This window comes from Curtobacterium sp. LFS084, assembly GCF_047977705.1.
Taxonomy (GTDB): Bacteria; Actinomycetota; Actinomycetes; order Actinomycetales; family Microbacteriaceae; genus Curtobacterium.
Genome location: NZ_JBFPFM010000023.1, coordinates 1 through 50,903, shown reverse-complemented (window position 1 = coordinate 50,903; position 50,903 = coordinate 1). Strand labels below are relative to the sequence as shown.

Below are 50,903 nucleotides of genomic sequence, written 5' to 3'. Positions count from 1 at the left end.
GAACCAGCTCGTACCGCTGGTTCGACGTCGGAAACCTGGTTCGACGTGGGGCCGCGGCCCCGGCCTACGACACCAGGGGGCGGACGTCGGCGGCGAGGGCGTCGACGAGCGCCTGCGCCTCGGCGGGGGTCGCGGCGACGGTGTCGATGTAGACCTTCACCTTCGGCTCGGTGCCGCTCGGGCGGACGATCACCCGAGCGTCGCCCGAGAGGTCGTAGCGCAGGATGTCCGACGGCGGGAAGCCCTCGACACCGTCGGCGTAGTCGGTCACCGCGAGTACGGAGAGCCCACCGAGCGTCGTCGGCGGCGTCGACCGCAGCGACGCCATGACCTGCCCGATGCGGGCGAGGTCGTCCACCCGGGTCGCCACCTGCCCGGACGCGAACGCCCCGAACTCGGCGGCGAAGGCGTCGAGCTGCCCGGCGATCGACGAACCCGAGGCGGCGAGCTCCGACGCGAGCGACAGCAGCGACAGCGCCGCCGAGATGCCGTCCTTGTCGCGGACCAAGTCGGGGTCGACGAGGTAGCCGAGCGCCTCCTCGTAGCCGAACAGCAGCCCCGGCACACGCGAGACCCACTTGAAGCCGGTGAGGGTGTCGCGGTACTCCAGCCCGTGCCGCGCGGCGACCCGGGCGAGCGCCGGCGACGACACGATCGACGCCGCGAGCGTCCCGCCCACCCCGGCAGCGGACGCCTGGGCCGCAGCACGCCACCCGAGCAGCCACCCGACCTCGTTGCCGGAGAGTCGACGGAAGGACCCGCTGCCGTCCGGGATCGCGAGCGCCAGACGATCGGCGTCCGGGTCGTTCGCGATGACGAGGTCGGCCCCGACGGCGACGCCGCGCGCGATCGACAGGTCCATCGCCCCCGGCTCCTCGGGGTTCGGGAACGACACCGTCGGGAACGCCCCGTCCGGCTCGATCTGCTCGGGCACGGTCACCGGCTCGGCGAACCCGGCCGCCTCGAACACCGCGCGGGCGGTCTCCCACCCGACACCGTGCATGGCCGTGTAGACGACCTTCGGCTGCGCGTCCGGTGCGAGCCCGGGCACAGCCACCGTCGCGGCGGTCGCGGACACGTAGGCGTCGAGCAGCTCGGACGTGGCGACGGTGTAGTCGGTGGCGCGGTGCAGGTCGGCGATCGAGCCTGCGGCGACGGCGTCGATCGCGGCCGCGATGTCGGCGTCGACCGGCGGCACGATCTGCGACCCCTCGTCGTCCTCGCCGAGGTAGACCTTGTACCCGTTGTCCCGCGGCGGGTTGTGGCTCGCCGTCACCATCACCCCGGCACCGACGTCGAGGTGCCGCACGGCGAACGCCAGCACGGGCGTGGGGAGCGCCGACGGCAGCAGGGTGACCTCGAGTCCGAGGCCGCGCATGACCTCGGCCGAGTCGCGCGCGAAGACGTCCGAGTTCACCCGACCGTCGTAGCCGATGACCACGCTCTGCCGCCGGCCGGTGTCGATGAGGAACCGGGCGAGTCCGGCCGCGGCCTGCGTGACGACCACCCGGTTCATCCGGAGCGGTCCGTACCCGAGCTCGGCGCGGAGGCCGGCGGTGCCGAACGCCAGGCGCCCGGCGAACCGCGCGGCGAGGTCCTGCACGGCGGGACCGTCGCCGGTCGCCGCCCGGTCGATCGCCGCATCGAGCGAGGAACGGGTCACCGGGTCCGGGTCCTGCGCGAGCCAGTCCCGTGCGGCAGCGACGACCCCGTCGACGTCGAGCTTCACCGGTCGTCCCCGAGCGCCGTCACGACCCGGGCGAGCAGGTCGGCGATCACCGGCTCGGCTTCGCGGCCGGCCTCGAGCACCTCGGCGTGCGACAGCGGCGTCTTCTGGATGCCGGCGGCCAGGTTCGTGATGAGCGAGAAGCCGAGGACCTCCATGCCGGCCTGCCGCGCGGCGATGGCCTCGAGCGCGGTGGACATGCCGACGATGTGCCCGCCGATGATCTTCGCCATCTGGACCTCGGCGGGGGTCTCGTAGTGCGGACCGCGGAACTGCGTGTAGACGCCCTCGTCCAGCGAGGGGTCCACGCCGCGGGCGACCGCTCGGAGCCGCGACGAGTACAGGTCGGTGAGGTCGACGAACGTGGCGCCCTCGAGCGGGCTGTCGGCGGTGAGGTTGATGTGGTCGCTGATGAGGACCGGGGTACCGGGCGTCCAGTGCTCCTTGATGCCACCGGCACCGTTCGTGAGGACCATGATCGACGCCCCGGTCGCCGCAGCGGTCCGGACGCTGTGCACGACGCGACGCACCCCGTGCCCTTCGTAGTAGTGCGTGCGCGCACCGATCACGAGTGCGTGGCGACCGTCGGCCATCCGAATCGACCGGACCGTGCCGGAGTGTCCGGGCACGGCGGAGGCGCTGAAGCCGGGGACCTCGGACGCCGGGATCTCGGACACCGTCTCGCCGATGAGGTCTGCGGCCTTGCCCCAGCCGGAGCCGAGGGTCAGGGCGATGTCGTGGCGGTCGATGCCGGACTTCGAGGCGATGACCTCGGCGGCGTCACGCGCGACCTCGAACGGGTCTGCGGCGGGGTCGTTCAGCGGGTTCTCCGTGCTCATGCCCCAACTCTAGAGGGCACCGAACCCGCTGAGCGGCCGTGGAACGGCGTCAGTGTTCGCCGAGCGCCCGGTCCACCGCGGCCGTGATCTCGGCCTGGTCGAAGTGGTTCCGGATCACGATGACCTCGGCGTAGGTGGACCCGATCGCCTCGACGAACTCCTCGCTCGTGAGGATCACGTTCGCATCGTCGGACACCCGTTGCACGGACGCCACGTCGGCCGCCACCACCGAAGCCGTCAGCCCGAGGGTCACGAGTGCCTTCTCGGCGTTCACCTTGAGGATCGCGCTGGCCCCGATGCCCGCGCCGCAGATGGTCACGATCTTCACGCGGACACCCCCATGATCGCGCGGACCTCGTCCGCCGTGGTCGCCGCGGCGATCCGACCGGTCACCGAGGCGTCGTTGAACAGGTTCGCGATCTCGCCGATCGACTCGAGGTGCGTGCCGACACCGGCGACCGCGAGCCCGAGCACGACCCGGACGGGGTCGTTGTGCGGGTGCCCGAACGTCACCGGTTCGGCGAGCGTCACCACGGACAGCCCGTCCCGGAGCACCGCGGGGCCCGGCCGGGCGTGCGCGAACGCGAGCCCCGGCGAGATGACGATGTACGGCCCGTGCTCCTCGACGAGCGCGATCATCGCGTCGGTGTAGGGCTCGGTCGCCGCTCCGGACGACACGAGGGCACCACCGGCCGCCCGGAGCGCGTCACGCCACGAGGACGCGGTCGCCCCGAGCACGACGGCGGAGTCCGGCAGCGGCGGCAGTGGCATGCGTCAGGCCTCCTGGTGGCCGGCCGTGATGGTGGCGATGATGTCCTCGCGGTCCTCGAGCGGCAGGAACGAGCCGAGCGCCGCGTTGATCTGGAACGCCGCGAGGTCGTCGAGGTCGTAGCCGAACGTGCCGGCGAGCAGCGCGAGCTCCTTCGACAGCGTCGTGTCGCTCATCAGGCGGTTGTCGGTGTTCACGGTCACCCGGAAGCCGAGCTGGTAGAGCACGTCGAACGGGTGGTCGGCGAGGTCGTCGCCCCACGCCGCGATCGCGCCGGTCTGCAGGTTCGACGACGGCGAGACCTCGAGCGGGATCTCGCGGTCGCGCACCCACGAGGCGACCTCGCCGAGGGAGGCGAGCGTCGAGCCGTCACCGGCGTCGGACAGGGTGACGTCCTCGAAGATGCGGACGCCGTGCCCGAGGCGCAGCGCACGGCCGTCGACGAGCGCGGACCGGATCGAGGCGAGCCCGTCGGCCTCGCCCGCGTGCACGGTGACGGGGAACAGCTCGGACGCCAGGTGGTCGAAGGCGGCGCGGTGGTTCGAGGCGGGGAACCCGGCCTCGGCCCCGGCGATGTCGAAGCCGACGACCCCGTGGTCGCGGTGCCGGACGGCGAGCTCGGCGATCTCGAGCGATCGGTCGGCGTGCCGCATCGCGGTGACGAGCTGCCCGACGCGGATGCGACCACCGGCGGCGTCGACGGCTTCCTCGATGCCGCCCTGCACGGCCTCGACCGTCTCGTCGAGCGTCAGACCGCCGCGCAGGTGCTGCTCGGGTGCCCAGCGGACCTCGCCGTAGACCACGCCGTCGGCGACGAGGTCCTCGACGAACTCCTTCGCGATGCGGTGCAGCTGGGGCGCCGTCTGCATCACCGAGGTGGTGACGTCGAAGGTCTTGAGGTACTCGACGAGCGACCCCGAGTTCGACTGGTCGGCGAACCACGCTCCGAGCGCCACGGCGTCGGTGGTCGGCAGCGCCACGCCGGCCTCGGCAGCCAGCTCGACGATCGTCGCCGGACGCAGGCCACCGTCGAGGTGGTCGTGCAGCGAGACCTTGGGCAGGTCGTTGATGACCGCTCCGGCGTCGGGCAGGCGGTAGGTGGTGGCGTCGGAGCTCATGCACTCAGGCTATCGGTGGTCACCGACCGAGCGCAGGCACCTGTGCACAACAGACGCTGGGACCCACTGGAGGCTCTCCACAGCCGGGCAGGCGGCCGCGGCCCGGCCGGTGGCCGGTCCCACCCCCCGGGTTCAGCCCGTGATGCGCTCACGCACGATCGGTCCCCGCGCGGGCGCCTCGGTGCCGATCGACCACGCACCCTCGAGCGACTCGAGCGCCCGCGGGATCCGCGACGCGTCGTCGGTGTGGAGCGTCCAGAGCGGCTGCCCCGCGGTGACGGTGTCACCGGGCTTGACGTGCAGCTCGATGCCCGCCCCGGCCTGCACCGGGTCCTGCGCGCGGGCACGACCGGCACCCAGGCGCCAGGCCGAGACGCCGAACGGCAGGGCGTCCTGCTGCGCGAGCACGCCCGACGACGGCGCGGTGACGACGTGCTGCTCGCGGGCGATCGGCAACGCGGCTGCGGGGTCCCCGCCCTGCGCCTGGATCATCCGGCGCCAGGTGTCCATCGCGCGGCCGTCGGCCAGCGCGGCGGCGGGGTCGGCGTCCGGCAGTCCGGCCAGCGCGAGCATCTCCGACGCGAGTGCGACGGTCAGCTCCACGACGTCGGCCGGCCCACCGCCCTGGAGCACCTCGACCGACTCGCGCACCTCGAGCGCGTTGCCGATCGTCAGCCCGAGCGGGATCCCCATGTCGGTGAGCAGCGCCGAGGTCTTCACCCCGGCGTCGTTGCCCAGGTCGACCATCGTCTGCGCGAGCTCCCGCGACGCCTCGTACGTCGGCATGAACGCGCCGGACCCGAACTTCACGTCGAGCACGAGCGCACCGGTGCCCTCGGCGATCTTCTTCGACATGATGCTCGAGGCGATGAGCGGGATGCACTCGACGGTCCCGGTGATGTCCCGGAGCGCGTAGAGCTTCTTGTCGGCGGGGGCCAGGCCGGAGCCGGCGGCGCAGATCACCGCGCCGACGTCGGACAGGATCTCCATCATCCGGTCGTTCGACAGCGCCGCCTGCCAGCCCGGGATCGACTCGAGCTTGTCGAGCGTGCCTCCGGTGTGGCCGAGCCCTCGGCCGGACAGCTGCGGCACCGCGACGCCGAACGACGCCACCAGGGGCGCCAGCGGCAGCGTGATCTTGTCGCCGACCCCGCCCGTTGAGTGCTTGTCGACCGTCGTCTTGCCGAGCGACGAGAACGACATCCGCTCCCCCGACGCGATCATCGCGAGCGTCAGGTCCTTGACCTCGCGTCGCTCCATGCCGTTCAGGAAGATCGCCATCGCCATCGCGGCCATCTGCGGGTCCTCGACGTAGCCGCGGGTGTAGGCGTCGACGAGCCAGTCCACCTCGGCGGTGCTGAGGGCGCCGCCGGAGCGCTTGGTGCGGATGAGGTCGACGGTGTCGAAGGGCTCGACGGCCATGGGATCAGTGCTCCTGCTGGTAGGTGACGAGGGTCCGCGGCCCGAAGGCGTCCGGCAGGACCTCGTCGATGGTGCGGATGCCGGAGACAGTCTCGAGGAGCATGCCCTCGGCCGAGTGTTCGAACAGCAGCTGGCGGCACCGGCCGCACGGCATCAGGGTCGCCCCGTCGCCGTCGACGCACGTGAACGCCACGAGCTTGCCGCCGCCCGTCATGTGCAGCTGCGAGACGAGCGAGCACTCCGCGCAGAGCGTCACCCCGTAGCTCGCGTTCTCGACGTTGCACCCGGAGACGATCCGGCCGTCATCGGTGAGCGCCGCGGCGCCCACCGGGAACGACGAGTACGGCGCGTAGGCGTGCCCCATCGCGGCCGTCGCGGCGGTCCGCAGGGCGGTCCAGTCCACGTCGGACGGGAGGCGCGGGTCGGCCCCCGCCGCGTCGGCGGCGGTCCGGCCGCCGCGCCCGTCCAGGGCCGTGGCCGGATCCGCCCAGCCCGTCTGGTCGGTGGACGCGACGTGGTCGTCGCCCGCAGCGTGCGTGTCGGTCATGTGCCGTGCCTCCTGGCCGTCAGCTCTTGATGTACGGCTTGCCGGCCGCGGCGGGACCGCGCGACTGCCCGACCAGGCCCGCCACCGCGAAGATCGTCACCACGTACGGGAGCATGAGCAGGAACTCGCTCGGGACGGGCGAGTTGATCGCACCGAGCGTGTTCTGCAGGTTCGACGCGAAGCCGAACAGGAGCGCCGCGAGGGTGGCCTTGATCGGGTCCCAACGACCGAAGATGACCGCCGCGAGCGCGATGTAGCCCGCGCCGGCGGTCATGTCCTTGGTGAACGGACCGACCGCGTCGAGCGTGAAGTACGCACCGCCGAGGCCCGCGATCGCGCCGGCGAGGGAGACGTTCCAGAACCGCGTGCCGGTGACGTTGATGCCGACCGTGTCGGCGGCCTGCGGGTGCTCGCCCACGGCACGGAGGCGCAGGCCCCACCGGGTCTTGAAGAGCCCGAAGGTGACCACCGCGACCGCGACGTACGCCAGGTAGACCGTGACGCGCTGCTCGAAGAACACCGGACCGATCACCGGGATCTGGTGCAGGACCGGGATCGGGACGATCGGGAACCGGACGCCCACGTTCAGCGTCGTCTCGTTCGGCGAGAGCACCTGCGAGTAGAGGAACCCCGTCAGCCCGGAGATGAAGGCGTTGATGACGACACCGACGATCACCTGGTCGACGAGGTACTTGATGCTGAACGCCGCGAGGATGAACGACACGAGCGTGCCCGCGACGAGCGCCGCGACCAGGCCGACCCACGGCGAGCCCGTGATGGACGCGACCATCGCGGAGCTGAAGGCACCGGCGAGGAACTGGCCCTCGATCGCGATGTTCACGACACCGACGCGCTCCGAGATGACGCCGCCGAGGGCGCCGAACACGAGCGGGACGCTGAGGCTCAGCGCGCCGAGCAGCAGACCGGGGATCGGCAGGGACTTGCCCGCCGCGGCCCAGGTCAGGAACCCGATCACGAACACGACGGCGAACACCGCGGTGACCCACATCGGCACGCGGCGGAGCGCACGGGTCTCGACGAGCGCGTACACGGTGAGCACGGCGAGCAGCACGACCACGACGATCCCGGTCGCGACGGCCGGCAGCGGCACGTCGGGCAGGGCGAAGAAGTCGCCGCTGTTGGCGAGGCGGAACGTGGTCGTCCCGGTGCGGGGCAGCAGCGCGAAGAGGACGAGGGCGATCAGCGTGAAGACGCCGTACCCGATGGCCAGCTTCCAGCTGCGGGTCGTCTCGACCGGACGGCCGGCGAGCGGGGACGCGCTGGGCGCGGTGGGGCTGAGGGTGCTCACGCGGCGACCGCCTTCTTGCTGTTCTTCGTGGAGACGCGGCGACGGGCGCCCGGCTGCGGGATCCGGAAGATCGCGCGGACGAGCGGCGGGGCCGCGATGAAGAGGACGATGAGGGCCTGGATGACGCCCACGATGTCGATCGGGATGCCGTTCGCGGCCTGCATGGCGTAGCCGCCGTTCTTCAGCACGCCGAACAGGATCGCCGCCCAGAACACGCCCCACGGCTTCGACCGGCCGAGCAGTGCCACGGTGATGGCGTCGAAACCGATGCCGGCGTCGATGCCGGAGGTGAAGCCCGTCGTGACCGCGCCCTGCACCTGGTACGCGCCGGCGATGCCGACGAGGGCACCGGAGATGACGAGGACCCAGATGGTCAGGGACGGCACGCTCATGCCGGCCACACGCGCGGCGCGCGGGTTCTCACCGATGGTGCGGAACCGGAAGCCGAGCGAGGACTTGTTGACGAGCCACCACACGACGACGACCGCGATGATCGCCACCACGAAGCCGAGGTCCACGCCGTACCGCGGTCCGAACAGCGGCGGCAGCACCGCGCTGTCCTTCGTCGCGGGCGAGATCGGGTTCGGGCTGCCCGGCGCCTGCAGGAGGCCCGGCGTGCGGAGCATGTAGCTCACGAGGTAGAGCGCGACGTAGTTGAGCATGATCGTCAGGACGACCTCGTTCGCGCCCGTCCGCGCCTTGAGCACGCCCACGATGCCGGCCCACACCGCACCGCCGACGATGCCGGCGACGATCGTGAGCGGGATGTGGATCGCGGCGGGGCCGTCGTACGAGAAGCCGACCCAGCCGGCCGCCGCGGCGCCCATCAGGATCTGTCCCTGGCCGCCGATGTTGAACAGGCCCGCGCGGAACGAGAGCGCGATGCCGAGACCGGCCGCGATGAGCGGGACGGCGTAGTCGACCGAGCGGGTGATCGGGACGATGGCCTGCTGGAAGGTCGACGCACCGAAGTTGACGACGGAGCCCTCGAACAGCGAGGCGTACGCGCCGCCGACCGCGGTGCCGATCGCCCGGAAGGTGTCCGCCGGTCGGGCGAAGAAGTACCCGGCCGCCGCGCGGACGTTCTCGTCGGTGATGGCGATGAGGATGCCGCACGCGACGAGGGCGAGCACCACGGCGAGGACCGTCACGAGGGCGGACCCGTTCACGATGCCCTGGAGCGCCGCCTGCCAGCGGTCGCCGCCCTGGCGACGCTCGGTGTCGTCGGCGGAGTCGGTCATGAGGTGCGGGGTGGCCTCGACGTCCTGCAGGCGGTCGTCGGTCAACGGTGCGTCCGGCTGCGTGTCGGCCGTCGGCTGGGCATCCGGCTGGGCATCCGGCTGCGTGTCGTCTGGCGTGTTGCTCACGCTGCCAGCTCCGTTCCGGTCGTGTGGGTGCTGTGGAGTTCTGCGGCCATCATGCGACCTGCGCCGTTCCTTCTGGGAGTTCGCCGGCCATCATCAGGCCGAGGACGTCCCGCGGGGTGTCCGCGGGGACGATGCCGACGATCGCGCCGCGGTACATCACGGCGATCCGGTCGGCGAGTGCCACGACCTCGTCGAGCTCCGTGGAGACGACGATGACCGGGACTCCGGTGTCGCGGGTGGCGACGATGCGCTTGTGCACGAACTCGATCGACCCGACGTCGATGCCGCGCGTCGGCTGCGCCGCCACGAACAGCCGCAGCTCGCGGCTCAGCTCGCGGGCGAGGACGATCTTCTGCTGGTTGCCGCCGGACAGCCGGCCGGCGGCGGTCGCGCGGCTCGGGGTGCGGATGTCGAACTCGGCGATCTTCTCGTCGGCGAACGCGTCGCGCTCCGCCGACCGGATCGTGCCGGCGCGGACGAACTCGGCGTGATCGGCACGGTCGAGCATGAGGTTCTCGGCGATGGTGAACTCGCCGACGAGCCCGTCCTCCTTGCGGTCCTCCGGAACGAAGCCGACGCCCGCGTCGAGGATCTGCTTGACGGTGCGGCCGGTGAGCTCGCGGCCGTCGAGCGTGACGTGCCCGGCGTGCACCGGCTCGAGGCCGAGGATCGCCTCGGTCAGCTCGGTCTGCCCGTTGCCCTGGACCCCGGCGATGGCGAGGACCTCGCCGCGCCGGACCGTGAACGAGACGTCGTCGACCAGCACGATGCCGGACGGGTCGGTGACGGTCAGCCCGTCGACGACGAGGGCGTCCTCGCCCTCGGTGGCCGGCGCCTTGTCCACGACGAGGGAGACGGCGCGGCCGACCATGAGCGCCGCGAGCTCGTTGTTCGTCGCGGTGGGCGACGCCTCGCCGACGACCTTGCCGAGACGGATCACGGTGATGCGGTCGGCGACCTCGCGGACCTCGCGGAGCTTGTGGGTGATGAAGACGATGGCGGTGCCGGCGGCGCGGAGCTGCCGCATGATGCCCATCAGCTCGTCGGTCTCCTGCGGGGTGAGGACGGCCGTCGGCTCGTCGAACACCAGGACCTTCGCGTCGCGGGACAGCGCCTTGATGATCTCGACGCGCTGCTGCACGCCGACGGGCAGGTCCTCGACCTTGGCGTCCGGGTCGACGTCGAACCCGAACCGCTCCGAGATCTCGCGGACGCGCTTGCGGGCGCCGGCGAGGTCGAGCCGTCCGCCGAACGCGGTCTGCTCCTGGCCGAGGATGACGTTCTCCGCCACGGTGAAGACGGGGACGAGCATGAAGTGCTGGTGCACCATGCCGATGCCGGAACGCATGGCGTCACCCGGGCCGTCGAAGTCCTGGACGACGTCGTCCAGCAGGATCTCACCCTCGTCCGCCTGGTACAGGCCGTACAGGACGTTCATCAGGGTCGACTTGCCGGCGCCGTTCTCCCCGAGGAGACAGTGGACCTCACCCGGCTCGACGGTGAGCGAGATGTGGTCGTTGGCGACGAGGGGGCCGAACCGCTTCGTGATGCCGCGGAGTTCGAGCTTCATGTTCTCAGAGTCTGTTTCTGTGATCGGCGCACGGAAACGCGGGCGAGGGAGGGTCCCCCGCCCGCGTCCACCGGACTACTTGACGGTCGCCTTGGTCTCGACCTTGATCGACCCGTCGATGATGCCCGACTTGATGGTGTCGAGCTCCTTCTCGAGGCCGCTGTCGACCTTGTCGGCGTAGTCGTGGAACGGCGCGATGCCGACGCCGTCGTTCTTCAGCGTGCCGACGTACGGCTCGTTGGAGTACTTCTTGTCGGCAGCCTGCTCGACGACGTCCTTGACGGCGGGGCGCATGCCCTTCTCGACGGACGTGAACGCGATGTCCTTGTAGCGCGGGTCGGCCTCGTACAGGTCGCTGTCCGCACCGATCAGCACGGAACCGTTGTTCGCGTCCTTGATCGCCTCGGCAGCGGACTGGTAGATCGGGCCACCGACGGGCAGGATCACGTCGGCGTCCTGGTCGATGAGGGTCTGCGCGACGGCCTTGGCCTGGGTGCCGGCCTCGAAGCCGCCCGTGAACGAGCCCTTCTGGCTGTCGACGTCCCAGCCGACGACCTTGACGTTCTTCGACTTCTGCTCGTTGTAGTACTTCACGCCGTCCGCGAAGCCGTCCATGAAGATCGTGACGGTCGGGATCTGCATGCCGCCGAAGGTGCCGACGACGCCGCTCTTCGAGTACGAGGCGGCCGCGTAGCCGGCGAGGAACGCCGCCTGCGAGGTGTCGAACGTGATCGGCTTGACGTTCTTGGCGTCGATCGAGTTGTCGTCGATGATCGCGAAGTCGGTGTCGGGGTTCGCGGCGGCCTGCTTCTTCGTGGCGTCGGCGAGGTTGAAGCCCACGGTGACGATGAGGTTGCAGTTCTGGCCGATGAGCTGCTCGATGTTCGAGTCGTAGACGGTGGCGTCCTTGGACTCGGCCGACTTGTAGGTGGCACCGAGGTCCGCGGCGGCGTCCTTCATGCCTTCGAAGCCGAGCTGGTTGAACGACTTGTCGTCGAAGCCACCGGCGTCGGAGACCATGCAGGGGCGGAAGCTGGTCTTGTTGCCGGTCGCGGTGTCGGACGGGGCGGCCGAGCAGCCGGCGAGGACGGCGACGGTGCCGGCCAGCGCGAGGGAGCTCAACAGGACCTGACGGGTACGAGATGTCACGGGTGGGTTCCTCCGGGGAGCGTGCCCGGACCACGTGCGTTCCGGGCGATCGTGGCGACAGTACACGACCGCCCGGCCGGTACAGAACGCCCCTGAGGGACTCCTGGGATCAGTTACGGGATCGCGACCGCGCGGAAACGCGCCCGTAACGCGGTGTCACGGCGGGACCCCCAGTTCGGGGGACGTCAAGCGCTTTTCGTGGTGGAGCGCTACAGGACGTCGCCGCGGCCGCTGATCTTCAGTGCATCCACCACACCCTTGACCCGCTGCGCGTTCGCGCTCGTGGTGACGAGCAGGGCGTCGGGGGTGTCCACGACGACGATGTCCTCGACGCCGATGAGCGAGATGAGCCGCTGGCTGTGCGAGACGACGATGCCGCTCGACGAGTCCGCGAGGATGCGGGCGCCGTCACCGAGCACCGCGAGGTTGTTGGCGCGGCCGCCGGACTGCAGCTTCGCGAGCGAGGCGAAGTCGCCGACGTCGTCCCAGTCGAAGTCGCCGGGGATGACCGCCATGCGTCCGGCAGCGGCCGCGGGCTCGGCCACCGTGTAGTCGATCGCGATCTTCTCGAGCTCGGGCCACACCGCGTCGACGACGGCACCGCGTGCCGAGGTGTCCCACGCGTCGGCGAGTTCCTCGAGGCCGGCGAGGAGCGCGGGCTTCGTCCGGCCGATCTCGGCGAGCAGCACGTCGGCCCGGGCGATGAACATGCCGGCGTTCCAGAGGTAGGTGCCCTGCTCGACGTAGGACCGTGCGGTGTCGAGGTCCGGCTTCTCGACGAAGGAGCGGACCGCGTGGGCGGTGGGGGCCCCGTCGATGCCGATCGGGTCGCCGTGCGCGTGGATGTAGCCGAAGCCGATCGCGGGCTCGGTCGGCGTGATCCCGATCGTGGTGATGTATCCGGCACGCGCGGCGACCACCGCCTCGCGGACCGACCGGCGGAACCCACGGGCGTCGCCGATGACGTGGTCGGCGGCGAAGGAGCCGATGACGACGTCCGGCTCGCGGCGCCGCAGGATCGCCGCGGCGAGGCCGATGGCGGCGGTGGAGTCCTTCGGCTCGCTCTCGAGCACGACGTTGTGGTCCGCGACGCCGGGGAGCTGGGACTCGACGGCGACGCGGTGGGCCCGGCCCGTCACGACCATGATCCGCTGCTCGCCGGCGAGCGGCGCGAGGCGGTCCCACGTCTGCCGGAGCAGCGAGGTGCCGGACCCGGTCAGGTCGTGCAGGAACTTGGGCGCGTCGGCGCGCGACAACGGCCACAGTCGCGATCCGATGCCCCCGGCGGGGATGATCGCGTAGAAGTCCTCGAGTGCGTCTGCCACGTGCTCACCGTACCGGTGCCACCGTGCGCGACCTGGGTGCTTCCCGCACCCTTCCCGCACGCTCGCGGTGCGGGAGTCCGCACGCGACGGCCGCAGCCGGCCCGCCGGTCGTGCGCCGCGCCTCCCGTCCACCCGCGGGCGCGGCTGTTCACCGCCTGCGTGCCGGGCGTTCACGTCGGCGGCCCCGACGGGACACACCCGGGGCCGAGCATGGGCATCGCCATGAACGCACGCAGCGTGGAGCGCGGCACGTCCCAACGGACCGTCGCCGTCGTGACCGAGAGCTTCCTGCCCACCCTCAACGGCGTCACCACCAGCGTCCTCGCGGTGCTGGACCACCTGGAACGCCGCGGTCACCGCGCGGTCGTCATCGCGCCGGACACCCCCGGCATCGCGCAGTTCCGCTCGCGGACGCAGGTGGAGCGCTACCGCTCGTTCGACGTCCACCGGGTGCCGGCGGTCGCGTACCGCCAGTTCCCGGTCGCACTCCCGCACCCGGTGCTCGACACGATCCTCGCCGCCTCCGGCGCCGACGTGCTGCACGCCGCCAGTCCGTTCCTGCTGGGTGGACGCGCCATCACGGCGGCCGGGAGGCTCGGCATCCCCTCCGTCGCCGTCTTCCAGACCGACGTGGCCGGGTTCGCCCGCCGCAACGGCCTGACCGCGACCGTCCCGCTGGTGCGGAAGATCCTCGGGCGCATCCACGCCGGCGCGTCGCTGACGCTCGCGCCGTCGAGCGCGACCGCGGCGATGCTCGCCGAGGACGGCGTCCCGCGGGTCGCCCGCTGGGGTCGCGGCGTCGACACCGACCTGTTCCACCCGGCGCGGCGCTCCTCGGCGCACGTCCGGGCGCTCCGGCGGCGGATCGCCCCGCGCGGCGAGACGATCGTCGGGTACGTCGGGCGGCTCGCACCGGAGAAGGAGGTCGAGCGGCTCGCCGAGCTCGGCGGCGTCCCGGGGATCCGGATCGTCGTCGCCGGCGGCGGTCCGTCGCGGGCGATGCTCGAACGGCGGCTCCGGCACCTCGACGTCACCTTCACGGGGCCGCTGCGCGGCGACGCGCTCGCGGACGCCTACGCCGCCCTGGACCTGTTCGTGCACACCGGTCCGGCGGAGACGTTCGGGCAGACCCTGCAGGAGGCCCACGCGAGCGGCCTGCCGGTCATCGCACCCGCGGCCGGTGGCCCGGTCGACCTGGTCGCCCCCGGACTCGACGGCGACCTGTACGACCCGGACGAGCCGCAGGCCCTCCGCCGCGCGGTGCTCGCCCTGCACCACGACCGCGCCCAGGCCGCACGGATGGGCTCCGCCGGACGGCTCCGGGTCGAGGGCACGACGTGGGAGGCGGTCGGCGACCAGCTGCTCGGCCACCACGACACGGCCCGCACGATCGGCGCGCCGCCCGCCGCGACGCGAGGTGCCCGGACCGGTTGGCACGAGAAGGTCAGCGCACGCGCATAGGATGGTCGTGTTCCACACGAACACGAACGGCAAGGGCTCGCCGATCGGGCGAGCCCGTCCTATGGGAGGACGAGCTCATGGCCGAGCAGACCGGAGGGGGTACGGCGACCGCCGCACCCCGGGTGACGATCGATGCGCCGCGCGCTTCTCGGACACCGCAAGGGACCCTCTACCGGGGCTCGACCGGCATGTGGTCCTGGGTCCTGCACCGCATCACCGGTGTGGCGATCTACTTCTTCCTGCTGGTGCACATCCTCGACACCGCCCTCGTGCGGCTGTCCCCCGAGGCGTACAACGCGGTCATCGGCACGTACAAGACGCCGATCATGAACCTCGGTGAGATCGCCCTCGTGATGGCGATCGTCTTCCACGCGTTCAACGGGCTCCGGATCATCCTCGTGGACTTCTGGTCGAAGGGCCCGAAGTACCAGCGCGCCATGTTCTGGATCGTGCTCGTCCTCTGGGCGATCGCCATCGCCGGCTTCCTGCCGCGCCAGCTCATGAACCTCGTCGCGGACTTCAACTAAGGGGGCATCCGGATGACCACGCAGACCATCGAGCCCCCGCGCTCCGCAGCCGCAGCCCGTCGCACCACCAACTGGGAGAAGTGGGGCTGGATCTACATGCGCGGCTCGGGCGTCCTGCTCGTCGTGCTGATCTTCGGGCACCTCTTCGTCAACATGGTGGCGGGCGAGGGCGTCAAGCAGATCGACTTCGCGTTCGTCGCCGGCAAGTGGGCGTCGCCGTTCTGGCAGGTGTGGGACTCGCTCATGCTCGTCCTCGCGCTGATCCACGGGTCGAACGGCATGCGCACGATCGTCAACGACTACGTGTCGAAGCCGGGCATCCGCAAGACCCTGCTCGTCGCGATCCTCATCGCCTGCGTCGTGCTCATCGTGCTCGGCCTGCTCGTCTGCTGGACGTTCGACCCGTGCCCCGCCGGTGCAGCCGCCGCGGACCTGCCGTCGTTCTGCCCCGCGCAGTAATCCCGCCGACCGCAGCCGCGACCCCCTACTCGCCCGCCGTCCACTCCCCCGACGGCGCGGCCACCACCCCGGAAAGGCCCCAGTGACCGAGACCACCGTTCACCACCACCAGTTCGACATCGTCATCATCGGCGCGGGCGGTGCCGGCATGCGTGCCGCCATCGAGGCCGGCCCGAAGGCGAAGACGGCCGTCATCTCGAAGCTGTACCCGACCCGCTCGCACACCGGTGCAGCGCAGGGCGGGATGGCCGCGGCGCTCGCGAACGTCGAAGAGGACTCGTGGGAGTGGCACACCTTCGACACGATCAAGGGCGGCGACTACCTGGTCGACCAGGACGCCGCCGAGATCCTCGCGAAGGAGGCCATCGACGCGGTCATCGACCTCGAGAACATGGGTCTGCCGTTCAACCGCACGCCCGAGGGCAAGATCGACCAGCGCCGTTTCGGCGGGCACACGCGCGACCACGGCAAGTCCCCCGTCCGCCGCGCCTGCTACGCGGCCGACCGCACTGGTCACATGATCCTGCAGACGCTGTTCCAGAACTGCGTGAAGCTCGGCGTGAACTTCTTCAACGAGTTCTACGCGCTCGACCTCATCATGGTGGACGTCACGGGCGACGACGGCGTCACCCGCAAGCAGCCCGCCGGTGTCGTCGCCTTCGAGCTCGCGACCGGCGACCTGCACGTCTTCCACGCCAAGGCGATGATCTTCGCCACCGGCGGCTTCGGCAAGATGTACAAGACGACCTCGAACGCGCACACCCTCACCGGCGACGGCGTCGGCATCGTGTGGCGCACCGGTCTCCCGCTCGAGGACATGGAGTTCTTCCAGTTCCACCCGACCGGGCTCGCTGGCCTCGGCATCCTCCTGACCGAGGGTGCCCGAGGCGAGGGCGCGATCCTCCGCAACGCCTCGGGTGAGCGGTTCATGGAGCGCTACGCCCCGACGATCAAGGACCTCGCACCCCGCGACATCGTCGCCCGGTGCATGGTGCAAGAGGTCGCAGAGGGCCGCGGCGCGGGTCCGAACAAGGACTACGTGCTGCTCGACTGCACGCACCTCGGCGCCGAGGTGCTCGAGACGAAGCTCCCGGACATCACCGAGTTCGCCCGCACCTACCTCGGTGTGGACCCGGTCGTCGAGCCGGTGCCCGTGATGCCGACCGCGCACTACGCGATGGGCGGGATCCCGACGAACGTCAAGGCCGAGGTCCTGTACGACAACACGACCGTCGTCCCCGGGCTCTACGCCGCCGGCGAGTGCGCGTGCGTCTCGGTCCACGGCTCGAACCGACTCGGCACGAACTCGCTCCTCGACATCAACGTCTTCGGCAAGCGCTCCGGCAACAACGCGGCCGAGTGGGTCAAGACCGCCGACTTCCTGCCGCTGCCCGAGCACCCGGAGCAGGCCGTCAAGGACATGCTCGACCAGCTCCGCGCGTCCACCGGCACCGAGCGCATCGCCGTGCTGCGCAAGGAACTGCAGGACGAGATGGACAAGAACGCGCAGGTGTTCCGCACCGACGAGTCCCTGGCCCGCGTCACCGAGACGATCCACACGCTCCGGAACCGGTTCATGCAGGTCTCCGTGCAGGACAAGGGCAAGCGTTTCAACACCGACCTGCTCGAGGCGGTCGAGCTCGGGTTCCTGCTCGACCTCGCCGAGGTCGTCGTCTACTCGGCCCGCAACCGCAAGGAGTCCCGCGGCGGCCACATGCGCGACGACTACCCGAAGCGCGACGACGAGAACTACATGCAGCACACCATGGCGTACCTGACGGGCGATCCGCACTCGTCACTCGCCGACGACCACATCACCCTCGACTGGAAACCAGTCGTCGTGACGCGGTACCAGCCGATGGAGAGGAAGTACTGAGATGACCGACACCCTGGTCTCCGACGCACCCCGCACCGACACCGTGCAGGACGCCCCTCCCGGATCGTTCTCGGTCACCCTGATCATCCGGCGCTTCGACCCGGACGTCGACGACGAGCCGCGCTGGCAGGACTTCGACGTCATGATGCTGCCGACCGACCGCATCCTCGACGCGCTGCACAAGATCAAGTGGGATCAGGACGGCTCGCTGACCTTCCGTCGCTCCTGCGCCCACGGTGTGTGCGGTTCCGACGCGATGCGCATCAACGGCCGCAACCGGCTGGCCTGCAAGACCCTCATCAAGGACCTCGACGTGTCGAAGCCGATCTACGTCGAGGCGATCAAGGGGCTGCCGCTCGAGAAGGACCTCGTCGTCGACATGGAGCCCTTCTTCAAGTCCTTCCGCGAGGTCCAGCCCTTCCTGCAGGCGAGCTCGGCACCGGAGAAGGGCAAGGAGCGCGTGCAGTCCGTCGCCGACCGTGCCCGCTTCGACGACACCACGAAGTGCATCCTCTGCGCCGCGTGCACGTCGTCCTGCCCGGTGTTCTGGACCGACGGCCAGTACTTCGGCCCCGCGGCGATCGTCAACGCGCACCGGTTCATCTTCGACTCGCGCGACGACGCTGCGGACGTCCGGCTCGACATCCTCAACGACAAGGAGGGGGTCTGGCGCTGCCGCACCACCTTCAACTGCACCGACGCCTGCCCGCGCGGCATCCAGGTCACGAAGGCCATCTCCGAGGTCAAGCAGGCGATCATGCGAGGGAAGGCATAGGTCGCACCCGGTAGGCTCGCGGCCATGACGTTCGCGGAGACCCGCCCCATCCTCGACCAGCTCGGCTACACGATCCGCTACGTGCAGCTCCCCGGTGAGACCCTGCACGAGCCCCCGGTCGAGGGAGCACTGCGGGTCGTGCCGGTCGAGGGTGCCGGTGACTTCGCCCTCGAGGTCGTGGACTACGGCACCGCTCGGCGTCTCGCGACCGCCCGCGGCGAAGCCGATGCCGTCGAGATGCTCCGGCGGTTCCTCAACCGTCCGTTCCCGGCGCCGAAGGACATCCCACGCCACGAGCTCGACGGGCTGCGCGACCGGGCGGCGTCCACGTACCCGCAGCTCGCGCAGCAGGTCGCGCAGGCGGGCGAGCAGGGGCTGACCATCCAGATCCCGGCGGGCGTGCCGGTCGACCGGATCGGCGGCCCGGACGGCTACCTCCTGCACCCCCTCGACACCCCGCTGCCGCAGCGGTCGCTCCCGCCGCACGTGGCCGGGTCGCCCGAGACGCACCGCTACTTGGTCGAACGGCCGTTCCTCGTGACCGTCCGGTTCGTCCAGCCCTGGTTCGACCAGCCCGGAGGCGCGCTGCGCTTCCAGACGGCGGATCCGTCGGTCACGGTGCGCGACCTCGTCGTGGACGGTTCGCTCTCACGCCTCCGCGTGGTCTGATGCGCGTCACCTGATCCACGACTGCCGCGCCGCTCCCGCAGCACGACTGCCGCACGACTGCCGCACGACGAAGCGGCCCGCACCCTCCGGTGCGGGCCGCTTCGTCGTGCGGGCGGCTTCGTCGTGCCGACCGCGTCGTCGTGCTGCTCGGACTAGCCGAGGTCCGGACGGTCGAATCGCGCACCCGCCGGGTTCGACTCGAGGACGCCGAAGACGATCGCCGCGACGTTCACGAACATGCCGATGAGCCAGAACGGGCCGGCGAGGTTCGCGTCGTGGACCCGGCGCCATCCGAGGGCGATGTTCGGGACGAGGGTGCCCAGCCACCAGATGCCGTACAGGCCGAGGAACACGAACGCGATCGGGGACGGCGCGGCGTCGCCCGACGGGTTGCCGTAGGCGTCGACCCGTGTGCTGCTGACGAGGGAGCCGATCAGCACCGCGTAGAACCCGCCGAACAGGACGATCGTGACGATGGCGTTGGCGAGGATCCAGTACCAGAACTCGCTGCGGCTGGCCCGCCCGTCGAACCGGGCGTACTTCGCGAAGAAGCGCTTGAACGCGTCGAGGAACCCGATGCCGTACCAGGGGGCCCACAGCGGCGGGACGCCGTCGGGGCCGACCGGGACGTGCTGCTGCGGCTGGTAGGGCTGCTGTGCGTACGGCTGCTGAGCGTACGGCTGCTGGCCGGGCTGGCCGTACGGCTGCTGAGCATACGGCTGCTGGCCGGGCTGGCCGTACGGCTGCTCACCGGGCTGGCCGTAGGGCTGCTGGCCGGGCTGGCCGGACGGCTGCTGGCCCTGCGGCTCGTGTCCGTCCGGGTTCTGCGGTGGGTACTGGTCACTCATGGGTCCCCCTGTGTGTCGGCTCGAGTACGGAAGAGAGTCAACCAGACCGACGCCCCGTCGTCCGTCCCCGTCGCCCGTCCCCGTCGGACGGCGAGGCGGCCCCCACCGCGGGAGCGGGCCGCCTCGGGTCGAGCTGGAGCGCGGTGATCAGTACCCGGTCGTCGTGCCCATGTTCGCGGCGGCCGAGGCGAACACGATGATCGAGATGATGCCGAAGACGATCGACAGTGCGGAGATGATGACCCCGGCGAGCGCCAGGCCGCGGCCGCGCTCACCCGTCTTCTTGATCTGGGTCAGCGCGATGATGCTGACGACGAGCCCCGCGATGTTCACGACGAACGCGAGGATGAACCCGACGATCGCGAGGACGCTGTAGCGGTCGGAGGCCGGAGCGGGGGCGGACTGGTAGGGCTGTGCGTTGGTCATGTGGGATCCCCTCGGTGGTGTGACGTGCTGGACGCTGCCGGGCGCAGTGCCCAGCGCTCCCGACCATATCGATCGAGCGCGCCTCGGGTTACCGCATGACGACCCCCGATCGGGGGACGGGCACGCTCGTCGCCGCCGCTCGGAGCCCGAACGGTGCCGACTCCGGGTGCTCAGCCGCGATCGGGCCGGTCGTACTGCTGCCCCTGCGGGACCGTGGCGAGCAGGCCCACGATGAGCGCGAACAGGACGCCGATCGGCGGGATGATGAAGAACAGGGCGAAGTACCCGCTGAGGTTCACGTCGTGCAGGCGGCGGACGGTCAGCGCGATGAACCCGATGAAGGTGGCGAGCGCCCAGAGCTGGACGAGGCGGTCGTCGGCGTTCGAGATGTACGGCAGCGCGTTGATGACGGAGCCCACGATGCCGATCGCCGCGTTGCCGATCACGTACCAGAGCGCCCAGAACCAGAACTCGCTCTTGCTGGCGCGTCCGTCGAACCGGACGTACTTCTTCCAGAAGCGCAGGAACGCCTGCGGGAACGGGATCCCGTACCAGGGTGCCCAGAGCGGCGGCGGCCCCTGCTGCTGCCCGTTCGGCGTGGGCGAGCCGTAGGGGTTCTGCGCGGCGGACGGCTGCTGCCCGTACGGGTCCTGGCCGTACGGGCTCGGCCCACCGGACGGCTGTTGGCCGTACGGGCTCGGCCCACCGGACGGCTGCTGCCCGTACGGGCTCGGCCCGCCGGACGGCTGCTGCCCGTACGGGCCCGGCCCACCGGACGGTCGGCCGTACGGATCCTGCGGCGGGTACTGGTCGCTCACGGTTCGTTCCTTCCGGTGGCCTGCTCGTGCAGAGCCGTGTCGATGCGCCTCGAGTCAAGCAGAGCCGGAGCACCGACGCGTCATCCCTGCGGACGACCCACTGGACCGCGGCACCCCGCGGCACGAGGGCACCCGAGGGTCAGGGGACGAGTGCGAGCTTCCCGCCGGGGTGCTGCGACTCGAGCACCTCGGCGGCCTGCCGTGCTTCGGCGAGCGGGAACGTCCGCGCGACCGGGACGACCAGTTCCCCCGAGGCGGCGAGGTCGATCAACCGCTGGCGCACCGAGTCGCGGAACGCCTTGCTCTCCGGCTGGGCACCGCCGATCGCTCGGATGCCGTCCGACTCCGCCCGACCGAACGCGGCGATCGTCACGATGCGCGAGCGGTCGGCGACGAGCGCGAGGGAGACGTCGACGGCCTCGTCGGTGCCGACGCAGTCGAGCGCGACGTCGACACGGTCGTCCGTGCCGTCGCCGACGAGCGCCCGGACGCGGTCCTCGAGCCCGTCCCCGTACGCGATCCACTCGCCACCGAAGTCCGCGACGGTGTCGGCGTTCCGCTCCGATGCCGTCCCGATCACGCGGGCACCGAGGAGCCGGAGCTGCTGGAGCAGGCTGACCCCGACCGCGCCGGCGGCGCCGTGCACGAGGACGGTGTCGTTGCCGGTCGCACGGGTGACCCGGAGCATGTCGGCCGCCGTGGTGCCGGCGAGCAGCAGGTTCGCCGCTTCGGGGAACCCGAGCGACGCCGGCTTCGCGAACACGTCCCCGGCGGGCACCGTGATCCGTTCGGCCCACCCGCCGGCGACCCGGAACGCGAGGACCTCGTCGCCGACCGCTCCCCCACCCGAGGCGATCTCGGTGTCCGGTCCGACGGCGACGAGGACCCCAGCGACCTCGTAGCCGACGGGGACGGGCAGGTCCGACGGGTCGCCCTGCCGGGTGTGCTTGGTGTCCGCGGGGTTCATCCCGGCGGCACGGACGTCGATCGTCACCTCGCCCGGGCCGGGTGCCGGCACCTCGGTGTCGACGTACTCGAGGACTTCGCTGCCGCCGAACCGCGGTGCAACCCAGTGCTTCGTCATGCCCCCGACGCTACGCGCGCGGTGCCGGACGTCGTCGGGTCCGCAGGGTACGGGACCGCAGCACGAGGAGTGCGGAGCCGGCGACGAGGAGCGCTCCGGCGATCGTGAGCGGGATCGTCGGGTCGCTGCCGGTGAACGCCAGCTCGGCCGGGGACGTCCCCGAGCCACCGCCGCCCGAGCCGGCCGCGACCGGGACCGCCGGAGCGCTCGACGTCGGAGCCGTCGGGGTGGCCGACGGCGACGGGACCACCGCGGGCGCGCGGACGGTCAGGACGTACGTCTCGGTGTCGGCCGGAGCCGTGCCGTTGTCCGCCGTGATCGTCACGGTCGTGGTGCCGGGTGTCGTCGGGGTGCCGGAGATGACCCCGGTGGTGGGGTTGATGGTGAGTCCCGGCGGGAGCGTGCCACCGTCGGAGTACGTCGGCGCCGGGCTGCCGGTCGCGGTCACCGGGAACGAGTACGGCGTCCCGGCGGTCGCTGCCGTGGGCGTACCCGAGGTGATCGTCGGCGCGACCGTCTCGGAGGGCGTCCCGGGGGCCGGGCACCCGGTCGGCGCCGTGATCGTGTTCGTGTCGAGCGTGACCGCGGCGTTCCGTGCGAGGAGTCGGCCGACGACCGTCGCACCCGTGGTGGCCGTGACGGACTGGTCCGCGAGGACGGTGCCCTGGAACTGTGCGGCGCTGCCGATGGTGGCGGAGCTGCCGACCTGCCAGAAGACGTTGCAGGAACTGGCCCCGCCGGTGATGAGGATGCGCGTACCCGACCCGATCGTCAGCGTGGACGCGGCCTGGAACACCCAGACGGAGTCCGCGCTGCCCGCGAGCGTCAGGGTCCCGGTGTCGGCGAGTCGCAGCGCGTCGCCGGTGTACACGCCGGGCGACAGGCTCAGACCGTTCAGCTCGGTGATCCCGGTCTGGGTCGGGGTGAGCGACGCGGCCACGCCGTACGCCGTCGTCGTGTCGGCCTGCGCCTGGGTGGCCGCAGCATCGGTCTGGTGCACCGTGCCGTTCACGATGCCGTTCCCGGTGCCGCCGAAGCCGGTGATCGAGGTGCCCGGCGAGACGCCGAGGTCGCCCTGCACGGCCGTCGGCCCGGTGTTCGTGACGGTGGAGGCACCGAGGACCCCGTAGGTCGCTGCGGTGCCGAGGTCGATCGGACCGTCGATGACGGTCGCGGCCGATGCCGGTGCGGAGGACGCGAGCGCGAGCGCCGCCGCCAGTCCGATCCCGGTGCCGATGAGGGTGAGTGAGCGGACGATGGGCGTGCTGGCCATGACGGCCCCTGCCTGTTCAGGAGAGGTACCGCTCAGGTGCCGAAGGCGCCCGGCACTCGCCGTGCTGCGAGTCTGGCCCGTGTTCCTGCGCAGACCGACCCGGATTGCCAGGTTCGCCGGATCCGCGCGGTTCGGACACGCCCGGTACCGACCGTTCCGGCACCGCGCCCGACGGTAGCGTCGTCTGGTGCCCTCTCCCCACGAAGCCCTCGACCCCGACCGACGCCCGAGCGCGCGGCAGCGGGCCGCGGTGGTCGTCAACCCCTCGACGGTCGACCTCGCCGCCCTCCGTTCGGCGGTCGCCACCGAACAGGGGTCGCTCGGGTGGGACGACACGGTGTGGTTCGAGACCGCTGCCGGCGACGACGGCCGCGCCGCCGCGCAGGAGGCGCGAGCCGGTGCGCCCGACGTCGTGCTGGTCGTCGGTGGCGACGGCACGCTCCGGGTGGCAGCCGAGGTCCTGCACGGATCCCGGATCCCGATCGCCCTGCTCCCGACGGGGACCGGCAACCTCTACGCGCGGAACCTCGGTATCCCGATCGGTGACGTGACGGCTGCGGTCCGGTCGGCGTTCCGTGGCGCGGACCGTCCCGTCGACGTCGCGTTCGCCGCGCTGACCTCAGCGGACGGGGACACCGCCGAGCACGCGTTCCTCGTGATGGCGGGCATCGGTCTCGATGCCCGGATGGCGGCCGAGACGAACGCCGGGCTGAAGAAGCGCTTCGGGTGGCTCGCCTACTCCGACCCGATCCTCCGGTCCGTCGTGGGCAACCGTCAGATCGACCTCCGGTACCGCCTCGACGGCGGCGAGGAGCACGGCATGCGCGCACACACGGTCATCGTCGGCAACTGCGGCACCCTCACCGCCGGCCTCCTGCTCCTGCCCGCTGCGGAACCGGACGACGGACTCCTCGACGCCGTGGCGTTCCGACCGCGTGGACGTGTCGGGTGGACCAAGATCGGCTACGGCCTCTCGCTCAACCGCTTCTTCCACCGCACGGGCTTCGGCCGCCTGCTCGCACGCTTCCTGCCGCGGTCGCGGACCCTCGGCTACACGACGGCGCGGCGACTCGACCTCGTGCTCGACGAGCCCGAGCAGCTGCAGTTGGACGGCGATCCGTTCGGCCTGGTGGCCGCCGCCAGCCTGCGCGTCGAGCACGGCGGTCTCGTGCTGCGGACGGCCTGACGCGGCGGTCCGACGCGGGTGCACGACGGACGGGAGGCGCGGTGGCCGCCCGCACCGCGCCACCCGTCCGTCTCTTGGGGGCGTCGAGGACGCTAGGCGCGCGCGGACCGCACCCGGTCCGCGAACGCGGCGTGCAGCGGGTGCTGCGGGTCGAGCCCGGTGATCTCGGTCACGACGTCCGCGTCGCTCCGGTCCGAACGCAGCAGTGCCTGGAGTTCGACGCTCTGCTCGTCGTCCGGCACGTCGAAGCGCAGCGCGGCACCCATCGCGTCGAGCAGTGCCGTCGGCTCCGTGCCGTCCTCGGCGAGGGCGGCAGCGGGCGACACGAACCGCTCGTCCCGCGAGAGCTTCCGAAGCGGCTGCCGGCCGACCCGGGTCACGGTGTCGGGCAGGTGCGGGTTCTCGAAGCGGCCGATGATCGCCTGCACGTAGGCGCGGTGCACCTCTGGGTCGAGCTCGTGACGACGGACGAGCAGGTCGCTCGTCTCGGCGAGCACCGACTCGAGCTCGGAGCGGACCGCGGGGATCGCGATCGCGTCCGAGATCTTGTCCGCCCCCGCGAGGAAGCCGTGGTAGGCGACGGTGGCGTGCCCGGTGTTGACGGTGAAGAGCTTGCGCTCGATCGAGGCCGCGAGGCCGTCCACGTAGTGGGCACCCGGGATCTCGGGCTCGTTCCCGCCGAACGGCGTGCGGTCGATGGCCCACTCGTAGTAGGTCTCGACGGTGACGTCGAGGCCGGCACCGTCGGGCTGCGCCGGGACGATGCGGTCGACGGCGGTGTTCGCGAAGACGGCCTTGGCGAGCGCCTGGTCGCGCACGTCGGCCGGCAGCGCCTCGACGATGAACTCGCACAGACGGTCGGTGGCGTTCAGGGCGTTCTCGCACGCCATCACCGCGATCGGGGCGGCGTCGGGGTCGCGCTGTTCGAGGGCCCGGGCGATGACCGGGGCGATGAACTTCAGCACGTTCGGGCCGACGGCGCACGTGACGACCGCGGCGGCGGCGATCTCGGCGACGACGCCGTCCTCGTCCTGGGCGCTGTTCAGCGCGCGGAAGTTCGTGACCTCGTGGTCACGCGCGTCGTGGCCGACCTCGTGCACGGTGTACGAGTCGGCAGCGGCGAGCGCGTCGATGAGCGGCGCGGCGACGTCGGCGAAGACGACCTCGTACCCAGCCTCGTGCAGCAGCAGTCCGACGAAGCCGCGGCCGATGTTGCCCGCGCCGAAGTGGACCGCGGTGGGGGTGCTCACTCGTTGACCTCGCCGAGGATCGACAGGATCGCGGCGGTGTCCGGCGCGTCGGTCAGCTTCTGGACCTCGTCCTCGTCGCTGAACACGATCGCGATCTTGGACAGGATGTCGAGGTGCTCGTTGTTGACGCCGGCGATGCCGACGACGAAGCGGACGGGGTTGCCGTCCCAGTCGATGGGCGTCGCGTAGCGGATGAACGACAGCGCCGAGGACTTGATGGCGTCCTTCGCGTCGTTCGTGCCGTGCGGGATGGCGAGGAAGTTCCCCATGTACGTCGAGACGCTCTTCTCGCGCTCGAGCATGGCCGGGTAGTAGTCCGCGGTGACCGCGCCTGCAGCCTCGAGGATCTCGGCCGCCTCCTTCATCGCCTCCGACTTCGTCGGTGCGGTGTCCTCGGTGTGGATCCGGATCTGGCTCTCCTGCAGGACGGGCATCGGGGTTCTCCTTGCTTCGTGACGTGGCGTCGTGGACGTGTGGAGGGGACGGGCCGTGGCCCGTCCCCTCCGATACTGCACTGCGTTACTGGTTCTTGAGCTGGTCGACGACCTGGTCGTACTGCGGCGCGTTCATGAAGTTGCCGACGGACACGTGCTGTGCCCCCGGGTTCTTCTGCCTCGCGCGGTCGGTCAGCTCCTCCTGCGTGATGATGAGGTCCTCCGTGCCGTCGAGGTTCGCGATCGCCTTGTTGACGACCGTGACGCCCTCGATGCCGGCCTTCTTCACCTTGTTGCGGAGGACGCTCGCGCCCATCGCGCTCGAGCCCATGCCGGCGTCGCAGGCGAACACGACGTTCTGCACGCGGGTGGCCGTCGCGGTCGATGCGGAACCGACGCCGCCGAGCGAGGCCTCGGCCTCTTCGTCGTTGGCGGGGGCGTTGTTGCCGAGCAGGCCGGAGGTCGCGGCGTTGACGTCGCGGCCCTTGTTGGCCTGGAGCTTCGCCATCGCGGCGCTCATGTCGCCGCCGCCGTTCGCGAGGTCACGCTTGCGGGTGGCCAGCAGGAAGAACGAGGCCACGGCGAAGGACACCGCTGCCGAGAGGATCACCGACAGGATGACGCCGACGAAGCTGTCCTTCGCGGTCGAGCCGATCACGGCGAAGATCGACCCGGGGGACGCCGGGGCGACGAGGCCGGAGTGGAACGCCACGTTGGTCGCGACACCGGTCGCACCACCGAGGATGACGGCGATGAACAGCACCGGCTTCTGCAGCACGTACGGGAAGTAGATCTCGTGGATGCCGCCGAGGAACTGGATGATGATCGCGCCGGGAGCGGTCGAGCGGGCGATGCCGACACCGAAGAAGGTGAAGGCGAGCAGGATGCCGAGACCGGGGCCGGGGTTCGCCTCGAGCAGGAAGAGGATGCTCTTGCCCGACTCCTTCACCTGGGCGGCACCGAGCTGGTCGAGCACACCGTGGTTGATGGCGTTGTTGAGGAAGAACACCTTCGCCGGCTCGATGATCACGCTGGCGAGCGGGAGCAGCGAGTGGTTGATGAGGAACTCCACCGCCGCGCCGAGGCCGTTCGCGATGGCCTTGAAGACCGGCGCGAGCCAGAAGAACCCGATCATGGCGAGCACGAAGCCGAGGATGCCGGCCGCGTAGTTGTTCACGAGCATCTCGAAGCCCGGGCGGATCTTGCCGTCCCAGATCTTGTCGATCTGCTTGATGATGTACGCGCCGAGCGGGCCGCAGATCATCGCGCCGAGGATCATCACGGTGCCGTTGGCGCCGAGGATGACACCCATCGCGAAGATCGAACCGACGACGGCGCCGCGGGTCTCGTAGACCATCCGGCCGCCCTGGATCGCGATCGCGAGCGGGATGAGGTACGTCAGGATCGGGCCGACGACGCCGGGGTTGGCGACGCCGTTCGTCTCACCGAAGCCACCGAGGATCCCGACGGGGGTCCAGCCGGTCTCGATGAAGAAGGCCGTGATGATGCCCCACGCGATGAAGATCGCGATGTTGGGCATGACCATGCCGGAGAGGAACGTGCCGAACTTCTGAACGGCGACGCGTGCGCCGCCCCGCGACTTCGCGGGAGCGTCGGGCGCTGCAACGGACGACGTTGTCATGTGCGGTGACTTTCTGTGAGGTGCTGCTGCTGCGTGTGGAGGGAAGGTGGTGCTGGGGTCGGATCAGGCGGCGTGCGCCGCGGCCGCGGCGGACTTCGCAGCCGCCGCCGTCGACGCGGCGAGTGCCGCCTGGGCCATCTCGCGGGCCTCGGCGAGGGTGTACTTGCCGAGTTCGGCACGCACGTCGGCGAGGGCCGCGGGGGTCATGGAGAGGGTCGTGGCGCCGAGTCCGACGAGCACGACGGCGAGCAGCGGGTCGGCTGCCGCCTCGCCGCAGATCCCGACGGCCTTGCCCGCGTGCTGTCCGGCGGTGCCGAGCTGCGCGACGAGTCGGAGGACGGCGGGGTGCCACGGGTCCTGGTAGGACGCGACGGTGCCGAGCATGCGGTCGGCGGCCATCGTGTACTGGGTCAGGTCGTTCGTGCCGATCGACACGAAGTCGGCGGAGGTGAACACCTGGTCGGCCATGAGCGCGAGCGAGGGGACCTCGGCCATGACGCCGGCGGTCCGGATGCCGAGCTCCCGGGCGAGGTCGACGAAGTACTCGGTCTCCTCGGCGTCGGCGACCATCGGCGCCATCACCCAGAGGTCGGCCTCGGTCTCGGCGTCGGCCTGGGCGAGGGCGGTGAGCTGGTCGCGGAGCACCTCGGGGTGGTTCCGGAGCGCGCGGAGCCCGCGGCGACCGAGGGCCGGGTTCTCCTCGTCCTTGTCGGTGAGGAACGGCAGCGGCTTGTCGGCACCGGCGTCGAGCGCGCGGACGACGACCTTCTTGCCCGGGAACGCCTCGAGCAGCTGCTTGTAGGAGCCCTTCTGCTCGTCGACGGTCGGCGCCTTCGGCGAATCGAGGAAGAGGAACTCGGTGCGGAAGAGCCCCACGCCCTCCGCACCGAGAGCAACGGCACCCGCGGCGTCGGCCGGGCTGCCGAGGTTCGCGAGCAGCGGGACGGTGTGTCCGTCGGCGAGCGCACCGGCGGTCAGGGGCGCTGCGGCCGCGGCGAGGCGGTCGGCGATGCGCTGTTCGACGTCGGCCACGAGCTCGGCGGAGGGGTCCGTGACCACGGTGCCGGCCGCGGCGTCGACGACGACCTCGAGCCCGTCGGCCAGGTCGTCGGCACCGGTGACGCCGACGATGGCGGTGATGCCCTTGGCGCGGGCGAGGATCGCGGTGTGCGAGGTCGGGCCGCCGTCGCGCGTGACGAGGGCGAGGACCTTCTCGAGGTCGAGGAGCGCGGTGTCGGCGGGCGCGAGGTCGCGGGCGACGAGCACGAAGGGGGTGTCGGACTCCGGCACGCCCGGTGCGGCGACGCCGCGGAGCTTGGCGACGATGCGCTGGGCGACGTCGTCGAGGTCGGCCGCGCGCTCCCCCATGTAGCCGCCCATCGACACGAGCAGGTCGCGGAACTGGCCGAACGCCTCGAAGACGGCGCGCTCGGCGTTGGTGCCGCCGTCGATGCGGGCGTGGACGTCGTCGAGGAGCGTCGGGTCCTGCGCCATGAGCGCCTGCGCCTCGAGCACGGCCTGGGCGTCGCCGCCGGCGAGCTGCCCGCGCTTGTTGAGGTCGTCCGCCACCGCTGCCAGCGCCGAGGCCACCGCCTGCTTCGCGTCGTCCGCGGAACCCGTCAGCGCGTCCTTCGACGGTTCGCCGAGCGGGTCCGCCATGCGGAGCACGGGGCCGTGGGCGACGCCGCGGCCGACGCCGGTGCCGAGCAGTTCGGACATTCGAGACTCCTTCATCTCACGCGCGCTTGCGGTGGGGTGGTTCGTTCGGTGCGCACGACCGGAGACGGGACCCCGCCGGTGCGGCTGTGCAGCACCATACCCCGATCCACGTTGACAAACAAACACATCCGGGGATAAAAATGCAGAAACAGATGCCCGTTTGCGTCTGGTGGCTGAACCGTTCCGGTCATGGTCGCCGAGGACGTGCCCGGTCGTGTCCGTTCCGTTCCGACTCCACCGTTCCGAGACGACGAGGCCCCGATGTACGCACCAGAGCGCCACCAGCGCATCGTCGAGCAGGCGCGGGCGCAGGGTCGGGTCGACGTGAAGGACCTCGCCGAGCTGCTCGAGGTCACGCCGGAGACGATCCGCCGCGATCTGACCTCGCTCGAGCGGCGCGGGCTGGTCCGTCGCGCGCACGGCGGCGCGATCCCCGTCGAGCGCATCACCCTGCACCCGGGCGTGGGCGACCGCGGCGGCATCAACCAGGCCGAGAAGATGGTCATCGCCGAGGCTGCGATCGGGGAGCTGCCCGAGAACGGCTCGATCATGATCGATGCCGGCACCTCGACCATCTGCCTCGCCGAGCTGCTCCCGAACGACCGCGGCCTCACGGTCGTGACCCACTCCCTGCCGGTGGCGATGGCCGTCGCGAACCGGCCGGGCATCGACCTGCACCTGCTCGGCGGCAACATCCGGAGCGACTCGCTCGCCGGCGTCGGGACCTGGACGCACCAGCTCATCGGGATGGTGAGCGTCGACGTCGCGTTCATCAGCATCAACGGCATCACCCCGGAACGCGGCCTGACGACGCACAACATGGCCGAGGCCGCCGTGAAGTCCGCGATGATCAAGTCCGCCCGCCGGAGCATCCTGCTCGCCGACCACACCAAGTTCGGCCGCGAGGAGTTCGGTCGTGTCGCCCCGCTCGCCGCGATCGACACGATCATCACCGACCCCGGCGTGAACGCCGACCTCGTCCGCGAGGTCGAGGCCGCCGGCACCGAGGTCTTCTGGCCGGGCCGCGACTGACCTCGGTCAGGCGCACCGGAACCGCCCACCCCGCGCTCGCTACCATGAGCCAACCACCCATCGACAGGAGTACATCGATGTCCGAAGCCACCCGCACCGTCACCGTCGCCAGCGCGTCGGGGCTGCACGCCCGCCCCGCCTCCCTCTTCGTCCAGACCGTGACCGCGTCCGGCCACCAGGTCACCATCGCGAAGGGCGACAAGTCCGGCAACGCGGGCAGCATCCTCGCGCTCCTCGGCCTCGGCATCGAGAACGGCGACGAGGTCACCCTGACGGTCTCGGGCGACGACGCCGAGACGACCGCGGACAGCCTGGTCGAGTTCCTGAAGACGGACCACGACGCGGCCTGATCGCGCGGGGCGCGTCCCGGACGCGACCACGAGACGGACGGGGGGGGGGGGGGCGGGGGGGGGCCCCCCCGCCCCGCCCCCGGCCGGGGGGGGGGGGGGGGCGGGCGCCGCCCCCCCCCCCCCCCGTCCGTCGTCCGGTCGCCCCTACTGCCCGAGTGGCGGGATCGGGCGCAGCTCGCCCCAGGCGAAGGCACTCTCGGCGATGAAGTCCTGCAGGTCATCGGCGATCTTCAGGAGCATCTCCTGCTCGCCTTCCTGGAGCCACAGCCAGGAATCGCCGTCGTCGCCGGCGATCGACCACGCGAGGACCATGCCCGCGTCGGCGATGTCTGTCTCGACCACGCGGCGGAGTCGTTCGAGCCCGTCGGTGTAGACCCAGAACTCGGCTCCGCGGAACTCGTCCGGACGCAGCATCTGCTCGGCCACGGGTCGGAACGCGGCGAGCACCTCGCCCACGGTCATCACGACGGTCACGGCGCGAGCCTACGACCGGCGCGTCCGTGTCGGCACCCGCCGATAGGGTGTTGTGCATGACACGCCTGCGCCTCGCATCCGTCAACGTGAACGGCATCCGTGCCGCGTTCCGGAAGGGGATGGGCGACTGGCTCGCCACCCGCGACGTCGACGTCCTCGCGCTGCAGGAGGTCCGTGCGTCGAGCGACGACCTCGCCGGGCTCCTCGGCGACGAGTGGGACATCGTGCACGACCCCGCGACCGCGAAGGGCCGCGCGGGCGTCGCGATCGCCTCGCGCCACAGCGCCCACGTGCACCGCGTCGCGCTCGGCGCGGACGACTTCGACTCCGCCGGCCGCTGGCTCGAGGCGGACTACGAGATCGGCGGCACCACGGTGACGGTCGTGTCGACGTACGTCCACTCGGGCGAGGTGGACACCCCGAAGCAGGACGAGAAGTGGAAGTTCCTCGACGCGATGACCGAGCGGCTGCCGGAGCTCCGCGCACACAACCCGCTCGCGGTCGTCGTCGGCGACCTCAACGTCGGGCACGACCAGCGGGACATCAAGAACTGGAAGGGCAACGTCAAGCGCGCCGGCTTCCTGCCCCGTGAGCGTGCCTACTTCTCGCGGTTCTTCGGCGAGCAGGGGGCCGAGGTCGAGGGTGCCGACGGCTCGACCGGTCCGGGCCTCGGGTGGGTCGACGTGGGCCGCGCCCAGGCCGGCGACGTCGAGGGCCCGTACACGTGGTGGTCGTGGCGCGGCCAGGCCTTCGACAACGACACGGGCTGGCGCATCGACTACCAGGTGGCGACCCCGGAGCTCGCCGCGAAGGTCACGCAGTACACGGTCGACCGCGCTGCCGCGTACGACCAGCGATGGTCCGACCACGCCCCCGTGGTCGTCGACTACGAACTCTGACCCGCTCCCCCACACGCTCCAGCACAGGACAGCACCATGACCAAGACGCGCATCTTCTCGGGCATCCAGCCCTCGGCCGGCTCCCTCCACCTCGGCAACTACATCGGCGCGCTCATGCAGTGGCGGACGCTGCTCGACGACCACGACGCGATCTACTGCGTCGTCGACATGCACGCCATCACCTCGCCGCAGGACCCGGCCGAGCTCCGCGCGAACACGCGGGCGACGGCCGCGCAGTACATCGCCTCGGGCATCGACCCGACGAAGGCGACGCTGTTCGTGCAGTCGCACGTGCCGGCGCACGCCGAGCTCGCCTGGGTCCTGAACACCCTGACCGGCTTCGGTGAGGCGAGCCGGATGACCCAGTTCAAGGACAAGTCCGCCCGGCAGGGTGCCGAGGCCGCGTCGGTCGGCCTCTTCACGTACCCGATCCTGATGGCGGCGGACATCCTGCTCTACGACACGAAGGTCGTGCCGGTGGGCGACGACCAGCGACAGCACGTCGAGCTCACGCGTGACCTCGCGGGGCGCTTCAACTCGCGGTTCGGCGACACGTTCGTCGTGCCGGAGGCCCGGATCCTCACCGACACGGCGCGGATCTACGACCTGCAGGACCCGACGAGCAAGATGAGCAAGTCGGCCGCGTCCGACAACGGCCTCATCCGACTGCTCGACGACCCGAAGCGCACCGCGAAGAAGATCCGCTCGGCGGTCACCGACACCGAGCGCGAGATCCGGGCCGACCGGCAGGCGAAGCCCGGTGTCACGAACCTGCTGTCGATCCTGTCGGCGTTCACCGGCACCGCGGTCGCCGACCTCGAGACGTCGTTCCAGGGCAAGGGCTACGGCGACCTGAAGGGCGAGGTCGCCGACGCCGTCGTTGCCGAGCTCGAACCGGTGCGCGCCCGCACGCTCGAGCTGCTCGACGACCCGGCCGAACTCGACCGACTGCTCGCGATCGGGGCGGACCGCGCTGAGTCGATCGCGTCCGAGACCCTCGCGCGGGTCTACGAGCGCATCGGCTTCGTGCCCCGCACCCGGCGCTGACCGTGCGCCCCGTCACGCTGTCGTCCGCCCGGGGGCACCGCGACGTGCCCCCCCGGGCGGACGCCGCGGCGATCACCGAGGCCTGTCAGGACCCGGACATCGTGCGCTGGACCACGATCCCGACGCCGTACACCGCCCGGGACGCCGCCACCTTCGTCGACGCGCTCGTCGGCCCGGGGTGGGCGTCCGACCGCGAGTACACGTGGGCGATCCGCCGGACCGGGTCCACCTGGCTCGAGGGGATCATCGGGTACCGCACCGCCCGACGCGACCTCGGCTTCTGGCTCGCACCCTCGGCACGCGGCGCCGGACTCATGCACGACGCGGTCGGCCTCGTGGTCGACTGGGCCTTCGCCGAGGGCGCCCCGGACGTCTACTGGGAGTGCTACGTCGGCAACACCGCCTCGGCCGCCGTCGCCCGCGCCTCGGGGTTCTCGTACACGGGCACCGGCGACGCGCTCGTGCCCGGACGCCAGGGCGCGCCGACCGCGGCGTGGAAGGGCCTGCGCCGCGCCGACGGGACGCCGGCGTCCGACCTCCCCTGGCCCATCGACCCGGACGGGGGACAGCGTGATGACGCGTCACCGACCGATCGCCGCTAGTCTCGGAACGTGACCGCGACACCCGCTCCGCCGGACCCGTCGGCATCCCCGGCGGCGCACTCCTCGGCGTCCCCGGCCGAGGTGCGTGCCATGCGCCGAGCCCTCGAGCTCGCGGCACTCGGCCCCGCGGTCGGCGACCACGTCCGCGTCGGCGCCGTCATCCTCTCGCCCGCGGGCGACGTCCTCGCCGAGGGGTGGCACAAGGGCGCCGGCACCCCGCACGCCGAGGTGGACGCACTGTCCAGGGTCGACCCGGCACACCTCGTCGGCGCGACCGCCGTTGTGACCCTCGAACCATGCAACCACACCGGTCGCACCGGGCCCTGCGCCGTCGCGCTGCTCGAGGCCGGTATCGGCCGCGTCGTGTACGCCGTCGACGACCCCGGTCCGGCAGCGCGCGGCGGTGCCGACCGCCTCCGTGCCGGCGGCGTCGACGTCCTGTCCGGTGTCCTCGCGGCCGAGGTCGAGGAGTTCCTCGAACGCTGGCTCCTGTCGGTGCGTCTCGGCCGCCCGTGGGTGACCGTCAAGTGGGCGTCGAGCCTCGACGGTCGGGCCGCCGCGGCCGACGGCACGAGCCGCTGGATCACCGGGGCCGCCGCACGCCAGCACGTCCACGAGCAGCGGGCAGCGCACGACGCGATCCTCGTCGGCACCGGCACCGTCCTCGCCGACGACCCGAGCCTGACCGCCCGGGGCGACGCGGGCGAGCTCCTCGCCGACCAGCCGGTCCCGGTCGTGTTCGGCGACCGCCCGGTCCCCCCGGACGCCGCCGTCCGCCGCCACCCGCGGGCACTCGTGACGATGCCCGGCCACGACCTCGCCGCCTCGCTCGGCGCCCTCCGCGCGCACGGAGTCCACTCGGTGTTCGTCGAGGGCGGTCCGACCGTCGCGTCGGCGCTCATCGCGGCGGGCCTCGTCGACGAGTACCTCGTCTACCTCGCGCCCGTGCTGCTCGGCGGCCCGCGTGTCGCCCTCGACGACGTCGGTGTGGGAAGCATCGGCGAGCGTCGCAGGTTGGACGTACTATCGACCACCAGCCTCGGCCCCGACCTGCTGGTCCGAGCCCGACCCCACCGCGCATCCCGCCCGGCGACGGCCGAGCCCGGGATCGCGGGGCCCCAGAACGACCGGAGCACCCCATGACCGATGCACTCACCTCCCCCACCCCCGGGAGCCCGGTCCAGTACGAGGTCTCGACGAACGTGCCCACGACGCACGGGACGTTCGAGATGCGCGCCTACCGCGATCTCGTGACCAGTGCGGAACACGTCGCCATCATCGCCACCGACCCCGCCGGCGCGAAGCCGGTCGACGGCGCGCTCGTGCGCGTGCACTCCGAGTGCCTGACGGGCGAGGCGTTCGGTTCGCTCAAGTGCGAGTGCGGCCCGCAGCTCGACGCCGCGCTCGACACGATCGCCGCCGAGGGTGGCGTCGTGATCTACCTGCGCGGGCAGGAGGGGCGCGGCATCGGACTCATCAACAAGCTCAAGGCCTACCGCCTGCAGGAGGACGGCCTCGACACGCTCGACGCCAACCTCGCGCTCGGCCTCCCCGCCGATTCCCGGGCGTACGGCGGTGCCGCCGGCATCCTCGCCGACCTCGGCATCACGAGTGTCCGGCTCCTGTCGAACAACCCCGAGAAGCGCCGCCAGCTCGAGGAGCACGGGATCACCGTGGAAGGACTCGTGCCGCTCGTGGTGGGCATCTCGGCGCAGAACGCCGGCTACCTCGACACGAAGCGCGACCGCATGGGACACCAGCTCCCCGCGCACCTCGAGGCGGGCAGCCCGCTCGCCTGAGGCGCGTCCGGCCCGCACTCGGGTGCTCCTGGGTGGATTCGCAGGTGCACGACATCTGTCGTACGATGGGGGCTTCCGTCACAAGCGGTCCCACCACCTCGAACCGAACGCACCCGATCGGTGTCCGCGCCACCCTGCGCGAACCGACCGGTGTCCGCCGTCCGGAACACCGCTGCGCTCCTCACGAGCGTCATCCTCGGAGTCCACTCACCCCATGTCCGCCGCACCGGCACCCGCAGCCCCGAAGACCGCAGGCAACCCGCGCTCCCGCGTCGTGATCGCCAGCCTCGTCGGCACGTCCATCGAGTTCTACGACTTCTACGTCTACGCCACCGCCGCGGTCCTCGTCTTCCCGACCCTCTTCTTCCCGAACGAGGACCCGACGGCCTCGCAGCTGTCCTCGTTCGTGACGTTCGCCCTCGCGTTCTTCGCCCGTCCGATCGGCTCGATCATCTTCGGCCACTTCGGTGACCGCGTCGGCCGCAAGGCGACCCTCGTGGCGTCCCTGCTGGTGATGGGCACCGCCACGTTCCTGATCGGCTGCCTGCCGACGTTCGCCTCGATCGGCATCTGGGCGCCGGTCCTGCTCGCCGTGATGCGCTTCGCCCAGGGCGTCGGCCTCGGTGGCGAGTGGTCGGGCGCGGCACTGCTCGCGACCGAGAACGCCCCGAAGGGCAAGCGCGGCGTGTTCGGCTCGATGCCGCAGCTCGGCGCGCCGATCGGCTTCCTGCTCGCGAACGGCCTGTTCATCGCGATCAACGCGGCGATGCCGGCCGGCGCGGACGGCACCCCGAACCCGGAGTTCCAGGCCTGGGGCTGGCGGATCCCGTTCCTGCTCTCCGCCGTCCTCGTCATCGTGGGCCTCTACGTGCGGTTCAAGCTCGTCGAGTCGACGGTGTTCCGGGGCGTCCAGGAGTCCGGTTCGGTCGCGAAGATCCCGCTCGGCCGGGTCTTCCGCACCTCGTGGCGCGCGGTCATCATCGGCACCTTCGGCATGGTCGCGACCTACGTCCTCTTCTACTTCATGACGACGTTCACCCTGTCCTACGGCACCACGGGCGCCGAGGCCGGCCCGCTCGTCCCGAAGATCGGCCTGGGCTACTCCCGCGGCGAGTTCCTCACCCTGCTCATGATCGGCGTGGTGTTCTTCGGCATCTTCACGCCGGTCGCCGGCTTCCTCGCCGACCGGTTCGGCCGTCGCCGCACCCTCATCCCGACGACGATCGGCATCGCGCTGTTCGGCCTGACGTTCCAGCTCTGGTTCGCCGCGTCCACCGGTCCGATCACGGTCGTCACGTTCCTCGTCGTCGGGCTGTCGCTGATGGGCCTGACGTTCGGTCCGATGGGCGCCCTGCTGCCGGAGCTCTTCCCGACGAACGTCCGGTACACCGGCTCGGCGATCGCCTACAACGTCGCGTCGATCCTCGGCGCGTCGCTCGCGCCGACCATCGCCCTGGCACTCTGGCAGCCGGACGGGGACATCTTCCTCGTCGGCCTGTACCTCACGATCGCCGCGGTGGTGACGCTCGTCGCCCTCCTGTTCGTGCGTGAGACGAAGAGCGCGGCACTCGACGCGGCGGACGCCGCGGGCGAACCGGACGCGGCACCGGTGGACGCGCGCGCCTGACGCGACCACCTCCGCAGACGGGAGGCGCGGTGCCAGCTGGCACCGCGCCTCCCGTCCGTCTGTGCTCCGGCCCGGCGGGCGCGGACTCGGAGCGACGATGTCGCTGTCGTACGACGTCGACGGTGTCGCACGTTGCAGACGCGCACTCTCGTGCGCGCTGTGGAACGACATCACCGACGTCGCACGACGTCGGTGATGTCGTTCCGGGTCGGCCCGCCATCGACCCGCGCCACCGACCGGCGCGTCAACCCAGATTGACACGGTCGGCGCGTCAATGTAGGTTGACGTCCGTGGACCGACCGACCATCACGAGCCTCGCCGCCGGCGCCGCCGGGGACGACCCGTTCTCGGCCCTGGCCAGTGTGCGCGAGCTCCGCCGTGAGCTCGACCGGACCGAGGAACTCGCTGCCCGACGAGCCCGGAACGCCGGCGCCTCGTGGCAGGAGATCGCGACGCTGCTCGGCGTCAGCCGACAGGCAGTGCACAAGAAGTACGGCAGAAACTAGGAACACGATGAGCCTCCCCTTCGCGCGACCCAAGAAGTCCGACGGTCCCCGCGCCACCTTCGGCCGCCTGCTGAGCTACCTGTTCGAGAACAAGCCCGCGATGGTCGTGATCATCGTGCTGAGCGTGCTCGGTGCCGGTGCCTCGCTCGCGCAGCCGCTCCTGGTCAACCAGGTCGTCACCGCCGTGCAGCGCGGCAACACGCTCAGCACCCTCGTGTGGCTCCTGGTCGTGCTCGTGGTCGTGTCCGGGCTCCTCAACGGTGTGCAGCACTTCCTGCTCCAGCGCGCGGGCGAGGGCGTCGTCCTCTCCACCCGCCGCAAGCTCATCGCGCGCATCCTCAACCTGCCCATCTCGGAGTTCGACACCCGGCGGACCGGTGACCTCGTCTCGCGGGTCGGCAGCGACACGACCCTGCTGCGCGCCGTGCTCACGCAGGGGCTCATCGAGTCGATCGGCGGGGCGCTGACGTTCCTCGGCGCGATCATCGCGATGGCGATCATCGACCCCCTGCTCCTCGGCATCACGGTGGTCATCGTGCTCGTCGCGATCGTCGTCGTCGGAGGCCTGAGCCGTCGCATCCGGATCGCGTCGAAGCGTGCGCAGGAGAAGGTCGGCGACCTCACTGCGGCGGTCGAGCGCGGCATCGGCGCCGTCCGGACCATCCGTGCCGCCGGCGCCACCGAGCGCGAGGTCGACGAGGTCGACGGCCACGCGACCGAGGCCTACCGTCGCGGCCTCGACATCGCGAAGATGTCCGCGTTCGTCGTCCCGGTCGCGAGCATCGTCATGCAGGTGGCGTTCATCGCCGTCCTCGGCGTCGGCGGCGCACAGGTCGCCGCGGGCACGATCACGATCGCGACCCTGATCACCTTCATCCTGCTGCTGTTCATGATGATCATGCCGCTCGGGCAGGCCATGGGCGCCGCCGTCGCCGTCGCGCAGGCGCTCGGCGCCCTCGGTCGCATCGAGGAGATCCTGCACCTGCCGACCGAGGCGCAGGACGACCAGGCGGTGCGCGTCGCCGCCGCCGTCGAGAGCGACGACGCGATCGCCTTCGAACACGTGTCGTTCCGGTACGCGCGCGCCGCACAGGCGTCGGCCGCCGACGGCGCCGACCCCGCCGTCGGTCCCGGAAGCGCGGATCGCCCCGCCGACGACAGCCCCGTCGACGACGTGGTGCTCCACGACGTGTCCTTCCGGGTGCCGCGCGGGTCGCGCGTCGCGCTCGTCGGGCCGTCCGGCGCCGGCAAGTCGACCACGCTCGCCCTCATCGAGCGGTTCTACGACCCGACCGACGGCGTGATCCGACTCGGCGGCGTCGACGTGCGCGGGCTCGACCGCGCCGAGCTCCGTGCCCAGATCGGGTACGTCGAGCAGGACGCGCCCGTGCTCGCCGGCACGATCCGCGCGAACCTGCTGCTCGGCTCACCGGACGCCACCGAGGACGACTGCGTCCGGGTGCTCGAGGCGGTCAACCTCGGCGAGGTGCTGCACCGCGACCCCCGCGGCCTCGACGCCCAGGTCGGCGAGGACGGCGTGATGCTCTCCGGCGGCGAGCGGCAGCGACTCGCGATCGCCCGGGCGCTCCTCGCCGCTCCCCCGATCCTGCTGCTCGACGAGTCGACCTCGTCGCTCGACGGCGTCAACGAGCAGAAGATGCGCCTCGCGATCGACGCCGTCGCCGAGGACCGCACGCTGCTCGTCATCGCGCACCGGCTGTCGACGGTCGTCGACTCCGACGTGATCGTCGTGCTCGAGCACGGCCGGGTCGTCGGGGTCGGCACCCACTCCGAGCTCGTCGAGTCCACGCCGCTCTACCGCGACCTCGCCAAGCACCAGCTGCTCGTCTGAGTCGGTCCGCGGCGGCCTGGGTCGCGGCCGCGACCGAGGCCGGGGTCGGGGTCGGGGTCGTGCGGCTCAGGCGGCGTGCGGGTCGGTCCCGGTGGTCAGAGGACCGCTCCCCCGGGGTTCGCGAGCCCCTCGTCCATGTCGCTGTGGTCGACGTGCCCGCCGGCCGCCCGGACCTCGTCGAGCGCCCGGGCGCTCCGGTCGTCGTCCACACCGACGACCAGGTCGTCGTACACCGCGACGTCGAACCCGGCAGCACGGGCGTCGAGCGCCGTCGCCCGGACGCAGTGGTCGGTGGCGATGCCGACGACGTCGACGGTGACGACCCGGTGCTCGGCGAGGACCTCGGGCAACCCGACACCGTCCTCGGTGCGCGCCTGGAACGCCGAGTAGTCCGGCGTCCCCTGCCCCTTGAGGACGTGGACGTCGATCACCGTGGTGTCGAGCCGTGGGTGGTACTCGGCCCCCGTCGTCCCGGCGACGCAGTGCACCGGCCAGGTCGTCTCGTAGTCCGGGCCCTCGGGACCGGCGAAGTGCCCGCCGTTGTCGTCGTCGCCGTGGTGCCAGTCACGGGACCCCACGATGAGGTCGTACTTGTCGGCGTGCCGGCCGAGGAAGGCGGTGATGCGCCGCGCGAGGTCGTCCCCGCCGGTCACCCCGAGCGCACCGCCCTCGGTGAAGTCGTTCTGGACGTCGACGACGAGGAGTGCCCTGGACATGTGACCATCCAACACCCGCGGGCTCAGGACCCGGTGAGCCGGCTCCCGCACGAGTACGTCGCCGCGGTCACCGCGTCGAGCGCCGGCAGCGCCGCCGCCCGTGACGACCCGATGGCGTAGAACGCGAAGGTCAGACGGGTGCCGTCGGCGGCGTCGATGTAGCCGCCGAGCGTGTTCGCGCTGTCGATCCAGCCGGTCTTCGCGTGCACCTTGCCGCGGGCGACGGCGTTCGCGCCGGTGAAGCGGCTCGCCAGCGTGCCCGACTGCCCCGACACGGGCAGGGCGTTCGCGAGCGTCCCCAGTCCCTTCGCGCCGGCCGCCACCTGCACCATGAGGTGGGCGACGAAGTTCGGCGACACGGCGTTCGCGGCGCTCTCCCCCGAGCCGTCCTTGATGACGATGCCGGACGGGTCGACGCCGTACGTCCCCAGCGCCGCCTGGTACACGGACGTCAGCGACGCGGCGGACCCGTTCGCGCCGGACTCCTTCGACGAGATCCGCGCGAGCATCTCGGCCAGCGTGTTGTCCGAGTTCGGGATCATCTGACCGATGAGCGTCGACACCGGCTGCGACGAGACCGTGGCGATCGTGTCCGAGCTGGTCGTCGCGCGCTGCACGACCTGCGCGTTCGCGGCACCGGCGACCCCGGCGTTCGCGAGGGCCGTCTTGAACAGCGCCCCGGCACGGCCGATGGGGTCCGTGGAGCGCGGCGAGGTCTGGGCACCGGGGTTCGCCCGGTCCCCGTCCACCATGAGCGCGGTGACCTCGGGCTGGTACCCGATCGTCCGTTCGCTGACGGGCCACGTCGGGTCCCAGGCGTCGGCGGCGCTCCAGTAGGTGCCGTCCGCGACGATCGTCGTGACCGGAGTGCTGCCGAGCTTCGCCTTGACCTGCTGGGCGAGCTGCGCGAGCGTCGGCGCCCCCGGGTAGACCGTGGCACCGCCGGCGGACAGGGTCGCGTCGCCGTGGCCGACGAGGGCGATCGCGCCGCCGGACTCCTTCGTCACGGTGGTCGGGATGCGGTGGTCGCCCCCGAGGACGGCCAGGGCGGTCGCCGTGGTCAGGGTCTTCATGACGCTGCCCGTCTGCGCGGCCTTGTCACCGTTCCGGGAGAACAGCACCTCGCCCGTCTTCGCGTTCATCACGTACCCCTCGAACGCGCCGAGGCCGCTCGCCGAGGCGGCGGTCGTGATGGTGCAGGTCCGGAGTGCGGACGGACCGGCGGCGTCGTCCGGCACCGTCCGGCCGCTCGGCGTCGGTGTCGGGGTGGGTGCGGTCGTCGTCGGCGTGGCGCTGCTCGACGTCGACGGTGTCGCCGTCGCCGCCGTCGTGGTCTCGGGCGTCGGCATGGTCGCCGCCGCCACGGCCACGGCGCCGCCGGAACCGAGCACGAGCACGGTCGCGAGGCCGCCCGCGATCCACGGGACCGGGCGTCGTGCGAACGAGGCGCGGACGGCGGTGCGCGCGGCGCGGAGGCGATCCGCGACGCCGCGCGGTGAGGGCTGCTGCTCGGACATCGCGAACGATCCTACGGAACTGCGGCAGGAGCCTCCAGGCCCTCTTCTCGGACCGCGGCGATCAGCGGGCCCTCGCGCGGGCGCCGTCGGCCCGGTACCGGACGCCGACCTGGCGGCGCGCCTCGTCCATGAGGGCCATGATCGCGATGGTCTCCTCGGGGTCCATCGGGCCGCCTTCGTGGGTGCCGGACTCGACCATGGACTCGAACGCGCGCGCCTCGTGCGCGTAGCCGGCGAGCTCCTCGCGGCCGTCGAACTCCTCGACCACACGGCCGTCGCGGTCGCGGAGCCGCCACGTCGTCGGGGTGAACCACGTCGAGTCGAGGTCGATGCGACCGTCCTCGCCGATGATCGAGGCCGTGTTCGGGCTCGCGAGATCGAGACCGAAGTGGAGCATCGACTGCGTGCCGCCCTCGTGCGTCAGGACGAGGCCCATCTGGGTGTCGACGCCCTGGTCGCTGAGGGTGCCGGCAGCGACGACCGACGTCGGGACACCGAGGACGTCCACGGCGAACGACACCGGGTAGATGCCGAGGTCGAGCAGGGCCCCGCCGCCGAGCTCCGGGTCGTTCAGGCGGTGTGCCGGATCGGACGGCAGCGCCTGGTGGTGGGTGGCCTCGACGAGTCGGACCCGGCCGATCCGCCCCTCGGAGACCAGCTCGCGGATCATCGCCATCTGCGGGAGGAAGCGCGTCCACATCGCCTCCATCACGGCGACGTCGGCGCGCCGCGCGGCGTCGACGACGCGCCTCGCCTCGTCCGCCGTGATCGTGAAGGCCTTCTCGACGAGGACGTGCTTGCCGGCCTCGATGGCGAGCAGGGCGTCCGCCGCGTGCCGCGAGTGCGGGGTCGCGACGTAGACGGCGTCCACCTCGTCGTCCGCGACGAGGTCCTCGTAGGAACCGTGTGCCCGCGGGATCGCGAACTCGGCCGCGAATGCCTCGGCACCCGCGGCCGTCCGACTGCCGACCGCGACGAACTCGATCCCCGCCGCCGTGCAGTCGCCCACGAAGGACCGTGCGATGCCGCCCGTACCGATGACTCCCCAGCGAACCGTCATGCCACCTGTCTACCAGTGCGTCCGGTCGGCACACCGCTGTCCACCTGCAGCACATTGGTATGGACCGCACGGCCGATTGCCAGCTAGCGTGCTGCTGCACCCCCGAACGGGGGTGCAGCGGTCGTGTCCGACGACCGCCCCACCAGCAGAAAGCGATCAGGTCTCCGCCATGCGCCGATCCGTCCTGTCCGCCGTCGCCACGAGCGCGGCGATCGTCCTCACCTCGACCCTCGTCGGCGTCACGCCGGCAGCTGCACACGGCTGGGGGTCGCCCGGACACGGGTGGACACCGCCAGGGCACTCGGCCGACGCCGGGCTGCAGCCGCGGACGCAGTTCACGATGGCGGCCGACGGGTCCTCCGGCAGGGCCCAGGGCGGCGAGGGCATCCCGAACATCGACTCGGTCAAGAAGACCATCGCCACCTACTACGGCGACCCCGGCACCGGGATCGCGAACCGCACGGACTCGCCGTACATCCGCGAGATGCGCTCCATCGTGGACCGCCAGAGCGCCCAGCTGCGGCGCATCCACGACGCGGCGGTCCGACGCGGCGAGAAGCCCGCGATCGTCCTCGACGCCGACGACACGACGCTGTGGACCTACGACATGGAGGTGGCGGACATGCACTTCGTGTTCGACCCGGCCCGTCAGGACGAGTGGGTGCAGGACGAGCGCTTCCCCGCCACGCCGTCGATGGTCGGGTTCGTGAACCGGGCACAGGCGCTCGGCTTCACGATCTTCGGGCTGACCGGTCGGAACGACGACCAGAAGGCCGCCACCGTCCAGAACCTGTCGAAGGTCGGCTACACCGCCTTCACGAACGACCGCTTCTTCACGAAGTGGACCGGGGTCGGCGCGTCCCAGCAGCCGTCGTACATCACCTGCGCCACCGCCAAGTGCACCACCGTCGAGTACAAGGCACTGACCCGGAAGCACATCGAGCAGGACCTCGGCTACGACATCGCCCTGAACATCGGCGACCAGTGGAGCGACCTGCAGGGCGGGTACGCCGACCGCTCCGTGAAGCTGCCGAACCCGACCTACTACCTGCCCTCGGCCGACCTGCCCGGCGTCTCCGAGCCGCGTCTGACGCCCCGCACGCACTTCACGATGGCCGCCGACGGCTCCTCGGGCGCCACCAAGAGCGGTGAGGGCATCCCGAACATCGACTCCGTCAAGAAGACCATCGCGACGTACTACGGCGACCCCGGCACCGGACTCGCGAACCGCACCGACTCCCCCTACATCCGCGAGATGCGCTCCATCGTGGCGAAGCAGGCACCCGTCGTCGCCGCACAGTGCGCCGTCGGCCGGAAGCTCCACCGCAACCCGGCCATCGTGCTCGACGCCGACGACACCACGCTGTGGACCTACGACATGGAGGTCGCCGACATGCACTTCGTGTTCGACCCCGCACTGCAGGACGAGTGGGTGCAGGACGAGCGCTTCCCCGCGACCCCGTCGATGACCTCGCTCGTGTCCGTCGCCCAGCGCTCCGGCTGCACGATCATCGGGCTCACCGGGCGTAACGACGACCAGAAGACCGCCACGATCGAGAACCTGCAGAAGGTCGGATACCCGCAGTTCCAGGCGACGCAACGCGGCACGCAGACGTACTACACGAAGTGGACCGGCGTCGGCGCCTCGCAGCAGCCGTCCTACATCACCTGCGCCGCGGCCAAGTGCACCACCGTTGAGTACAAGTCGCAGACGCGTGCGCACATCGAGTCGCGGTCGGGCGGCCGGTACGACGTCGTGGCGAACTTCGGCGACCAGTACAGCGACCTGCTCGGCGGCTCGGCCGACCGCAGCGTGAAGCTGCCGAACCCGACGTACTACCTGCCGTGACACGCACCCAGTGATGCCGAAAGCCCCGGTCAGACAGTGTCTGACCGGGGCTTCTCGGAGCCGCCTGTCGGAATCGAACCGACGACCTATTCATTACGAGTGAATCGCTCTGCCGACTGAGCTAAGGCGGCGGACGCTCCGTTGCCGGAGCGGCACGGGACACGACTATACAGGTTCAGACGAGCGAACGCGAAACGAGCGCGTCGAGGTCGGCGAAGGACCGTTCGAGCTCGTCGACGAGGTGCGTCTCCGACCCAGCGTCCGACCACTCCCACCACGCGTGACGGAGCGTGGCCAACGCCACGAGGGATGCCAGGCGCGCCCGACGGCGGCGCTCCGGGGGCGTGCCAGCGGCGTCCAGCGCGGCACCGGACGCTTCGCCTGCCGCCGCCGCGAACCGCGCCACGATCGCGCCTTCGATCGCCCCCTGGAACTCCTTCATGGACTCCATCCGCCTGCTGAAGAGCTCGGGAGCTGCCCGCAGCACCTGCTGCCGCTCCTCGATCAGTCCGCGCTCCTCGATGAGTTCGCGGGTCGAGTGCACGAGCAGCGCGCCGAGGTCGGCCAGCAGGTCTCCCGTCGGCCCGCCGGACACGAAGTCCGCCAGGGTTGCGTCGTCCGGCAGCGTCGGATCGTCGCCGAGGAGCGCGCCCTCCTTGTTCGGGAAGTAGTTGAAGAACGTCCGCGGCGAGACGTCGGCGCGGCGCGAGATCTCGTCGACGGTCACCGCGGGGAGGCCGTCCTCGATCGCGATGCGGAGCGCGGCCTGCTGGATCGCGAGTCGGGTGGCGCGGCGCTTCCGCTCGCGCAGACCGGGTTCTGCGTCGGACATGCCGTGATTGTCCCATGCGGGGAGGTGCGGACGGATGGGGAACGTCACAGGGTGCGGTTCGGGACGGACTGGAGGCGCGGTGCGGCTGCACACGTCGGCCTGCCCCTGGTGGGTGGCCGGGTCCCGCAGGTCGGCGGTTCCTGCGGCGGGCGCGGGGACACGGGTGGCGCCGGTCAACGGCTCGACCCGCTGGGGCGGCTCGCGCGGGTCGCGCGGGTCGCGCGGGTCAGGTGCTAGCGTGGGTCAACGGCTCGCGCGGGCGATCGTGACGAGCAGCGCCTCGAGCGCCAGCAACGCCGCCACGTTCGCGGCGATCCGCTGCCGGGCGAGGGCGATCGCGTCGAGCACCTCGAGCGCAGCGGCCGGCGTCACCGACTGCAGTGCGTGGTCGAGGTGTTCCCGCATCGCGAGGTTCACCGGTTCCGCGGGTGCCCCCAGCCCGAGCAGCAGCAGGTCGCGGTACAGCGACGAGACGTCGACGAGGATGCGGTCCAGGCCGTCCCGGAGGCTCCGTGTGGCACGACGCTTCTGGTCCTCTTCCAGCAGCCGCAGCTGCGAGCGGAGGGCCGGCGGGATCGTGCCGCCCGGCTCGATCCCGAGCGACCGGAGTGCGGCGTCGCGTTCCTCGGAGTCGCGCTGCTGCGTGATCGCCTTGGCGTCCTCGTCGGCGACGGCGAGCAGGTCGGCGGCAGCCATCACGGCGTCACCGACCGTCCGGACGCCGAGCACCGTTGTCAGGGTCCGACGCCGGCGGTCGCGGGCGTCCTCGCTCGTGGCGAGACGCTGTGCCATCCCGATGTGGCTCTGCGCCTGGCGCGCGGCGTCCATCGCGAGCGCACGGTCGACACCGGTGCGGGCGACGATGAGGTCGGCGACGGACTCGATGCCCGGCACGCGCAGGCGGACCGAGCGCACGCGTGACCGGATGGTGGGCAGGAGGTCGGCCTCGCTCGGGGCGCAGAGGATCCACACGGTGCGCTCCGGCGGTTCCTCGAGCGCCTTGAGCAGCAGGTTCGAGGTGCGTTCCGTCATGCGGTCGGCGTCCTCGATGATCACCACGCGGTACCGCCCGACCGAGGGCGAGTAGTGCGACGAGGTCACCAGCTGCCGGATCTCGTCGATGGTGATGATGACCCGCTGCGTGGTCAGGACCGAGACGTCGGGATGGGTCTTCGCGGTGATCTGCTGGAGGGTGTGGTCGTCGTCCGGGCCGTTGCCGACGAGGGCGGCGGCGAAGGCGGAAGCCACGTTCGACCGACCGGACCCGGGTGGCCCGGTGATGAGCCACGAGTGCGTCATGCCGCCGGTGCCGTCGGGCGACTCGGCCGCGTTGCGGAGCGACGCGACCGCTTCCTCTTGCCCGGTCAGGCCGTCCCACACGCTCACGGGATCATCCTGCCAGTCGCCACCGTCATCCCTCGACGATCCCGACCAGCGGGGCGACCGCTGTTCGGATCGCACGCTGGACGTCCGCCGCGGGCAGCGCGGCGTCGACGACGAGGAAGCGCTCGGGCTCGGCGGCGGCCATGTCGAGGAAGGCCCGGCGGACCGTCTCGTGGAACGCCTCGGCCTCGGACTCGAGCCGGTCGAAGGTGTCCCCACGCGCCGCAGCGACGCGCGCACGTCCGAGCGAGACGTCGAGGTCGAGCAGGATCGTGCGGTCCGGCGCGAGCCCGCCGGCGGCCCAGTCGGACACCGAGCGGATGTGCTCGGCACCGAGGCCGCGGGCCACGCCCTGGTACGCCACCGACGAGTCGATGTAGCGGTCCTGCAGCACGACGTCGCCACGCGCGATCGCGGGACGCACGAGCGTCTCGACGTGGTGCGCCCGGTCGGCCGCGTAGAGGAGCGCCTCGGCCCGGGGCGCGACGTGACCCCGCTCGTGCAGGACGATCTCGCGGATCCGGGTGCCGAGGTCCGTCCCGCCGGGCTCGCGCGTTCGCACCACGGTCCGACCGTGCTCCTCGAGCCAGTCGGTCAGCAGCTCCGCCTGCGTCGTCTTGCCCGCACCGTCGCCGCCCTCGAGCGTGATGAACCGGCCGGTCACTTCTTCTTGGCCGCCGGCTTCCGCGCCGGCGCCTTCTTCTTGACCGGGCCCTTGGCGCGCTTGTCGGCGATGAGCTGCACGGCACGCGCGTGGTCGACCGCCTCGACGTCCTCGCCGCGCGGGATCGTCGCGTTGGTCTCGCCGTCGGTGACGTAGGGACCGAACCGGCCGTCCTTCATCTTGATCGGCTTGCCGGACACCGGGTCGGCGTCGAACTCCTTGAGCGCAGCACTCGCGGCACGGCGGCCGCCGTACTTCGGCTGTGCGAAGAGCTCGAGCGCGCCGGGCAGGTCGACGTCGAAGATCGCGTCCTCGGAGGGCAGCGTCCGGGTGTCCGTGCCCTTCTTGAGGTAGGGGCCGTAGCGGCCGTTCTGCGCGGTGATGTCGTCGCCGGACTCCGGGTCCTTGCCGACGACCCGGGGCAGGTCGAGCAGCTTGAGCGCGGTCTCGAGGTCGACCGTCTGCGGGTCCATCGACTTGAAGAGCGACGCGGTGCGCTCCTTCGGGGCGGCGGCCTTCTTCGTGGTCTTCTTCGCCGGCGCCTTCTTCGCGGCGGCACCCTTCGCGGTGGTCTTCGCCGCCGGCTCCGCCTCGGCGGCGGCCGGTGCGGCCTGCGCGTCGAGGACCTCGCCGGTCGCGGGGTCGACCGCGGCCTCGGGCTCCGGGGTGCGCTCGGTCACGTACGGACCGAACCGGCCGTCCTTCGCGAGGACCTCCTTGCCGGTCTCGGGGTTGATGCCGACCACGCGGTCGCCGAGCACCGGCGCGTCCACGAGCTCGCGTGCCTTCTCGGCGGTGAGCTCGTCGGGCGCGAGGTCCTCGGGCACGTTGACGCGACGGGGCTTCTCGGGATCGTCGCCCGGCACCTCGATGTAGGGGCCGTACCGACCGATGCGCAGGGTGAGTCCCGGTGCGAGCTCGACCGAGTTGATCTCGCGCGCGTCGATCTCGCCGAGGTTGTCGATGACCGTCCGGAGGCCGCGGTGGTCGCCGCCGCCGAAGTAGAACTCCTTGAGCCAGTCGACGCGGTCGGCGTCGCCGTTCGCGATCCGGTCGAGGTCGGCTTCCATGTCGGCCGTGAACTGGTACTGCACGAGGTCACCGAAGTAGTCCTCGAGCAGCCGGACCACGCTGAACGCGATCCAGTTCGGCACGAGCTGGGTCCCTCGGAGGGACACGTAGCCGCGGTCGATGATCGTCGGGCTGATCGTCGGGAACGTCGACGGACGACCGATGTCGAGGTCCTCGAGGGTCTTGATGAGGCTCGCCTCGGTGTAGCGGGGCGGCGGCGTGGTGTCGTGCCCCTTGGCGAGGACGTCGTCGACGGTGAGGTGCTCGCCTTCCTTGACGTCGGGCAGGGCGACGTCGTTGCCCGAGCGGTCCGACGACTCGTGGCGGTCCTCGTCCTTGCCTTCCTCGTAGGCGTTGAGGAACCCGCGGAAGGTGATGACGGTGCCGGACGCCGTGAACTCGGCGTCGGTGCCGTTCGCCGTCGACGGGATGCCCTCGACCGACTCGGTGGAGGAGATGCCGAGGACGATCGACGCCGTGGAGCCCTTCGCGTCCGCCATCTGCGAGGCGATCGTGCGCTTCCAGATGAGGTCGTAGAGACGCCACTCGACACCGGTCAGGGTGCCCTCGAGCTGGGACGGGGTCCGGAAGGTGTCGCCCGCCGGACGGATCGCCTCGTGCGCTTCCTGCGCGTTCTTGCTCTTGCTCGCGTAGACGCGCGGCTTGTCCGGCACGGTCGCCGCGCCGTAGAGGTCGGCAGCCTGCTTGCGCGCGGCGTCGAGCGCCTGCTTCGACAGGTTGACCGAGTCGGTACGGATGTAGGTGATGTACCCGTTCTCGTACAGCGTCTGCGCGGCACGAGCGGTCTGCCGCGGCGACAGACGGAGCTTGCGCGCCGCCTCCTGCTGCATGGTCGACGTCGTGAACGGCGCGGCAGGTCGGCGGGTGTAGGGCTTCGACTCGACGCTGCGCACGGTGGCGTCACCGGCGCGTTCGATGACGGTCGTGAGCGCGGCGGCGGCGGCTTCGTCGAGGCGGACGGCCTCGCCCTTCAGCTCACCGCGGTCGTCGAAGTCACGACCGGAGGCGACACGGGTCCCCTGGACACGGGCGAGTCGAGCGGTGAAGGCGGCGTCGCCCTCCTTCTCGAAGCGTGCACTGAGGTCCCAGTAGTTGGCGGAGACGAACGCGAGGCGCTCGCGTTCGCGGTCCACGACGAGACGCGTGGCGGCGGACTGCACCCGGCCCGCGGAGAGCCCCGGACCGATCTTGCGCCAGAGCACGGGCGAGACCTCGTAGCCGTAGAGACGGTCGAGGATGCGACGGGTCTCCTGGGCGTCGACGAGGGCGGTGTCGAGCTCACGGGTGGCTTCCTGCGCGCGCTGGATCGCCTCCTTCGTGATCTCGTGGAACACCATGCGCTTGACGGGCACCTTGGGCTTCAGCACCTGGAGCAGGTGCCACGCGATGGCCTCGCCCTCGCGGTCCTCATCAGTTGCGAGGTAGAGCTCGTCGGCTTCCTTGAGGGCACGCTTCAGCTCGGAGACCGTCTTCTTCTTGGCGTCCGAGACGACGTAGTAGGGCTCGAAGCCGTTGTCGACGTCCACCGAGAACTTGCCGAGCGAGCCCTTCTTGAGCTCGGCAGGGAGGTTCTTGGGCTCGACGAGGTCCCGGATGTGTCCGACGGACGCCTGGACCTCGTATCCGTCACCGAGGTATTGCGCGATCGTCTTGGCCTTCGCGGGGCTCTCGACGATGACGAGCTTCTTCGTGCCTGGCACGTGTCTCCTTGATCGATGGTGCGCGTCGGCCCTGGACGACGAGCGCGTCCGGGTCGACCGGGGCACCGATGACCGGGGGCCGACAGGCACACCATACACATAGTGTTCGGGCTGGTCGTCCGCCGGACCGGCGACGGCGACTGCGCCCACGGCGAACGGTCCGCCGCCGACCAGGACGCGGACGCGGGCGGCGGCAGCGGCGGTCACGCAGGTGTCGAGCGTCGCCTCGTTCCGCGCTGCGACGCGTGCTGCGACCCCGCACGGTTCGCCGGGGACGAGCCCGACGACGGCCGCCGCGGCCGCGAGCGCCGAGG

At 71.3% G+C, this 50,903-nt stretch carries 47 protein-coding genes, 1 tRNA gene and 1 pseudogene; 19 read left to right on the top strand and 30 right to left on the bottom strand.

Features of this window, described 5'->3' with window-relative positions:
• Positions 1–64: 64 nt before the first annotated feature.
• From ACNQOV_RS12560 to ACNQOV_RS12505, 12 genes are all read right to left on the bottom strand, one after another.
• Positions 65–1,729 carry a phospho-sugar mutase gene (locus ACNQOV_RS12560; protein ID WP_416394815.1) on the bottom strand — a complete coding sequence of 555 codons (1,665 nt, stop codon included), beginning with the start codon at positions 1,727–1,729 and terminating at the stop codon, positions 65–67.
• Positions 1,726–2,565 (bottom strand): purine-nucleoside phosphorylase, encoded by an 840-nt coding sequence (locus tag ACNQOV_RS12555; RefSeq protein WP_416394813.1) that lies wholly within the window; start codon positions 2,563–2,565, stop codon positions 1,726–1,728. The genes ACNQOV_RS12560 and ACNQOV_RS12555 overlap by 4 nt, the downstream gene beginning before the upstream one ends.
• Before the next feature lie 49 nt (positions 2,566–2,614).
• Positions 2,615–2,893 carry a PTS sugar transporter subunit IIB gene (locus ACNQOV_RS12550; RefSeq protein ID WP_022908139.1) on the bottom strand — a complete coding sequence of 93 codons (279 nt, stop codon included), beginning with the start codon at positions 2,891–2,893 and terminating at the stop codon, positions 2,615–2,617.
• Positions 2,890–3,336: a PTS sugar transporter subunit IIA gene (locus ACNQOV_RS12545; RefSeq protein ID WP_402268250.1), complete on the bottom strand. Its 447-nt coding sequence runs from the start codon at positions 3,334–3,336 to the stop codon at positions 2,890–2,892. The genes ACNQOV_RS12550 and ACNQOV_RS12545 overlap by 4 nt, the downstream gene beginning before the upstream one ends.
• A 3-nt stretch (positions 3,337–3,339) precedes the next feature.
• Positions 3,340–4,452 (bottom strand): adenosine deaminase, encoded by a 1,113-nt coding sequence (locus ACNQOV_RS12540; protein WP_022908137.1) that lies wholly within the window; start codon positions 4,450–4,452, stop codon positions 3,340–3,342.
• Positions 4,453–4,584: 132 nt separating this feature from the next.
• A complete protein-coding gene (locus ACNQOV_RS12535; RefSeq protein ID WP_416394810.1) occupies positions 4,585–5,874 on the bottom strand; it encodes a thymidine phosphorylase in 1,290 nt (429 codons plus the stop codon).
• Positions 5,875–5,878: 4 nt separating this feature from the next.
• Positions 5,879–6,277 carry a cytidine deaminase gene (locus ACNQOV_RS12530; protein ID WP_402268446.1) on the bottom strand — a complete coding sequence of 133 codons (399 nt, stop codon included), beginning with the start codon at positions 6,275–6,277 and terminating at the stop codon, positions 5,879–5,881.
• A gap of 163 nt (positions 6,278–6,440) precedes the next feature.
• Entirely contained in the window at positions 6,441–7,730 is a 1,290-nt protein-coding gene (locus tag ACNQOV_RS12525) for an ABC transporter permease (protein WP_416394808.1), read from the bottom strand.
• Positions 7,727–9,097: an ABC transporter permease gene (locus ACNQOV_RS12520; protein ID WP_416394806.1), complete on the bottom strand. Its 1,371-nt coding sequence runs from the start codon at positions 9,095–9,097 to the stop codon at positions 7,727–7,729. The genes ACNQOV_RS12525 and ACNQOV_RS12520 overlap by 4 nt, the downstream gene beginning before the upstream one ends.
• 49 nt (positions 9,098–9,146) lie before the next feature.
• A complete protein-coding gene (locus tag ACNQOV_RS12515; protein ID WP_402268265.1) occupies positions 9,147–10,667 on the bottom strand; it encodes an ABC transporter ATP-binding protein in 1,521 nt (506 codons plus the stop codon).
• A 75-nt stretch (positions 10,668–10,742) separates the two neighbouring features.
• On the bottom strand, positions 10,743–11,816 hold the full coding sequence (locus ACNQOV_RS12510) for a BMP family lipoprotein (protein WP_416394804.1): 1,074 nt from the start codon (positions 11,814–11,816) through the stop codon (positions 10,743–10,745).
• 209 nt (positions 11,817–12,025) lie between these two features.
• Entirely contained in the window at positions 12,026–13,141 is a 1,116-nt protein-coding gene (locus tag ACNQOV_RS12505; protein WP_402268271.1) for a mannose-1-phosphate guanylyltransferase, read from the bottom strand.
• Positions 13,142–13,363: 222 nt separating this feature from the next.
• Between ACNQOV_RS12505 and ACNQOV_RS12500 the strand changes: the two genes are divergently transcribed.
• From ACNQOV_RS12500 to ACNQOV_RS12475, 6 genes are all read left to right on the top strand, one after another.
• The gene (locus ACNQOV_RS12500) at positions 13,364–14,602 is read left to right on the top strand and encodes a glycosyltransferase family 4 protein (protein WP_042723891.1); all 1,239 of its coding nucleotides are present in this window, start codon (positions 13,364–13,366) and stop codon (positions 14,600–14,602) included.
• A 77-nt stretch (positions 14,603–14,679) separates the two neighbouring features.
• Entirely contained in the window at positions 14,680–15,129 is a 450-nt protein-coding gene (gene sdhC / locus ACNQOV_RS12495; protein ID WP_083857977.1) for a succinate dehydrogenase, cytochrome b556 subunit, read from the top strand.
• A gap of 12 nt (positions 15,130–15,141) precedes the next feature.
• On the top strand, positions 15,142–15,588 hold the full coding sequence (sdhD, locus tag ACNQOV_RS12490; protein WP_079236494.1) for a succinate dehydrogenase, hydrophobic membrane anchor protein: 447 nt from the start codon (positions 15,142–15,144) through the stop codon (positions 15,586–15,588).
• Positions 15,589–15,670: 82 nt separating this feature from the next.
• Entirely contained in the window at positions 15,671–17,464 is a 1,794-nt protein-coding gene (sdhA, locus tag ACNQOV_RS12485) for a succinate dehydrogenase flavoprotein subunit (protein WP_022907493.1), read from the top strand.
• Position 17,465: 1 nt separating this feature from the next.
• Positions 17,466–18,239 (top strand): succinate dehydrogenase iron-sulfur subunit, encoded by a 774-nt coding sequence (locus ACNQOV_RS12480; RefSeq protein WP_022907492.1) that lies wholly within the window; start codon positions 17,466–17,468, stop codon positions 18,237–18,239.
• A 24-nt stretch (positions 18,240–18,263) separates the two neighbouring features.
• The gene (locus tag ACNQOV_RS12475; RefSeq protein ID WP_022907491.1) at positions 18,264–18,908 is read left to right on the top strand and encodes a TNT domain-containing protein; all 645 of its coding nucleotides are present in this window, start codon (positions 18,264–18,266) and stop codon (positions 18,906–18,908) included.
• A 152-nt stretch (positions 18,909–19,060) separates the two neighbouring features.
• On the opposite strand, the gene ACNQOV_RS12470 is transcribed toward ACNQOV_RS12475, so the two are convergent.
• The 5 genes from ACNQOV_RS12470 to ACNQOV_RS12450 form a co-directional block, all read right to left on the bottom strand.
• The gene (locus tag ACNQOV_RS12470; RefSeq protein ID WP_416394800.1) at positions 19,061–19,756 is read right to left on the bottom strand and encodes a DUF805 domain-containing protein; all 696 of its coding nucleotides are present in this window, start codon (positions 19,754–19,756) and stop codon (positions 19,061–19,063) included.
• Between the two features lie 147 nt (positions 19,757–19,903).
• Positions 19,904–20,182, bottom strand: coding sequence for a DUF4190 domain-containing protein (locus tag ACNQOV_RS12465; protein WP_022907489.1), 279 nt, complete (start codon positions 20,180–20,182; stop codon positions 19,904–19,906).
• A 170-nt stretch (positions 20,183–20,352) separates the two neighbouring features.
• On the bottom strand, positions 20,353–21,000 hold the full coding sequence (locus ACNQOV_RS12460; protein WP_416394798.1) for a DUF805 domain-containing protein: 648 nt from the start codon (positions 20,998–21,000) through the stop codon (positions 20,353–20,355).
• A gap of 139 nt (positions 21,001–21,139) precedes the next feature.
• Complete coding sequence (locus ACNQOV_RS12455; protein ID WP_402268288.1) at positions 21,140–22,084, bottom strand: quinone oxidoreductase family protein; 945 nt, start codon at positions 22,082–22,084, stop codon at positions 21,140–21,142.
• A gap of 10 nt (positions 22,085–22,094) precedes the next feature.
• Complete coding sequence (locus ACNQOV_RS12450; protein ID WP_416394796.1) at positions 22,095–23,357, bottom strand: ice-binding family protein; 1,263 nt, start codon at positions 23,355–23,357, stop codon at positions 22,095–22,097.
• A gap of 187 nt (positions 23,358–23,544) precedes the next feature.
• On the opposite strand from ACNQOV_RS12450, the gene ACNQOV_RS12445 reads away from it, so the two are divergent.
• On the top strand, positions 23,545–24,543 hold the full coding sequence (locus ACNQOV_RS12445) for a diacylglycerol/lipid kinase family protein (protein WP_416394794.1): 999 nt from the start codon (positions 23,545–23,547) through the stop codon (positions 24,541–24,543).
• Between the two features lie 92 nt (positions 24,544–24,635).
• On the opposite strand, the gene ACNQOV_RS12440 is transcribed toward ACNQOV_RS12445, so the two are convergent.
• The 4 genes from ACNQOV_RS12440 to ptsP all read right to left on the bottom strand — a co-directional run bounded on the left by ACNQOV_RS12440 (position 24,636) and on the right by ptsP (position 29,588).
• Positions 24,636–25,793 (bottom strand): mannitol-1-phosphate 5-dehydrogenase, encoded by a 1,158-nt coding sequence (locus tag ACNQOV_RS12440; RefSeq protein WP_416394792.1) that lies wholly within the window; start codon positions 25,791–25,793, stop codon positions 24,636–24,638.
• Positions 25,790–26,227 (bottom strand): PTS sugar transporter subunit IIA, encoded by a 438-nt coding sequence (locus ACNQOV_RS12435; RefSeq protein ID WP_022907882.1) that lies wholly within the window; start codon positions 26,225–26,227, stop codon positions 25,790–25,792. Before ACNQOV_RS12435 ends, ACNQOV_RS12440 begins: the two co-directional genes overlap by 4 nt.
• Positions 26,228–26,312: 85 nt before the next feature.
• Positions 26,313–27,869, bottom strand: coding sequence for a PTS mannitol transporter subunit IICB (locus ACNQOV_RS12430; RefSeq protein WP_416394790.1), 1,557 nt, complete (start codon positions 27,867–27,869; stop codon positions 26,313–26,315).
• 63 nt (positions 27,870–27,932) lie between these two features.
• Positions 27,933–29,588 carry a phosphoenolpyruvate--protein phosphotransferase gene (ptsP, locus tag ACNQOV_RS12425; RefSeq protein ID WP_402268302.1) on the bottom strand — a complete coding sequence of 552 codons (1,656 nt, stop codon included), beginning with the start codon at positions 29,586–29,588 and terminating at the stop codon, positions 27,933–27,935.
• Between the two features lie 261 nt (positions 29,589–29,849).
• Here ptsP and ACNQOV_RS12420 point away from each other — a divergent pair, with 261 nt between their 5' ends.
• Positions 29,850–30,620, top strand: a complete 771-nt coding sequence (locus tag ACNQOV_RS12420) for a DeoR/GlpR family DNA-binding transcription regulator (RefSeq protein ID WP_402268305.1) — start codon at positions 29,850–29,852, stop codon at positions 30,618–30,620.
• 77 nt (positions 30,621–30,697) lie between these two features.
• On the top strand, positions 30,698–30,970 hold the full coding sequence (locus tag ACNQOV_RS12415) for an HPr family phosphocarrier protein (protein ID WP_022905912.1): 273 nt from the start codon (positions 30,698–30,700) through the stop codon (positions 30,968–30,970).
• Between the two features lie 144 nt (positions 30,971–31,114).
• Here ACNQOV_RS12415 and ACNQOV_RS12410 read toward each other — a convergent pair whose 3' ends face one another.
• Complete coding sequence (locus tag ACNQOV_RS12410; protein WP_416394787.1) at positions 31,115–31,444, bottom strand: hypothetical protein; 330 nt, start codon at positions 31,442–31,444, stop codon at positions 31,115–31,117.
• A gap of 56 nt (positions 31,445–31,500) precedes the next feature.
• Here ACNQOV_RS12410 and ACNQOV_RS12405 point away from each other — a divergent pair, with 56 nt between their 5' ends.
• From ACNQOV_RS12405 to ACNQOV_RS12370, 8 genes and pseudogenes are all read left to right on the top strand, one after another.
• A complete protein-coding gene (locus ACNQOV_RS12405; RefSeq protein WP_022905914.1) occupies positions 31,501–32,343 on the top strand; it encodes an exodeoxyribonuclease III in 843 nt (280 codons plus the stop codon).
• A gap of 36 nt (positions 32,344–32,379) precedes the next feature.
• Complete coding sequence (gene trpS / locus ACNQOV_RS12400) at positions 32,380–33,390, top strand: tryptophan--tRNA ligase (protein WP_416394784.1); 1,011 nt, start codon at positions 32,380–32,382, stop codon at positions 33,388–33,390.
• A 44-nt stretch (positions 33,391–33,434) separates the two neighbouring features.
• Positions 33,435–33,992, top strand: a complete 558-nt coding sequence (locus ACNQOV_RS12395) for a GNAT family N-acetyltransferase (protein WP_416394782.1) — start codon at positions 33,435–33,437, stop codon at positions 33,990–33,992.
• Positions 33,993–34,082: 90 nt separating this feature from the next.
• Entirely contained in the window at positions 34,083–35,135 is a 1,053-nt protein-coding gene (ribD, locus tag ACNQOV_RS12390) for a bifunctional diaminohydroxyphosphoribosylaminopyrimidine deaminase/5-amino-6-(5-phosphoribosylamino)uracil reductase RibD (RefSeq protein ID WP_022907342.1), read from the top strand.
• An 11-nt stretch (positions 35,136–35,146) separates the two neighbouring features.
• Positions 35,147–35,791 (top strand): annotated as a pseudogene (ribA, locus tag ACNQOV_RS12385) (GTP cyclohydrolase II); the annotation flags it as partial.
• 214 nt (positions 35,792–36,005) lie between these two features.
• Complete coding sequence (locus tag ACNQOV_RS12380) at positions 36,006–37,418, top strand: MFS transporter (RefSeq protein ID WP_416394780.1); 1,413 nt, start codon at positions 36,006–36,008, stop codon at positions 37,416–37,418.
• A gap of 290 nt (positions 37,419–37,708) precedes the next feature.
• Positions 37,709–37,924 (top strand): hypothetical protein, encoded by a 216-nt coding sequence (locus ACNQOV_RS12375; protein ID WP_022907338.1) that lies wholly within the window; start codon positions 37,709–37,711, stop codon positions 37,922–37,924.
• 7 nt (positions 37,925–37,931) lie between these two features.
• Positions 37,932–39,776: an ABC transporter ATP-binding protein gene (locus tag ACNQOV_RS12370; RefSeq protein ID WP_416394778.1), complete on the top strand. Its 1,845-nt coding sequence runs from the start codon at positions 37,932–37,934 to the stop codon at positions 39,774–39,776.
• 95 nt (positions 39,777–39,871) lie between these two features.
• Here ACNQOV_RS12370 and ACNQOV_RS12365 read toward each other — a convergent pair whose 3' ends face one another.
• The 3 genes from ACNQOV_RS12365 to ACNQOV_RS12355 form a co-directional block, all read right to left on the bottom strand.
• Positions 39,872–40,492: an isochorismatase family protein gene (locus tag ACNQOV_RS12365; RefSeq protein ID WP_416394776.1), complete on the bottom strand. Its 621-nt coding sequence runs from the start codon at positions 40,490–40,492 to the stop codon at positions 39,872–39,874.
• A 23-nt stretch (positions 40,493–40,515) separates the two neighbouring features.
• Positions 40,516–42,009 (bottom strand): D-alanyl-D-alanine carboxypeptidase/D-alanyl-D-alanine-endopeptidase, encoded by a 1,494-nt coding sequence (dacB, locus tag ACNQOV_RS12360; RefSeq protein ID WP_416394774.1) that lies wholly within the window; start codon positions 42,007–42,009, stop codon positions 40,516–40,518.
• Between the two features lie 61 nt (positions 42,010–42,070).
• Positions 42,071–43,069: a Gfo/Idh/MocA family protein gene (locus ACNQOV_RS12355; RefSeq protein ID WP_416394772.1), complete on the bottom strand. Its 999-nt coding sequence runs from the start codon at positions 43,067–43,069 to the stop codon at positions 42,071–42,073.
• 169 nt (positions 43,070–43,238) lie between these two features.
• Between ACNQOV_RS12355 and ACNQOV_RS12350 the strand changes: the two genes are divergently transcribed.
• A complete protein-coding gene (locus ACNQOV_RS12350) occupies positions 43,239–44,918 on the top strand; it encodes an HAD family acid phosphatase (protein ID WP_416394770.1) in 1,680 nt (559 codons plus the stop codon).
• 58 nt (positions 44,919–44,976) lie between these two features.
• On the opposite strand, the gene ACNQOV_RS12345 is transcribed toward ACNQOV_RS12350, so the two are convergent.
• The 5 genes from ACNQOV_RS12345 to topA all read right to left on the bottom strand — a co-directional run bounded on the left by ACNQOV_RS12345 (position 44,977) and on the right by topA (position 50,589).
• Positions 44,977–45,049: transfer RNA gene (locus ACNQOV_RS12345), tRNA-Thr, on the bottom strand.
• 44 nt (positions 45,050–45,093) lie between these two features.
• Positions 45,094–45,750, bottom strand: a complete 657-nt coding sequence (locus ACNQOV_RS12340) for a TetR/AcrR family transcriptional regulator (protein WP_416394768.1) — start codon at positions 45,748–45,750, stop codon at positions 45,094–45,096.
• Between the two features lie 243 nt (positions 45,751–45,993).
• Entirely contained in the window at positions 45,994–47,136 is a 1,143-nt protein-coding gene (locus tag ACNQOV_RS12335) for a DNA polymerase III subunit delta' (protein WP_416394766.1), read from the bottom strand.
• A 25-nt stretch (positions 47,137–47,161) separates the two neighbouring features.
• Entirely contained in the window at positions 47,162–47,797 is a 636-nt protein-coding gene (tmk, locus tag ACNQOV_RS12330; protein WP_402268341.1) for a dTMP kinase, read from the bottom strand.
• Entirely contained in the window at positions 47,794–50,589 is a 2,796-nt protein-coding gene (topA, locus tag ACNQOV_RS12325) for a type I DNA topoisomerase (protein WP_416394764.1), read from the bottom strand. Before topA ends, tmk begins: the two co-directional genes overlap by 4 nt.
• Before the next feature lie 102 nt (positions 50,590–50,691).
• On the opposite strand from topA, the gene ACNQOV_RS12320 reads away from it, so the two are divergent.
• Positions 50,692–50,903: hypothetical protein (locus ACNQOV_RS12320; protein WP_416394762.1), on the top strand; the 212-nt coding region annotated here is incomplete at its 3' end.

Excerpts from the sequence above, each read along its gene's own strand:
- ACNQOV_RS12555 (WP_416394813.1), bottom strand. The coding sequence starts at position 2,565 with ATGAGCACGGAGAACCCGCTGAACGACCCCGCCGCAGACCCGTTCGAG.
- ACNQOV_RS12545 (WP_402268250.1), bottom strand. The coding sequence starts at position 3,336 with ATGCCACTGCCGCCGCTGCCGGACTCCGCCGTCGTGCTCGGGGCGACC.
- ACNQOV_RS12540 (WP_022908137.1), bottom strand. The coding sequence starts at position 4,452 with ATGAGCTCCGACGCCACCACCTACCGCCTGCCCGACGCCGGAGCGGTC.
- ACNQOV_RS12535 (WP_416394810.1), bottom strand. The coding sequence starts at position 5,874 with ATGGCCGTCGAGCCCTTCGACACCGTCGACCTCATCCGCACCAAGCGC.
- ACNQOV_RS12515 (WP_402268265.1), bottom strand. The coding sequence starts at position 10,667 with ATGAAGCTCGAACTCCGCGGCATCACGAAGCGGTTCGGCCCCCTCGTC.
- ACNQOV_RS12500 (WP_042723891.1), top strand. The coding sequence starts at position 13,364 with ATGAACGCACGCAGCGTGGAGCGCGGCACGTCCCAACGGACCGTCGCC.
- sdhC (WP_083857977.1), top strand. The coding sequence starts at position 14,680 with ATGGCCGAGCAGACCGGAGGGGGTACGGCGACCGCCGCACCCCGGGTG.
- sdhD (WP_079236494.1), top strand. The coding sequence starts at position 15,142 with ATGACCACGCAGACCATCGAGCCCCCGCGCTCCGCAGCCGCAGCCCGT.
- ACNQOV_RS12480 (WP_022907492.1), top strand. The coding sequence starts at position 17,466 with ATGACCGACACCCTGGTCTCCGACGCACCCCGCACCGACACCGTGCAG.
- ACNQOV_RS12475 (WP_022907491.1), top strand. The coding sequence starts at position 18,264 with ATGACGTTCGCGGAGACCCGCCCCATCCTCGACCAGCTCGGCTACACG.
- ACNQOV_RS12470 (WP_416394800.1), bottom strand. The coding sequence starts at position 19,756 with ATGAGTGACCAGTACCCACCGCAGAACCCGGACGGACACGAGCCGCAG.
- ACNQOV_RS12465 (WP_022907489.1), bottom strand. The coding sequence starts at position 20,182 with ATGACCAACGCACAGCCCTACCAGTCCGCCCCCGCTCCGGCCTCCGAC.
- ACNQOV_RS12455 (WP_402268288.1), bottom strand. The coding sequence starts at position 22,084 with ATGACGAAGCACTGGGTTGCACCGCGGTTCGGCGGCAGCGAAGTCCTC.
- ACNQOV_RS12450 (WP_416394796.1), bottom strand. The coding sequence starts at position 23,357 with ATGGCCAGCACGCCCATCGTCCGCTCACTCACCCTCATCGGCACCGGG.
- ACNQOV_RS12435 (WP_022907882.1), bottom strand. The coding sequence starts at position 26,227 with ATGCCCGTCCTGCAGGAGAGCCAGATCCGGATCCACACCGAGGACACC.
- ACNQOV_RS12430 (WP_416394790.1), bottom strand. The coding sequence starts at position 27,869 with ATGACAACGTCGTCCGTTGCAGCGCCCGACGCTCCCGCGAAGTCGCGG.
- ptsP (WP_402268302.1), bottom strand. The coding sequence starts at position 29,588 with ATGTCCGAACTGCTCGGCACCGGCGTCGGCCGCGGCGTCGCCCACGGC.
- ACNQOV_RS12420 (WP_402268305.1), top strand. The coding sequence starts at position 29,850 with ATGTACGCACCAGAGCGCCACCAGCGCATCGTCGAGCAGGCGCGGGCG.
- ACNQOV_RS12415 (WP_022905912.1), top strand. The coding sequence starts at position 30,698 with ATGTCCGAAGCCACCCGCACCGTCACCGTCGCCAGCGCGTCGGGGCTG.
- ACNQOV_RS12405 (WP_022905914.1), top strand. The coding sequence starts at position 31,501 with ATGACACGCCTGCGCCTCGCATCCGTCAACGTGAACGGCATCCGTGCC.
- trpS (WP_416394784.1), top strand. The coding sequence starts at position 32,380 with ATGACCAAGACGCGCATCTTCTCGGGCATCCAGCCCTCGGCCGGCTCC.
- ribD (WP_022907342.1), top strand. The coding sequence starts at position 34,083 with ATGCGCCGAGCCCTCGAGCTCGCGGCACTCGGCCCCGCGGTCGGCGAC.
- ACNQOV_RS12380 (WP_416394780.1), top strand. The coding sequence starts at position 36,006 with ATGTCCGCCGCACCGGCACCCGCAGCCCCGAAGACCGCAGGCAACCCG.
- ACNQOV_RS12370 (WP_416394778.1), top strand. The coding sequence starts at position 37,932 with ATGAGCCTCCCCTTCGCGCGACCCAAGAAGTCCGACGGTCCCCGCGCC.
- ACNQOV_RS12365 (WP_416394776.1), bottom strand. The coding sequence starts at position 40,492 with ATGTCCAGGGCACTCCTCGTCGTCGACGTCCAGAACGACTTCACCGAG.
- dacB (WP_416394774.1), bottom strand. The coding sequence starts at position 42,009 with ATGTCCGAGCAGCAGCCCTCACCGCGCGGCGTCGCGGATCGCCTCCGC.
- ACNQOV_RS12355 (WP_416394772.1), bottom strand. The coding sequence starts at position 43,069 with ATGACGGTTCGCTGGGGAGTCATCGGTACGGGCGGCATCGCACGGTCC.
- ACNQOV_RS12350 (WP_416394770.1), top strand. The coding sequence starts at position 43,239 with ATGCGCCGATCCGTCCTGTCCGCCGTCGCCACGAGCGCGGCGATCGTC.
- ACNQOV_RS12340 (WP_416394768.1), bottom strand. The coding sequence starts at position 45,750 with ATGTCCGACGCAGAACCCGGTCTGCGCGAGCGGAAGCGCCGCGCCACC.